55 protein-coding genes (1 of these 55 running past the window's edge) are annotated in these 55233 nt (G+C 69.3%); 29 read left to right on the forward strand and 26 right to left on the reverse strand.

Going from position 1 to position 55233, the window contains the following annotated elements; all coding sequences use genetic code 11:
• The 3 genes from ACIBQX_RS40800 to ACIBQX_RS40810 form a co-directional block, all read left to right on the forward strand.
• Window positions 1-603, forward strand: the 3' portion of a protein-coding gene (locus tag ACIBQX_RS40800; RefSeq protein ID WP_397014305.1) for an FAD binding domain-containing protein. Its footprint begins 378 nt before the window's first position; the window shows 603 of its 981 coding nt (coding positions 379-981); its start codon lies off the left edge, out of view; its stop codon occupies window positions 601-603.
• Window positions 600-2786 carry a xanthine dehydrogenase family protein molybdopterin-binding subunit gene (locus ACIBQX_RS40805; protein ID WP_397014307.1) on the forward strand — a complete coding sequence of 729 codons (2187 nt, stop codon included), beginning with the start codon at window positions 600-602 and terminating at the stop codon, window positions 2784-2786. Before ACIBQX_RS40800 ends, ACIBQX_RS40805 begins: the two co-directional genes overlap by 4 nt.
• Window positions 2787-2887: 101 nt before the next feature.
• Window positions 2888-3721 (forward strand): acyl-CoA dehydrogenase family protein, encoded by an 834-nt coding sequence (locus ACIBQX_RS40810; RefSeq protein WP_397014309.1) that lies wholly within the window; start codon window positions 2888-2890, stop codon window positions 3719-3721.
• Here ACIBQX_RS40810 and ACIBQX_RS40815 read toward each other — a convergent pair.
• Entirely contained in the window at window positions 3715-4134 is a 420-nt protein-coding gene (locus tag ACIBQX_RS40815; protein ID WP_397014311.1) for a hypothetical protein, read from the reverse strand. The two genes, ACIBQX_RS40810 and ACIBQX_RS40815, sit on opposite strands and share 7 nt — an antisense overlap.
• A 385-nt stretch (window positions 4135-4519) precedes the next feature.
• Between ACIBQX_RS40815 and ACIBQX_RS40820 the strand changes: the two genes are divergently transcribed.
• The 3 genes from ACIBQX_RS40820 (at window position 4520) to ACIBQX_RS40830 (ending at window position 6160) form a co-directional block, all read left to right on the forward strand.
• On the forward strand, window positions 4520-4720 hold the full coding sequence (locus ACIBQX_RS40820; protein ID WP_397014313.1) for a hypothetical protein: 201 nt from the start codon (window positions 4520-4522) through the stop codon (window positions 4718-4720).
• 50 nt (window positions 4721-4770) lie between these two features.
• A complete protein-coding gene (locus ACIBQX_RS40825; protein WP_397014315.1) occupies window positions 4771-5154 on the forward strand; it encodes a hypothetical protein in 384 nt (127 codons plus the stop codon).
• 82 nt (window positions 5155-5236) lie between these two features.
• Window positions 5237-6160: a DUF5677 domain-containing protein gene (locus ACIBQX_RS40830; RefSeq protein WP_397014317.1), complete on the forward strand. Its 924-nt coding sequence runs from the start codon at window positions 5237-5239 to the stop codon at window positions 6158-6160.
• Here the strand turns inward: ACIBQX_RS40830 and purU are convergent.
• The 4 genes from purU to ACIBQX_RS40850 all read right to left on the reverse strand — a co-directional run bounded on the left by purU (window position 6129) and on the right by ACIBQX_RS40850 (window position 9317).
• Window positions 6129-7013, reverse strand: a complete 885-nt coding sequence (gene purU / locus ACIBQX_RS40835) for a formyltetrahydrofolate deformylase (RefSeq protein WP_397014319.1) — start codon at window positions 7011-7013, stop codon at window positions 6129-6131. The genes ACIBQX_RS40830 and purU overlap by 32 nt on opposite strands.
• Window positions 7010-7933, reverse strand: coding sequence for a bifunctional 5,10-methylenetetrahydrofolate dehydrogenase/5,10-methenyltetrahydrofolate cyclohydrolase (locus ACIBQX_RS40840; protein ID WP_397014321.1), 924 nt, complete (start codon window positions 7931-7933; stop codon window positions 7010-7012). The genes purU and ACIBQX_RS40840 overlap by 4 nt, the downstream gene beginning before the upstream one ends.
• Window positions 7930-8805, reverse strand: a complete 876-nt coding sequence (locus tag ACIBQX_RS40845; protein ID WP_397014323.1) for a methylenetetrahydrofolate reductase — start codon at window positions 8803-8805, stop codon at window positions 7930-7932. The genes ACIBQX_RS40840 and ACIBQX_RS40845 overlap by 4 nt, the downstream gene beginning before the upstream one ends.
• A gap of 236 nt (window positions 8806-9041) precedes the next feature.
• Window positions 9042-9317 carry a muconolactone Delta-isomerase gene (locus ACIBQX_RS40850; protein WP_397014325.1) on the reverse strand — a complete coding sequence of 92 codons (276 nt, stop codon included), beginning with the start codon at window positions 9315-9317 and terminating at the stop codon, window positions 9042-9044.
• Window positions 9318-9527: 210 nt separating this feature from the next.
• Here ACIBQX_RS40850 and ACIBQX_RS40855 point away from each other — a divergent pair, with 210 nt between their 5' ends.
• The 8 genes from ACIBQX_RS40855 (at window position 9528) to ACIBQX_RS40890 (ending at window position 16809) form a co-directional block, all read left to right on the forward strand.
• The gene (locus tag ACIBQX_RS40855; RefSeq protein ID WP_397014327.1) at window positions 9528-11078 is read left to right on the forward strand and encodes an ATP-binding protein; all 1551 of its coding nucleotides are present in this window, start codon (window positions 9528-9530) and stop codon (window positions 11076-11078) included.
• On the forward strand, window positions 11075-11737 hold the full coding sequence (locus ACIBQX_RS40860; RefSeq protein WP_397014329.1) for a response regulator: 663 nt from the start codon (window positions 11075-11077) through the stop codon (window positions 11735-11737). The genes ACIBQX_RS40855 and ACIBQX_RS40860 overlap by 4 nt, the downstream gene beginning before the upstream one ends.
• Before the next feature lie 132 nt (window positions 11738-11869).
• Window positions 11870-12586 carry a PIG-L deacetylase family protein gene (locus ACIBQX_RS40865; protein WP_397014331.1) on the forward strand — a complete coding sequence of 239 codons (717 nt, stop codon included), beginning with the start codon at window positions 11870-11872 and terminating at the stop codon, window positions 12584-12586.
• Window positions 12583-13308, forward strand: coding sequence for a 4-carboxy-4-hydroxy-2-oxoadipate aldolase/oxaloacetate decarboxylase (locus tag ACIBQX_RS40870; RefSeq protein WP_397014333.1), 726 nt, complete (start codon window positions 12583-12585; stop codon window positions 13306-13308). The genes ACIBQX_RS40865 and ACIBQX_RS40870 overlap by 4 nt, the downstream gene beginning before the upstream one ends.
• 158 nt (window positions 13309-13466) lie before the next feature.
• Window positions 13467-14855: a syringate O-demethylase gene (gene desA, locus ACIBQX_RS40875; protein ID WP_397014335.1), complete on the forward strand. Its 1389-nt coding sequence runs from the start codon at window positions 13467-13469 to the stop codon at window positions 14853-14855.
• A gap of 59 nt (window positions 14856-14914) precedes the next feature.
• Window positions 14915-15259 carry a hypothetical protein gene (locus ACIBQX_RS40880; protein WP_397014337.1) on the forward strand — a complete coding sequence of 115 codons (345 nt, stop codon included), beginning with the start codon at window positions 14915-14917 and terminating at the stop codon, window positions 15257-15259.
• 3 nt (window positions 15260-15262) lie between these two features.
• Entirely contained in the window at window positions 15263-16105 is an 843-nt protein-coding gene (locus ACIBQX_RS40885) for a class III extradiol dioxygenase family protein (protein ID WP_397014339.1), read from the forward strand.
• The gene (locus tag ACIBQX_RS40890; protein WP_397014341.1) at window positions 16102-16809 is read left to right on the forward strand and encodes an alpha/beta fold hydrolase; all 708 of its coding nucleotides are present in this window, start codon (window positions 16102-16104) and stop codon (window positions 16807-16809) included. Before ACIBQX_RS40885 ends, ACIBQX_RS40890 begins: the two co-directional genes overlap by 4 nt.
• 176 nt (window positions 16810-16985) lie before the next feature.
• Here ACIBQX_RS40890 and trxA read toward each other — a convergent pair whose 3' ends face one another.
• From trxA to ACIBQX_RS40920, 6 genes are all read right to left on the reverse strand, one after another.
• Window positions 16986-17309, reverse strand: coding sequence for a thioredoxin (gene trxA, locus ACIBQX_RS40895; RefSeq protein WP_397014344.1), 324 nt, complete (start codon window positions 17307-17309; stop codon window positions 16986-16988).
• A 26-nt stretch (window positions 17310-17335) separates the two neighbouring features.
• Window positions 17336-18268, reverse strand: a complete 933-nt coding sequence (gene trxB / locus ACIBQX_RS40900) for a thioredoxin-disulfide reductase (RefSeq protein WP_397014346.1) — start codon at window positions 18266-18268, stop codon at window positions 17336-17338.
• 23 nt (window positions 18269-18291) lie between these two features.
• Window positions 18292-19089: an ABC transporter permease gene (locus ACIBQX_RS40905; RefSeq protein WP_397014348.1), complete on the reverse strand. Its 798-nt coding sequence runs from the start codon at window positions 19087-19089 to the stop codon at window positions 18292-18294.
• A 6-nt stretch (window positions 19090-19095) separates the two neighbouring features.
• Entirely contained in the window at window positions 19096-19947 is an 852-nt protein-coding gene (locus ACIBQX_RS40910; protein WP_397014350.1) for an ABC transporter ATP-binding protein, read from the reverse strand.
• A 57-nt stretch (window positions 19948-20004) separates the two neighbouring features.
• Window positions 20005-21084: an ABC transporter substrate-binding protein gene (locus ACIBQX_RS40915; protein WP_397014352.1), complete on the reverse strand. Its 1080-nt coding sequence runs from the start codon at window positions 21082-21084 to the stop codon at window positions 20005-20007.
• An 80-nt stretch (window positions 21085-21164) separates the two neighbouring features.
• Window positions 21165-21950 carry an IclR family transcriptional regulator gene (locus ACIBQX_RS40920; RefSeq protein ID WP_397014354.1) on the reverse strand — a complete coding sequence of 262 codons (786 nt, stop codon included), beginning with the start codon at window positions 21948-21950 and terminating at the stop codon, window positions 21165-21167.
• A 302-nt stretch (window positions 21951-22252) separates the two neighbouring features.
• Here ACIBQX_RS40920 and ACIBQX_RS40925 point away from each other — a divergent pair, with 302 nt between their 5' ends.
• Genes ACIBQX_RS40925 through ACIBQX_RS40945 form a run of 5 tightly spaced genes read left to right on the forward strand, consistent with a single transcriptional unit; the run spans window position 22253 to window position 27226 of the window.
• Window positions 22253-22792, forward strand: coding sequence for a UGSC family (seleno)protein (locus ACIBQX_RS40925; RefSeq protein ID WP_397014356.1), 540 nt, complete (start codon window positions 22253-22255; stop codon window positions 22790-22792).
• A gap of 9 nt (window positions 22793-22801) precedes the next feature.
• Window positions 22802-23914 carry a hypothetical protein gene (locus ACIBQX_RS40930; protein ID WP_397014358.1) on the forward strand — a complete coding sequence of 371 codons (1113 nt, stop codon included), beginning with the start codon at window positions 22802-22804 and terminating at the stop codon, window positions 23912-23914.
• Window positions 23907-24146, forward strand: a complete 240-nt coding sequence (locus ACIBQX_RS40935; protein WP_397014360.1) for a hypothetical protein — start codon at window positions 23907-23909, stop codon at window positions 24144-24146. The genes ACIBQX_RS40930 and ACIBQX_RS40935 overlap by 8 nt, the downstream gene beginning before the upstream one ends.
• Before the next feature lie 12 nt (window positions 24147-24158).
• A complete protein-coding gene (locus tag ACIBQX_RS40940) occupies window positions 24159-25526 on the forward strand; it encodes an FAD-dependent oxidoreductase (RefSeq protein WP_397014362.1) in 1368 nt (455 codons plus the stop codon).
• A gap of 8 nt (window positions 25527-25534) precedes the next feature.
• A complete protein-coding gene (locus ACIBQX_RS40945; RefSeq protein ID WP_397014364.1) occupies window positions 25535-27226 on the forward strand; it encodes a dihydroxy-acid dehydratase in 1692 nt (563 codons plus the stop codon).
• Between the two features lie 7 nt (window positions 27227-27233).
• On the opposite strand, the gene ACIBQX_RS40950 is transcribed toward ACIBQX_RS40945, so the two are convergent.
• The 4 genes from ACIBQX_RS40950 to ACIBQX_RS40965 form a co-directional block, all read right to left on the reverse strand.
• Window positions 27234-28322, reverse strand: a complete 1089-nt coding sequence (locus ACIBQX_RS40950) for a Gfo/Idh/MocA family protein (RefSeq protein WP_397014366.1) — start codon at window positions 28320-28322, stop codon at window positions 27234-27236.
• Window positions 28307-29014, reverse strand: a complete 708-nt coding sequence (locus tag ACIBQX_RS40955; protein WP_397014368.1) for a ThuA domain-containing protein — start codon at window positions 29012-29014, stop codon at window positions 28307-28309. Before ACIBQX_RS40955 ends, ACIBQX_RS40950 begins: the two co-directional genes overlap by 16 nt.
• 72 nt (window positions 29015-29086) lie before the next feature.
• Complete coding sequence (locus ACIBQX_RS40960) at window positions 29087-30229, reverse strand: serine hydrolase domain-containing protein (RefSeq protein WP_397014370.1); 1143 nt, start codon at window positions 30227-30229, stop codon at window positions 29087-29089.
• A 121-nt stretch (window positions 30230-30350) separates the two neighbouring features.
• Window positions 30351-30869: a phospholipase gene (locus ACIBQX_RS40965; RefSeq protein ID WP_397014372.1), complete on the reverse strand. Its 519-nt coding sequence runs from the start codon at window positions 30867-30869 to the stop codon at window positions 30351-30353.
• A 476-nt stretch (window positions 30870-31345) separates the two neighbouring features.
• On the opposite strand from ACIBQX_RS40965, the gene ACIBQX_RS40970 reads away from it, so the two are divergent.
• Both ACIBQX_RS40970 and ACIBQX_RS40975 read left to right on the forward strand, forming a co-directional pair.
• Window positions 31346-31552 (forward strand): cold-shock protein, encoded by a 207-nt coding sequence (locus ACIBQX_RS40970; protein ID WP_055509312.1) that lies wholly within the window; start codon window positions 31346-31348, stop codon window positions 31550-31552.
• A 131-nt stretch (window positions 31553-31683) separates the two neighbouring features.
• Window positions 31684-33588, forward strand: a complete 1905-nt coding sequence (locus tag ACIBQX_RS40975; protein ID WP_397014374.1) for a hypothetical protein — start codon at window positions 31684-31686, stop codon at window positions 33586-33588.
• Here ACIBQX_RS40975 and ACIBQX_RS40980 read toward each other — a convergent pair.
• Window positions 33566-33772: a hypothetical protein gene (locus tag ACIBQX_RS40980; protein WP_397014376.1), complete on the reverse strand. Its 207-nt coding sequence runs from the start codon at window positions 33770-33772 to the stop codon at window positions 33566-33568. The genes ACIBQX_RS40975 and ACIBQX_RS40980 overlap by 23 nt on opposite strands.
• Before the next feature lie 24 nt (window positions 33773-33796).
• Between ACIBQX_RS40980 and ACIBQX_RS40985 the strand changes: the two genes are divergently transcribed.
• Complete coding sequence (locus tag ACIBQX_RS40985; RefSeq protein WP_397014378.1) at window positions 33797-34975, forward strand: extracellular solute-binding protein; 1179 nt, start codon at window positions 33797-33799, stop codon at window positions 34973-34975.
• A 62-nt stretch (window positions 34976-35037) separates the two neighbouring features.
• Window positions 35038-36042 (forward strand): nucleoside hydrolase, encoded by a 1005-nt coding sequence (locus tag ACIBQX_RS40990; RefSeq protein WP_397014380.1) that lies wholly within the window; start codon window positions 35038-35040, stop codon window positions 36040-36042.
• Window position 36043: 1 nt separating this feature from the next.
• On the opposite strand, the gene ACIBQX_RS40995 is transcribed toward ACIBQX_RS40990, so the two are convergent.
• Window positions 36044-37198 (reverse strand): DUF418 domain-containing protein, encoded by a 1155-nt coding sequence (locus tag ACIBQX_RS40995; protein ID WP_397014382.1) that lies wholly within the window; start codon window positions 37196-37198, stop codon window positions 36044-36046.
• A gap of 233 nt (window positions 37199-37431) precedes the next feature.
• On the opposite strand from ACIBQX_RS40995, the gene ACIBQX_RS41000 reads away from it, so the two are divergent.
• Window positions 37432-37809, forward strand: a complete 378-nt coding sequence (locus tag ACIBQX_RS41000; protein WP_397014384.1) for a hypothetical protein — start codon at window positions 37432-37434, stop codon at window positions 37807-37809.
• Between the two features lie 34 nt (window positions 37810-37843).
• Window positions 37844-39013 carry a serine hydrolase domain-containing protein gene (locus tag ACIBQX_RS41005; RefSeq protein WP_397014386.1) on the forward strand — a complete coding sequence of 390 codons (1170 nt, stop codon included), beginning with the start codon at window positions 37844-37846 and terminating at the stop codon, window positions 39011-39013.
• Here ACIBQX_RS41005 and ACIBQX_RS41010 read toward each other — a convergent pair.
• Complete coding sequence (locus tag ACIBQX_RS41010; RefSeq protein ID WP_397014388.1) at window positions 38997-39983, reverse strand: serine hydrolase domain-containing protein; 987 nt, start codon at window positions 39981-39983, stop codon at window positions 38997-38999. The genes ACIBQX_RS41005 and ACIBQX_RS41010 overlap by 17 nt on opposite strands.
• Before the next feature lie 191 nt (window positions 39984-40174).
• Here ACIBQX_RS41010 and nhaA point away from each other — a divergent pair, with 191 nt between their 5' ends.
• Complete coding sequence (gene nhaA / locus ACIBQX_RS41015; protein ID WP_397014390.1) at window positions 40175-41485, forward strand: Na+/H+ antiporter NhaA; 1311 nt, start codon at window positions 40175-40177, stop codon at window positions 41483-41485.
• A gap of 37 nt (window positions 41486-41522) precedes the next feature.
• Entirely contained in the window at window positions 41523-42377 is an 855-nt protein-coding gene (locus tag ACIBQX_RS41020; protein ID WP_397014393.1) for an alpha/beta fold hydrolase, read from the forward strand.
• A 60-nt stretch (window positions 42378-42437) separates the two neighbouring features.
• Here ACIBQX_RS41020 and ACIBQX_RS41025 read toward each other — a convergent pair whose 3' ends face one another.
• The 3 genes from ACIBQX_RS41025 to ACIBQX_RS41035 all read right to left on the reverse strand — a co-directional run bounded on the left by ACIBQX_RS41025 (window position 42438) and on the right by ACIBQX_RS41035 (window position 47805).
• Complete coding sequence (locus ACIBQX_RS41025; RefSeq protein ID WP_397014395.1) at window positions 42438-44006, reverse strand: DUF5722 domain-containing protein; 1569 nt, start codon at window positions 44004-44006, stop codon at window positions 42438-42440.
• 68 nt (window positions 44007-44074) lie between these two features.
• A complete protein-coding gene (locus ACIBQX_RS41030) occupies window positions 44075-46810 on the reverse strand; it encodes a hypothetical protein (RefSeq protein ID WP_397014397.1) in 2736 nt (911 codons plus the stop codon).
• 470 nt (window positions 46811-47280) lie between these two features.
• Window positions 47281-47805, reverse strand: coding sequence for a hypothetical protein (locus tag ACIBQX_RS41035; protein WP_397014399.1), 525 nt, complete (start codon window positions 47803-47805; stop codon window positions 47281-47283).
• A 275-nt stretch (window positions 47806-48080) separates the two neighbouring features.
• Between ACIBQX_RS41035 and ACIBQX_RS41040 the strand changes: the two genes are divergently transcribed.
• A complete protein-coding gene (locus ACIBQX_RS41040; RefSeq protein WP_397014401.1) occupies window positions 48081-49655 on the forward strand; it encodes an FAD-dependent monooxygenase in 1575 nt (524 codons plus the stop codon).
• Here the strand turns inward: ACIBQX_RS41040 and ACIBQX_RS41045 are convergent.
• The 3 genes from ACIBQX_RS41045 to ACIBQX_RS41055 all read right to left on the reverse strand — a co-directional run bounded on the left by ACIBQX_RS41045 (window position 49636) and on the right by ACIBQX_RS41055 (window position 53072).
• On the reverse strand, window positions 49636-51138 hold the full coding sequence (locus ACIBQX_RS41045; RefSeq protein ID WP_397014403.1) for a nitrilase-related carbon-nitrogen hydrolase: 1503 nt from the start codon (window positions 51136-51138) through the stop codon (window positions 49636-49638). The genes ACIBQX_RS41040 and ACIBQX_RS41045 overlap by 20 nt on opposite strands.
• Window positions 51139-51262: 124 nt before the next feature.
• Window positions 51263-51922 (reverse strand): response regulator, encoded by a 660-nt coding sequence (locus ACIBQX_RS41050; RefSeq protein WP_397014405.1) that lies wholly within the window; start codon window positions 51920-51922, stop codon window positions 51263-51265.
• 10 nt (window positions 51923-51932) lie between these two features.
• Window positions 51933-53072 (reverse strand): sensor histidine kinase, encoded by a 1140-nt coding sequence (locus tag ACIBQX_RS41055; protein WP_397014407.1) that lies wholly within the window; start codon window positions 53070-53072, stop codon window positions 51933-51935.
• Window positions 53073-53184: 112 nt separating this feature from the next.
• Between ACIBQX_RS41055 and lgt the strand changes: the two genes are divergently transcribed.
• Window positions 53185-54003: a prolipoprotein diacylglyceryl transferase gene (lgt, locus tag ACIBQX_RS41060; protein WP_397014409.1), complete on the forward strand. Its 819-nt coding sequence runs from the start codon at window positions 53185-53187 to the stop codon at window positions 54001-54003.
• A gap of 84 nt (window positions 54004-54087) precedes the next feature.
• Here lgt and ACIBQX_RS41065 read toward each other — a convergent pair whose 3' ends face one another.
• Complete coding sequence (locus tag ACIBQX_RS41065; protein ID WP_397014411.1) at window positions 54088-54567, reverse strand: hypothetical protein; 480 nt, start codon at window positions 54565-54567, stop codon at window positions 54088-54090.
• Between the two features lie 176 nt (window positions 54568-54743).
• Window positions 54744-55010 (reverse strand): hypothetical protein, encoded by a 267-nt coding sequence (locus tag ACIBQX_RS41070; RefSeq protein ID WP_397014413.1) that lies wholly within the window; start codon window positions 55008-55010, stop codon window positions 54744-54746.
• Window positions 55011-55233: the final 223 nt, after the last annotated feature.

A 55233-nucleotide genomic window follows, 5' to 3' on the forward strand; every position in this document is an offset into this window, starting at 1 on the left:
TGCAACAAGCGCGAGCCCGGCAGTGGCTGCCCGGCCCTGGCAGGCCAGAACCGCTGGCACGCCATCGTCGGCGGCAGCGCCCAGTGCATCGCCGTGCACCCCTCCGACCTGGCCGTCGCCCTGACCGCCCTGGACGCCACCGTGCGCACGCTCAGCGCCGAAGGCCCGCGCGACATCCCCATGGCCGAGTTCTACCTGTCCCCGGGAGACACCCCCCATCTGGAGACCGCGCTGCGCCAGGGCGAGCTGATCACGGGCATCGACGTACCCGTCACCGACCTGGCCGCCGGCTCGCGTTACCTCAAGGTGCGCGACCGGGCCACGTTCGAGTTCGCCGTCGTCTCCGTCGCCGCCCTGATCCGGCTGCGCGGCGACGAGGTCCGCGAGGCCCGCCTGGCCTTCGGCGGCATCGCCCCTCGCCCCTGGCGCTCGGCCGAGGCCGAGCAGGCGCTGGTCGGCCGCCCGCTGAACGCCGCCACGATCAAGGCCGTCGGCGAGGCCCTGGTCGTCGACGCCCAGCCGCGCGAGCACAACGCCTTCAAGGTCCCCCTGGTTCAGCGGGCCCTGTCCGACATTCTTGACCAGTTCAGGAGGAACCGATGATCGGCCGACCGGTCAGCCGCGTGGACGGCGCCGCCAAGGTCACCGGCGAGGCTCGATACGCCGCCGACGCCGAGGTGCGCGGGGTGACCCACGCGGTTCTGGTCGTGAGCGCTGTCGCGCGGGGCCGGATCACCGCCATCGACACCGCCAGAGCGACCGCCGCGCCAGGGGTGCTGGGCGTCTTCACCCACCAGAACCTGGACCGCCTCGCCCTCCCCAGCCCGGCCGTCGCGTTCCTGAAGCGGTTCCTGCCCGTACAGGACGACCAGATCCGGCACGCGGGCCAGCCCGTCGCGATCGTCGTGGCGGAGACCCTGGAGCAGGCCCAGCAGGCGTCCGGCCTGGTCGGCGTCACCTACCAGGATGAGCCGCCCCGGGTGGTGCTCGCCGAGAACATGGGCGAGGCGTACGTGCCGCCGGACACCAACGACGGCCACAACGACTATGTACGCGGTGACGTCGCCGCCGGTCTGGCCGCCGCGCACACCGTGACCGAGGCCACGTACACGACTCCGATGCAGCACCACAACGCCCTCGAACCGTCCGTCACGGTCGCGGCCTGGGACGGCGACCGGCTGACCGTGCACGAGTCCACACAGAGCATCTCCAACACCCAGAAAGCGCTCATGCAGGCTTTCGACCTCCCCGACACGAACGTACGCGTCCTCTCGCCGTACCTCGGCGGCGGTTTTGGGGCGAAAGGCCCGGTATGGCCGCACACCGTGCTCACGGCGGCGGTCGCGCGCCAGGTCGGGCGGCCGGTCAAGCTGGTGCTGACGCGGGCGCACGCGTACACCTCCAATGGGCACCGCGCCGAGACGCATCAGGTGCTCCGCGTGGGCGCCGCCCGCGACGGGCGGCTCACCGCGATCCAGCACACGGTCACACAGCAGGTGTCGCGCACCGAGGACGCGCTGCTCAACAGCTCGGAGCCGACCCGGATCCTGTACGCCTGCCCGAACGTGCGCTCAACCCAGCAGGCCGTACGGCTCGACCTGCCGATGGGCAGCTTCGCCCGGTCGCCGGAGACCGCGACCAGCCACGCCCTGGAGTCGACGCTGGACGAGCTGAGCTACGCGCTCGACCTGGATCCGATCGAGCTCAGGGTGCGCAACTGGTCGGCGATCAACCAGGACAGCAAGGTCGCCCACGGCAGCAACCACCTGCGCGAATGCTACGAGCGGGGCGCGGAGCGCTTCGGCTGGTCGCGGCGTGACCCCCGGCCGGGTTCCATGCGCGACCGCGACGGGCTGATCGGCTGGGGCATGGCCACCGCCGCGCACACCGCCGGCGGCCGGCCGGGCTCGTCGGCCACCGTGACGATCGGCGTCAACGGCACCGCGCAGATCCGGTCGGGCACGCAGGAGCTCGGGACCGGCACGTACACGGTGATGCGCCAGCTCGGCGCCGAGGTGCTCGGCATGCGGCTGCGCGAGGTCCGCTTCGACCTGGGCGACTCGGCCTACCCGGCGGCGTTCGCGTCGGCGGCGTCGGCGACCGTGCCGAGCGTCGGCGGCGGGGTCGTCCGGGCCGCGACCGCCGCCCGCGCCCAGGTGATCGCGCTCGCGGTGGCCGATCCGGACAGTCCGCTGCACGGTGTCGCTCCCGATCAGGTCGGTGTCGGCGACGGGTACCTGTTCCTCACCGAGCGGCCGTCGCGCCGGGTCAGTTACCGGCAGGTGATGCGCCGCCACGGCAGGCCGATCGAGGTGACCAGCGAGGCGGTCTTCGCGCCGCTGGGGTACTCGGTCGGCGCGACCTTCGTCGAGGTGCACGTGGACCCCGCACTGGGGCGGGTCCGGGTACGCCGCATCGTGGGGGTGTTCGACTGCGGCCGGGTTCTCAACCATCGCACCACCCGCAGCCAGGCGATCGGCGGCGCCATCTGGGCGATCGGGATCACGCTCAGCGAGCACACCCTGGTCGACCCGAACCTGGGGCGCATCGTCACCCCGAACCTGTCCGGCTACCTCGTCCCGGTCAACGCCGACGTGCCGGACATCGACGTCAGCTTCATCGACAAGCCCGACCCGTCCAGTCCGGCGCTCGGCGCGCGGGGCTTCGGTGAGACGCCCGCGACCGGGGTGACCGCGGCCATCGGCAACGCGGTGTACCACGCGATCGGCCACCGCATCCGGGACCTGCCGATCACTCAGGACAAAATCATCGCCGCGCTGTCCTGACCACCTCTGGACAACATGCTGTAGATCTGACAGAAGGGGCACGCGCACCGAAGATCACGGACAGGAGCAACCCCCGATTACGGATCTTCGCCGGCCCGCGCATGCCGCTCTTCGCGGGCCAGGGCACCCAGCCGGGCACCGCCGTCCGCGAGGCCGGCGGCTTCCGCCTCAGCGGCCAGTGGAGCTTCGCGTCCGGCATGCCGCTCGCGGGCTACGTGCACAGCCTGGCCGCCGTGGAGGGCACCGACGAGCTCCGGATCTGCATCACCCCGATCGACGACGTCAAGATGCTCGGCAACTGGGACGTCCTGGGCCTGCGCGCGACCGGCAGCATCGACTACGCCATCGACGGCGCGTTCGTCCCCGAGTCGCAGACCCACCTGTTCGCGTGCGACGAGCCGCTGCGCGGCGGCGCGATCTACCGGCTCGGCCTGCTCGACCAGGCGCTGATCTGCCACTCCGCGTGGGCGCTCGGCGTCGGCCGCCGGCTCCTGGACGAGCTCGCCGGCTACGCCCAGACCAAGGCCGGGCGGCCCGGCCAGATCGCCGGCAGCGCCGCCTTTCACACCGACTTCGCTCGCGCCGAGGCCCAGCTCCGCGCCGCCAGGGCGCTGGTACGGGAGACGTGGGACGACGTGGAGGCCACCCTGGACGCGGGCGGCCGGCTGAACGTACGGCAGGAGACGATGGTGCGGCTGGCGCTCAACCACGCCACGTCGACGGCCGTCGAGGTGGCCAGGTTCGCGCACACGGCGGGCGGCACCTCGGCGGTGCGCGACGGGCTGATCCAGCGGCTCTTCCGGGACGTCCACACCGGCTCCGCGCACATCACCTCCGGGCCGCAGGCGCTGCAGGAGTGCGGCCGTGAGCTGGCGGGTCTGGCTCCCGGCCAGGCCTGGGCCGTCTTCACCCTGGAGGACCCGGTCCGTCAGTAGATGCGGTACTTCTTGCCGCAGTTGTCGAACTTGCCGGCCCAGCAGGTGTAGGTGTAGACCTTGCCGATCCCGTGACCGCTCCAGGAGCCGACCTTCTTGCCGTCCCAGGCGTGGTTGAACTTGTGCCAGGAGCCGTTCTTGTAGACCTCGAACCACACCCAGCCCTTCTTGCCACCGAACTTGTCCACCCCGTACCACTTCGTGAACACCTTGCCGTGGCTCCCCCACGTCTTGCCGAAGGTGTACGCCTTATGGTCGCCGGAGAAGAACTTCCCCCACTTGACGACGGTGGCGGTGCTTGCGGTGCTTGCGGTCGTGCTGGCCTGCGTGGCCGCCTGAGCGGCGGGAGCGACGGCGAGACCGGTGACGGCCATCGAACCGGCCAGAGCGGCGATCGCGAGGGTCTTACGCATTTCGGGTTCCTCCCCCAGTTGGTGCTTTCCGACAGCACGAACGTTACGGAGAACCCCAGCGATCAACTGTGGAGGAATCCACACACAGCATGTGATCGGCGCCACAGCGGCGCGATACCCTCTGGCGTGCCCGAAAACGCCACCCGTGGAGAGCTTCGCCCGGACGGTCGCGTCGAGTCCCGAATCGACCGACCACCCCGACCAGTGGGTGGGCCTCCACCCACTGACCTCGATCAGCCGGACAGCGGACGGGGCGCACTTCCTGGTGTGGCACCGGCTTCCTGAACCAGTACGGCTTCGGCTGGAGCCCGAAGGCCCCACCGGCTCAGGAAAGCCACACGGACTACACGCACATCGAAGGCCCTTGGTACATCTGGGAGATGCAATGGTGAGGGTGCCCGGAGAGCCCGGCGTGTGGGTCTTCGTGGCCGCCGCCCAGATGGGTTTCGTCTTCTTCCTGCCGGGCGGCATCGTCTGGCCCGTGGTGCCCATCCTCTCCCTGCTGGCCATGATCGCCGCCGTCATCAGGGCCTACCAGGACGCGGAGCAACTCCACATCACGGACGAACTCCAGCCGCCTACGTAGACCATGACTCTCAGTACCCTCGCGGAATACCTTCGACGTACGCTGTACGTATGACAACGGGACAGACGCGGGATGATGTGGCGCAGCCCGATCCGGTGGCCGGTGGGCTGCTGCGCCGGATCTGCTGGGGAGTCTTCGCCCTGTTCTTGGCCGCGTTCGCGGTTTTCGAGAGCGCCAAGTACGGCCTGCCGACCACGGCCGCCGCGCTGGCGTTCTTCGCGCTGCCCGACTTGGCGCGACTCGCCGGGGTTCGTCCGCCCGGAGTGCCCTATCAAGCCGTACACCGGGTGTGGATTCCGCTCGCGATACTGGTCGGCTACAGCTTCGGGCCGATCATCTGGCCGCCGCTGTTCACCGCTGGTCTCGGTTGGCTCACCCGCATCGCCGTTGAGCGGACCTTCGGACGCGGGCTTCAGGTCGGCAAAAGCTCCTGAGGGTCCTGGACCCAGCCCCTGTGCCCTCCCTGCCCACCGAAGGGCACTTGAAGTCCCGAGCATCTGACGCAAGTCTGAGAGCATGGCTGCCGATGACGTCTCATCCCGAAAAGGAATTCCTGTTCGGAATTCGCCAGAGCCGGCCCCGCCTTCCGAACTGATCTCCATGGCTTCCTACTTGAGCGAGGCCGTCTCCAGAGTCGCGCGTGCTCGTGATCGTGTTGTGCTCAAGAACTCCTCTGCCTGGGAAGCACCGCGCGAGGCATGGGCGCTGAGTAATCTCATGGTGAAGAACGTCCGGGCAGTGCTCTTGATGGCTCGTCATGATGAAGCACTTGTGACCGCAGCGTGGACGAGTGCCCGAGCAGCATTTGAACAGGCGATCCGCATCATATGGCTGCTCTACCCCGGCGACCGTTTCGAAAGCGAATGCCGATGGCTGGCCCTGCTACGGGAGACGGAGCAGTATCACCATAAGGTCGAGGCGGAGTGCAGGGAGACGGACCCGGACAAGGCGGAGCTGCACCGAGCGCGAGAAAATTCCATAAAGGAATTCCGGACCAGTGTCACCGCCCGGCTCCCAGTGGGTTACACCGTGCCGCCCAAGACCCCGTCGATCTCCGCCATGATGCATGAGACCAACTCGGAAAAGATGTATCAGTTTTATCGTGAGGGATCTCAGTATGTGCACGGGACCTGGCACGGGACCAGCGCGCACCGGAAGGATCTCGGCTCCATGGCCAGCTGGGGGGATTTCACGTCGAGCGTCGACTGGATCCTTCCCTTCCGCCTCTGCTGGCTTTCGCTCAAGGAGTCGATGCGGTTCGTCTTCGACCGGCACGGGGAGGACCTCGACGAGGATCCGCGCTGGTCGGCCTTCTTCCAGGAAGTCGACCAGCGTTTTCAAGACTTCGCGCTCGCCCTCGTCGAACGCACTTCCTCTGCGGAAGCCGCGGCGTCCCCGAACGGGGAGGTCAGTGCAGGACGACGGTCTTGTGGCCGTTGAGGGCGACGCGGTTCTCGGTGTGCCAGCGGACCGCGCGGGCCAGGGCCCGGCATTCCGTCTCACGGCCGCGGGCGACGAACTCGTCCGCGCTCATCGCGTGGTCCACCCGCATGATCTGCTGTTCGATGATCGGCCCCTCGTCCAGGTCGGCCGTGACGTAGTGGGCCGTGGCTCCGACGACCTTGACGCCTCGGTCGTAGGCCTGCTGGTACGGGCGGGCGCCCTTGAAGCTGGGCAGCATCGAGTGGTGGATGTTGATCGCGCGGCCCTCCAGTTGCTTGCACAGGTCGTGGGAGAGGATCTGCATGTAGCGCGCGAGGACGACGAGGTCGACCTTCTCGGTCTCCACGATCTCCATGAGGCGGGCCTCGGCCTCGGGCTTGGTGTCGGGGGTGACCGGGATGTGGGTGAAGGGCACGCTGTAGTTGTCGGCCAGCATGGCAAGGTCGGGGTGGTTGGAGACGACGCCCGCGATGTCGATGTTCAGCTCGCCGACGGAGTTGCGGTAGAGCAGGTCGTTGAGGCAGTGGCCGAACCTGCTCACCATGATCAGGACGCGCTGGCGGGCGGCGGCGTCGCCGAGGCGCCACGTCATCCCGAAGCGGGACGCCACCTCCGCGAAGTCGCGTCGCAGGTCCGGCACCGACAGGGCCTCGCCTTCGGCGTGGCTGAACTGGACGCGCATGAAGAAGGTGCGGCTGTCCGGGTCGTCGAACTGCTGGCTCTGCACGATGGTGCACTGCCGCTCGACGAGGAAGCCGGCGACCGCGTACACGATGCCGGGGGTGTCGGGGCAGGACAGCATGAGGACGTACTGCCCGGTGGAGCGGGCTGCTTCGGCGGTGGCGGTCATGAGGGCTCCTGGCTGCTGAGGAGGCGGGCGCTGTTCAGCCGGGCGGCGGCCACGGTGTTGCGCAGCAGCCACACGTCGGTGACGGGGCCGACTCCGCCGGGGACGGGAGTGATGGCGCGGACGCGGGGGGCGACGGTGTCGTGGTCGACGTCGCCGACCATGTGGGTGACGCCGTCGGGGCCGGTCCGCGGGTTGATGCCGACGTCGATGACGACGGCGTGGTCGTTCACGTGCTCCGCCCGGATCAGGCCGGGCCGGCCCGCGGCGACGATGAGGACGTCGGCCCGGCGGGTGTGGCGGCCGAGGGTGCCGGTGCGGCTGGCCCATTCGTCGATCGACTCGACGGCGGCCTGCCGGTCGTAGCCGAGGGAGACGGCGGGTTTGCCCACGTTGTTGGAGCGGCCGACGACGACGATGAGCGAGCGGTGGTAGAAGTCCGCCCGGTCCTCGCCGACGGAGTCGAGCCAGGTGTCCAGCAGGTGATAGGCCGAGGCCGCCGTCGAGGGGACGTAACGGGGGACGCCGAGGGCGAGGAGGCCGGCGTTCTGCGGGTGGACGGCCTCGATGTCCTTGGCGGGGTGGATGGACTGGAAGGTGGCGGCCTCGCTGAGGTGCGGCGGCAGCGGGCGGAGGATGAGGATGCCGGACACGCCGGGGGCGGCGTTCAGCTCGGCGATGGTCTCGTCGAGCTCGGCCTGGGAGGCGGTGACGGGCAGCTTGCGGGGGACGTACGGCACGTCGAGGTCGGCGGCAAGCCGGCGCAGGCGGCGCTCATACGCGAGTGAGCCGTAGGTGCCGCCCACCATGACGGTCGCGAGACCGATGGGCAGGCGTTCCTCCCTCAGCTGCTCGATCTCGGCCGCCACGCTCGCTTTGAGGGCGCGTGCGCAGGCTCGTCCGTCGATGACCTGGGCACTCATGAGCCGACCCGGGCCAGCAGCTTGCGCCGCCATGCTTCGGTCTTCTCCAGCTCGTTGAAGGTGAACAGGTGGAATCCGGCGAGGTTCGTCTCCGCCTCGGAGACGCGCGGGGCGAGGCGCTCGAACAGCTTGTTGGGGCTGTATCCGCCGGGCAGGAAGAAGCGCCACAGCATGTTCTGCTGCTTCTTGAGGAAGCGGGCGGACTGACCGAGGCCCAGGCCTGCGGAGATACGGATGAGCTTCTGCCGGCTGACGGCACCGGGGATGCCGGCGTAGATCGGCAGGTCGACGCCGCGCCGCTTGAGCTTGCGCGCCCAGGTGGTCGTCGTGTCGGCGTCGAAGCAGAGCTGGGTGACGATGTGGGTGGCGTACGTCGACTTGAGGTCGATGGCGCGGTCGATCAGCTCGTCGCTTATGGTGCCGTGACCTTCGGGGTAGCCGCCGATGCCGATCCGGGTGAAGTGGTGCCCGTTCGCGTCGAGCTTCTCCAGCAGCGAGTAGGCGTCGTGGAAGTCGCCGGCGGGTGTGGGGGCGTCGCCGGCGATCACGAAGACGCCGTCGATGCCGGCCTCGCGCAGCTGGGCGACGATGTCGACCAGGTGCCGCTCGTCCCTGACCAGGCGGGCGGCGAGGTGCGGGGCCACCGTGTATCCGTGACCGGCCAGCTTCTGGGCCAGGTCGAGGGTGGGGCCCAGGCCCTTGGCCTCGGTGGTGGTGACCGTCATCGAGATGCCGGTCGGCACGTGTTCGAGGACCTTGTCCTCAGTGCTCCTGAACGGCAGGATCTCGTAGCTGATCGCGTTCAGCGCCTGCGTGAGTGCTTGGCGGCGGGTGGGCGCCGGTCCGGTCCCGCCGGTACGCAGGCTGGTCATCGGAGACTGTCTGGGGGCACTGGGGGCATGGTGAAAGAGACCTTTCATCGAGCAGGCGGACGCCGGGGACGCAGGCCGCGGGGGATGCCGAACATCGGGCTCCACCACCGACAGTAGGCATGGGCCTGGTCAGAGAAACGACGCGGATGACGGCTCTTACGCCTGCGCCCGTCCTAGCCTGAATGCGACAAGTGACGTAGAACGGGTGCCCCGGACTGACCTCGGGATGGAAGGTGTCAGGCTTCTTGCGGGTGGGTGGCGAGCGGCTCGACGGTCACGTCCATCCACGGGAACTGCGGCAGGGACGCCAGCGCGTCATGCAGGGCGGTGGCGTCAGGGGCTTCCCAGAGGCCGATGACCGCACGCCGTCCCGGCACCCGCCAGAGCCTCTTCAGGACGCCGTCCTTACGCAGCTCCATGGCACGGGCGCGCTCGGCGTCCTTGAGCCGCTTGCGCTCGGCGTCGTCCATGCTGTCGGGAAGCTGGGTCTCGAAACGAACCAGGAACTCCATCGCTGCCTCTCAGTGTGCCGTTGTCAACGTACCAGTGAGCGACGCTAGAGCTCTCGTCGTACGACGTCATCGGACGCCGGGCCACGCCGCTGTGTGCCTCGCGGAGCCGGCGTCTACGTCAAATGGTGTACGTGCTGGTCGAAGTGGTGCTGTTGCCGGAGAACGGGGGCATCATGGGGGTTAGTGACTTGACGTGCGAGGAGGACGTCCATGATGTTCGACCCGCGCACCCTGCTCGAACAGACGCCGGACGGTCTCGCGGTGATCGATCCGGAAGGGCGCTTCGTGCAGGCCAATCCGGCGGCGATCACGCTGTGCGGGCTGGACCCGGCGGGTGTCGCCGGGGCGGCGTCCCCGTTCCCGCCGGCTCAGGCGGGTGACGCGGAGGCGGAGGCCGTCACCGTGTGGGAGCCGGAGTCGGGGCCGCGGCGGGAGTTCGCGTTCCGGGTCAGCCGGCTCGCCGGTCGTGCCGAGCGCATCGTGGCGTTCAGGGACGTCACCGAGAGCCGGCGGCACCAGCGCAGGCTGGCCGCCATCGCCAGTGCGGCGAGCCGGGTGGCCGCCAAGCGGTCGTTGCGCAGCACGCTGGACGCGCTGGCGAAGGAGGTGCTGGAGGCCGACGCGATGGCTAGCGTGCAGATCCTGACGGTCAACTCCACCAGTGAGCGGTTCCGGGTCATGGGCACCGCGGGCTTCGGCCAGGCGGAGAACTTCTTCGACCTTCTCCTGGAGTGTCTCGAATCCGGGGCCGAACTGCGGATGATCGACGCGTTCACCACGCGTAAGCCGGTCGTGGTGCCGCACCGCTACGACGCGATCATGACGGACCCGGCGTGGGGTCCGCTGCAGGAGTACATGCGCTATCCGGAGTGGGACTGGTTCGCGAGCGTGCCGCTGATGGTGCGCGGCGAGCCCGTCGGCATCCTGAACGCCTACTTCGCCCCGGGCCAGGAGATCACCAAGACCGCCCTGGACTTCCTGCTGGCGATCGCGGAGCAGGCGTCGCAGGCGGTGGACTACGCGGCCCTGCTGGAGCGGGAGCGGGAGGTCGCGCGCCGGGAGGAGCGCCAGCGGCTGGCGCGTGACCTGCACGACTCCGTGGTGCAGAACGTCTTCTCGATGGGCATGCAGGTGGAGTCGCTCAACATGCTGTCCGGGCGCGACACGGTCGTGGACTCGGCGTACGTGATGCGCGTGGCGCGGGAGCTGGGCCACATCTCCAAGGCGGTGCTGACCGACCTGCGGGCCATGGTGACCGACCTGCACCCCACCGCCCATGCCGATCAGGGCCTGTCGGAGTCGCTCCTGGCCCTGGCCGAGTCGACGATGAGCCGTACCGGCTTCGACGTGCGGGTCTCGATCAGCGACCCGCACGACGAGCTCGATGACCTGGAGCCGGAGCTCCAAGAGGACGCCTACCGCGTGATCGCGGAGGCGTTGCACAACAGCGTCAAGCATTCGCACGGCTCTACGGTCACCATCGACCTCAGCCTGACCAGGCGCGGGACGCAGCGGTGGCTGACGGGCGAGGTCACCGACGACGGGCGTGGCCTGCTGGCACAGAATGCGGACGTTCCCGCAGAGGAGGGTGGTTTCGGTATGACAGCGATGAAGGAGCGTGCCAACCGATGGGCGGGCACTCTGACGACCCGGTCCAGTTCCGGCAAGGGGACGACCGTGTGTCTCGTGCTCCCGTTGCCGCCCTCGCTGCCGACGGGACTCCACGGCGGCCCCCGTACGACCGTTTGGAAGCAGAAGTGAGCGACACCATCGGCGTCCTGGTGGTGGACGACCACGCGGTGGTCCGGCGTGGCGTCGTCGCCTATCTTGAGGCGCTGGACAACGTCGAGGTGGTCGGCGAGGCGGGCAACGGGCGTGAGGCGCTCGACTGCCTGGAGTCGCTGAAGGTCCGGCGGCAGCCGTTGCCGCGGGTGGCCCTGATGGACCTGATGATGCCGAAGATGGACGGGGTGGAGGCCACGGCGGAGATCGCCAAGCGGTTCCCGACCGTCCGCGTGGTCATCCTGACCAGCTTCGGCGAGGTCGAGCGCATTCATGCCGCCCTGGAGCACGGCGCGGCCGGCTACCTGCTGAAGGACGCCGGGCCGTCGGACGTGGCCGCCGCGATCTACGCCGCCGCCAACGACGACGTGTTTTTGGACGCGGCCGTGGCGCGGCGACTGGTGCAGAAGATGCGCGCGCCGCAGCGCGGTGTCGCCGGGCTGACCAGCCGGGAGCGGGACGTGCTCGTGCTGATCGCGGAGGGCCGCTCCAACCGGGAGATCGCCGCGAAACTGGTGATCAGCGAGCGTACGGCGCGCACGCACGTGAGCAACCTGCTGGGCAAGCTCGGGCTGCGCTCGCGCACCCAGGCGGTCCTCGCCGCGATGCGCGAGGGGCTGGTCGACCCGCCGTCCTGACGCCTACGTCACTTGTCGTACGTCAGCGCGGTCAATTGCGCGATCCATCGTGGGCACCTCATCTGTAGCGTTCGAAGGACCAGGTGGCACGGTCGATCGAAAGCGGGTAGCAGCGGTATGACGGGATCTCGGGTGGCTCGCTCGATTGTGGCGATCACAGCCCATTCGGGGGACTTCGTGTGGCGGGCGGGCGGCGCGCTGGCTCTGGCTGCCTCGCGAGGCGACTCCGTACGGGTGATCTGTCTCAGCTTCGGTGAGCGGGGCGAGGCGCAGGGCCTGTGGAAGAAGCCCGGCATGGACATGGAGACGGTGAAGCGGGTCCGCCGCGAGGAGGCCGAGGCGGCCGCCGAAGCGCTCGGGGTCCAGGTCGACTTCTACGATCTGGGCGACTACCCGCTGGTCGTGACCGACGAGGCCCGTGACCGGATCGTCTCGACGCTGCGCGAGCTCCAGCCCGACACGCTGCTGACCCACGTCGCGAACGACCCCTACAACCGCGACCACAACATCGCCCACGAGACCTCGCTGGCCACCCGCATGGTGGCGCAGGCCATGGGCCACGACCGCACCACCGAGCCGATCGGGGCGGCGCAGGTGCAGATGTTCGAGCCGCACCAGCCTGAGGTGTGCGGATTCGTACCGAACATGCTGCTGGACATCACGCCGGTCTTCGATCGCAAGCGCAAGGCGATGGAGGTGATGTCCGCCCAGCATCACCTGATCGAGTACTACACCGAGCTCGGGAGACGGCGCGGCGTCCAGGCCCGTCGTAATGGAGCGCCCGGCGACGTCGTGCACGCCGAGGCTTACCAGCGGGTGTTCCCCGTGGTGGGAGATGAGCTGGTATGAGCGGTTTCTCTGACGGGCACGTCATCGTACGGACCCGAGTGCGCCCGGACGCCGCGGCCGTGAAGGTGTTCGCCGAGGCCGGGGTGGCCACCACCCACGAGGCCATGGGCCGCCGCGGCCTGGTCGACCCCGTGCTGCGCCCGATCTACTCCGGCGCGCGCATCGCCGGTCGCGCGGTCACCGTGCTGAGTCACCCCGGCGACAACCTGATGATCCACGCGGCGATCGAGCAGTGCGGCGAGGGCGACGTCCTGGCGGTGGCCACCACCTCGCTGTCGCACGACGGGATGTTCGGCGACCTGTTCGCCACCGCGCTGAAGGCCCGCGGCGTCGCCGGCCTGATCATCGACGCGGGCGTGCGCGACGTCGCCGACCTGACCGAGATGGGCTTCCCGGTGTGGTCAAGGGCCATCAGCTCGCAGGGCACGGTGAAGGCGAGCCCCGGCTCCGTCAACGTGCCCGTCGTCCTGGGCGGCGCGCTCATCGCCCCCGGTGACGTCATCGTGGCCGACGACGACGGAGTTCTCGTCGTGGCCCGCCAGGACGCGACCGCGGTGGCGGGCAAGGCCACCGAACGCATGGCCAACGAGGCCGACAAGCGCGAGCAGTTCCGCAACGGGGTCCTGGGCCTGGACCTGTACGGCCTGCGCGCCACCCTGGACCGGCTCGGCGTCCGCTACGTCGACGCCCCGGACGAATCAGACGAATCAGACCAGCGATGACGGCCGCGGGCCTACGTCACTTGTCCTAGACGACGTAGGTCCGCCATCCCCGCAGGAGCCGTCAATTGCATATGTCGCCGCCCGATCCCTCCTCCGTAACATCCAGGTCAGGCCTCGAAACATGCGCATAGCGAACCCCCAAGAATAAGGAACCCCCTATGAGCCTCCAAGATATTCTCAACGGCGCGAACACCAATCTCGCGGCTCATTTCCGCAATCTTCCCGTCGGACCGAATGCCTATCCTGGGGTCCCGCCGGAGTACACCAACTGGCGCGACGAGCAGCAGGCCTGGCAGAACACCTGCGTGCTCTTCAACCAGTCGTACCACATGGTCGAACTGCTGGTCGAAGGCCCCGACGCGCTGAAACTGCTGTCCTACCTGGGCGTCAACAGCTTCGCGAAGTTCCCCGTCGACACCGCCAAGCAGTTCGTGCCCGTCACCCCCGAGGGCTACGTCATCGGCGACGTCATCCTCTTCCACCTGGCGGAGAACAGCTTCAACCTGGTCGGCCGCATTCCGGCGATCAACTGGGTGCGTTTCCACGCCGAGACCGGCGGCTACGACGTCGAGACGACGCTCGACGAGCGTTCGGCGGCCCGCCCGGACCCGTTCAACCGCAGGAACTACCGCTACCAGATCCAGGGGCCGAACGCCTCCAAGGTGATCGAGAAGGTGACGGGCGCGTCGGCGCCCGAGCTGAAGTTCTTCCACATGACGACCATGCAGATCGCGGGCAAGACCGTCCGCGCGCTGCGCCACGGCATGGCGGGCCAGCCCGGCTACGAGCTGTTCGGCCCGTGGGCCGAGGGCGAGGCCGTGCACGAGGCGCTGGTCAAGGCCGGCGAGGAGTTCGGCATGCGGCTGGTCGGCGGCCGGGCCTACTCCTCCAACACCCTGGAGTCCGGCTGGATCCCCTCGCCGCTCCCGGCGATCTACACGGGCGAGTCGCTCAAGGCCTACCGCCAGTGGCTGCCGTCCGACAGCTACGAGGCCGCCGCCTCCATCGGCGGCAGCTTCGTCTCGGACGACATCGAGGACTACTACCTGACGCCGTGGGACCTCGGCTACGGCAACTTCGTCAAGTTCGACCACGAGTTCATCGGCCGTGAGGCGCTGGAGGCCAAGGCCGACGGCCCGCACCGCAAGAAGGTCACGCTGGCCCTGGACAACGCCGACTTCCTCAAGGTCATCGAGTCGCAGCTGGAGCGCGGGGCGAACGCCAAGTGGGTCGAGTACCCGTCCGCGGTCTACTCGATGCACCCGTACGACCTGGTGAAGGCGCACGGCGAGCCCGCCGGCATCTCCACCTGGATCGGCTACAGCTCCAACGAGCGCAAGATGCTGACCCTGGCCATGCTCGACGTCGAGCACGCCGAGCCGGGCGCCCAGGTGTCCCTCGTGTGGGGCGAGCCCGACGGCGGCACCGGCAAGCTCACCGTCGAGCCGCACACCCAGGTGGAGATCAGCGCCACCGTCAGCCCGGTCCCCTACACCGAGGTCGCCCGCAAGATCTACGCGGACGGCGGCTGGCGCGCGACCGCCTGATTGACCAACGGTGCGTCGGCTGCGAAGTTCGAAGCACTGCGAAGACGAGGGAGACGCCCATGAGCGAGCCAGATCGCATACCCGACACCCCCATCCTCGACCGGCAGCGCCAGCTTCGCGGCTACCGCATGAACAAGATGGCCATGGGGTTGGGCGACCCGGTCAACCGGGAGGCGTTCAAGGCCGACGAGCCCGCCTACCTGGACCGTTTCGGGCTGAGCGACGAAGAGAAGACCGCCGTGCTGACCAGGAACTGGAAGGAGATGATCCGCCTCGGCGGGAACCTCTTCTTCATCCTGAAGATCACCGCGGTGGACCCGGTTCGCATCACCGAGATCGGTGCCCACCAGGTGGACATGGACCACGAGTCGTTCCTGCGGGACAGGCTCGGGAAGAAGGTGTAGGAGATGGCAAGACTTGTGGGGGGAATGGGAACCTCACACGTTCCCTCGATCGGGGTGGCGCTCGACAAGGGCCTGCGCGACACGCCTGAGTGGAAGCCGTTCTTCGACGGCTACGTGCCCGCCCAGGAATGGGTTCGGGAGCAGAAGCCCGACGTCGCGGTGGTGGTCTTCAACGACCACTACAACGCCATGTTCCTCGACCGGGTCCCCACCTTCGGGGTCGGCTGCGCCGACGAGTACCAGATCGTCGACGAGGGCTGGGGCCCGCGGGCCATCCCCTCGTTCGCAGGCCACAGCGAGTTCTCCTGGCATCTGGTCGACACCCTGGTCGAGAACCACTTCGACCCGGAGATCATTCAGGAGATCAAGGTCGACCACGGCCTGCAGGTGCCCCTGGAGCTCTTCTGGGGCAAGCCGGAGGAGGCGTGGCCGGTGAAGGTCGTGCCGATCTTCGTCAACGTGCTCCAGTACCCTATCCCGCTGCCCGCCCGCCTCTACGATCTGGGCAAGCAGCTGGGCCGGGCGATCGAGAACTACGACAGCGACGAGAAGTTCGTGGTGCTCGGCACCGGCGGCCTGTCGCACCAGCTGCAGGGCGCCCGCGCCGGGTTCGTGAACCCGCCGGCCGACCGGCAGTTCCTCATCGACATCGCGGAGAACCCCGACAAGCTCGCCGGCTGGAGCCGGCAGCAGTACGTCGACACCTTCGGCGGTGAGGGCGCCGAGCTCATCATGTGGCTCGTCATGCGGGGGGCGCTCAACCCCGACGTGGTGGCCAAGTTCTCGCACTACTTCGTGCCCGCCTCGATGACCGGGGCCGGGATGATCGTTCTCGAGAACGCATGAGTACGTTCGTCCTGCTCCACGGGGCCTGGCACGGCGGCTGGGCGTGGCAGCGGGTGACCCCGCTGCTGCGCGCGGCCGGCCACCAGGTGCACGCCCCGACGCTGACCGGTGTGAGCGACCGCGCTCACCTGCTGAACCCGCAGGTCGGGCTCGGCACGCACATTCAGGACGTCGTCTCCCTCATCGAGGCGTACGACGCCCGCGACGTGGTGCTCGTCGGGCACAGCTACGCCGGGCAGGTCGTGACCGGCGTCGCGGACCGCATCGGCGAGCGCCTGGCCAAGCGGATCCACCTGGACGCCTTCGTCGGCGACGACGGGGAGGCGGCGATCGACCTGCTGCCCGCCACGATCGCCGGCCACTACCGGGAGTCGGTGGCGGGGCCCGGGTTCGGCTGGCTCATCCCGGTGCGCAAGCTGAGCGTCCTCGGGGTCACCGAGCAGGCCGACCTCGACTGGCTCACCCCCAGGCTCACCCCGCACCCGTGGCTCACCTACACCGAGCCGCTGCGGCTGACGGGCAAGGGCGAGCAGGTGCCGGCGGCGTTCATCGAGTGCGTCGACTGGATGCGGGTGTTCACCCCGCACGCCGAGCGGGCCGCCGCGCGCGGCTGGCCGGTGCACGAGATCGCCACCGGCCACGAGGCCATGGTGACCGCGCCCGAGGAGCTCGCGGCGCTGCTGCAGCGGGTCGCCGCGGAGTAACGACACGAGAGAGAAGGCCCTGGCCGCCGATTCGGCGGCCAGGGCCTTTTCACGTTCCCGTACGGCTTCACGTCCCGTACGGCTTCACGTACCCGTACGGCTTCACATTCCCGCACGGCTTCACATTCCCGCACGGCGAAGCCCCCGCGTTGGATGCGCGGGGGCTTGGGCGGGCGTCAGATGATGCCGTCGAGCTCGCGCAGCAGCACGGCCTTGGGCTTGGCGCCGGTGATCTTCTTGACGACCTCGCCGCCCCGGAAGACGTTCATCGTCGGCATCTGGAGGATGCCGTAGTCCCGGGCGGTCACGGGGTTCTCGTCGACGTTCAGCTTGACGATGGTGAGCTTGTCCGCGTTCTCCGCGGCGATCTCCTCCAGGACGGGCCCGAGCTGACGGCACGGACCACACCACTCGGCCCAGAAGTCGACCAGCACGGGCTTGTCGCTGTTGAGGACGTCGGCCTCGAAGCTCCCATCGGTCACGATCTTGACGGCGCCCACGGTTGTCTCCCTCTTGATCGATGCGGTCACGCGTGGTGGTGGGACAGCCAGCGCTCGGCGTCGAGCGAGGCGGCGCACCCGGTGCCGGCTGCGGTGATCGCCTGACGGTAGGTGTGGTCGACGACGTCGCCCGCCGCGAACACCCCATCGACGCTGGTCCGCGTCGTCGGCGCGTCCACCTGCACGTAACCCTCGTCGTCCAGGGCCACCTGTCCCTTGACCAGCTCGGTGCGCGGGTCGTGGCCGATGGCGACGAACAGGCCGGTGACCGCGAGCTCGCTCTCCTCGCCGGTCTTCAGGTTGCGGAGCCGGACGCCCGTCACCCTGTCGTCGCCGAGGACGTCGGCGACCTCGCTGTCCCAGACGAAGCGGATCTTCTCGTTGGCCAGCGCCCGGTCCTGCATGATCTTGCTGGCGCGGAGGGTGTCCCTGCGGTGCACGACGGTGACGGTCCGGGCGAAGCGGGTGAGGAAGGTGGCCTCCTCCATCGCCGTGTCGCCGCCGCCCACGACCACGATGTCCTGGTCGCGGAAGAAGAAGCCGTCACAGGTGGCGCACCAGGAGACGCCCCGCCCGGACAGGCGCTTCTCGTTCTCCAGGCCGAGCTCGCGGTAGCCGGAGCCGTTGGCCAGGATGACCGCGTGCGCGTAGTAGGTGTCGGTGTACGTCTTGACGACCTTGGGGGTGGCCGCCAGGTCGACCTCGATGACGTCGTCGGCCACCAGCTCCGCGCCGAACCGCTCGGCCTGCTTGCGGAAGTTGCCCATGAGGTCGGGCCCCATGATGCCGTCCGGGAAGCCGGGGAAGTTCTCCACGTCGGTGGTGTTCATCAGGGCGCCACCGGCGGTGACCGAGCCCTCGAACACGAGCGGCTTGAGCTCCGCTCGGGCCGAGTAGACGGCCGCGGTGTAGCCGGCCGGGCCCGACCCAATGATGATCAGATTACGGGTGTCGCTCAACGAACTCGCCTTCTCAGGAACCGTTAGCCGTTAACGTCGTGCTGACCGTATACGGACTCGTGCCAGGGGATCACGAACCGCTTGAGGCTGTTGACCGCGAAGTACAGCACCAGGCCGAGGACCGAGAGCAGCATGATCGTGGCGAACAGGGCGGGCGCGTCGAGCTCGTTGAGCGTACGCACGACCAGATAGCCGAGGCCCTCGTTGCCGCCGAGGTACTCGCCGACGATCGCGCCGATGATGGCCAGCACGATGCCGACCTCCATGCCCGCGAAGACGTACGGCATGGTGCTCTTCAGCTCCAGGTGGTTGAACGTCTGCCATCTGGTCGCGTTGAGGCTGCGCATGACCTCGCGCTGCCCCTTGTCCACCGAGCGGACGCCGAGCTGCACGTTCAGCATGATCGGGAAGAAGGCCAGCATCGCGGACATGATCACCTTGCTGGTCATGCCGAAGCCGAACCAGATCACGAACAACGGGATCAGAGCCACCTTGGGCACGACCTGGGAGGCGACGATGAGCGGGCGGAGGCTGAGCTCGATCCACGCCACCTTGCCGAGCACCACGCCGACCGTCACCCCGGTCACCAGGGCGATCAGGAACCCGCCGACGGTCTCAGCGGCGGTGACCCCCGCGTGCTCCCACGTCTCCGGATCGACCACCACCTCCGTCAGGCTCTCCAGCACGGCCATCGGAGGCGGCAGCACCAGGGGGGAGACCTCGAAGGCGCGGACGAACACCTCCCACAGGATGAAGAACACCAGCAGGATGATCGGTGTGCTCACCCATGGCAGCAGCTTGCGGACTCGATCGTTGTTCATCGCCGCTCAGCCCTTCTCGTCTTCGTCGAGCGCGTGGCGCAGGTCCCGTTCCATCGCGCCGAACGCCGCTTCCGTCTGCACGTCGATGGAGCGCGGGCGTTGGAACTCGACGGTCTTCACCTGGCGGATGCGGCCGGGCCGCGGCGTCAGATGGACGACGCGGTCGCCGAGGAAGACCGCTTCGGTGATGTCGTGGGTGATGAAGACCACGGTGGCCTTGGTGGCGAGGGAGATGCGCTGCAGTTCGAGGTTCATGCGTTCGCGGGTGAGCGCGTCCAGGGCGCCGAACGGCTCGTCCATCAGCAGCAGCTTGGGATGAGTGCTCAGCGCTCTGGCGATCGCGACCCGCTGGCGCATGCCGCCGGACAGCTCACGCGGGTAGGAGCTCTCGAACCCGCCGAGGCCGACCAGCTCGGCGAGTTCGCCGGCGCGGGCCAGTCGCGCGGCCTTGGCGTCACCGCGCAGCCGCAGCGGCAGCGCGATGTTCTCCGCGACGGAGTACCACGGGAACAGGTTCGCTTCCTGGAACACCACGCCGAGCTGGGACACGACGGAGGTGTCCACCTTGGTGCCGTCCCACAGCGACCTGCCCTCGATGAGGATCTGGCCGGCCGATGGGCTGAGCAGCCCCGCGAGCATCCTCAGCAGCGTGGTCTTCCCGCAACCCGATCGCCCGATGACCGAGACGAACTCGCCGTCACTGATGGTCAGGTCGATGCCGGACAGCGCCTGCGTGTGCGCGCGCTTGGTCCGGAACTCCTTGCCGATCCCGATCAGCTCAAGTTTGGTCGGCCCGGGCGACGCGGCCTGCCGAGCTCCCGCGGTCTGATCAACCGTCCTGGCGCTGTCCGCTGCCATCCCGGCTCCTCCCGTCCATCTCGTTCATAGATCCGTCCTGTCAATCCCTGTTGGCCCTTAGGTCTTGGGCAGCAAGCTGTTGTCGTACCAAGAGGCAGGGGTGCCGCCGGCCTTGACCATCCCGGCGTCCACGAGCTCCTTGTAGCCGGCGGTCCACGCCTCCTCGTCGGAGGTCAGCAGAGGCCCGCTCATGTCTCCGCCCATCCAGCCGTTGCGCAGCATGGTCAGGCTCGCCCTGGCGATCTTGTCGTCGTCGAGCGTGGCGAAGGAGTACTTCTCCCGCAGGATCGGGATCGCCTTGTCGAAGTTCGTGTCCGCGACCAGCGCCGCCAGCGAGTCGTTCACTCCCGCGAGGAATTTGCGGAGGTCCTCCGCGTCCTTGACCAGGGCGTCCTTCGTGGTCACGTAGACCTGCGCGTCGGCCTTGGCGTACTTGGCGGGGTCGAACACACCCACGTCGGGGTCCTGGCCCACCAGGATGTTGGCGACGTCGACGGTCGTCACGTAGCCGACGATCCGGCCCTGCTTGACCAGGCTGAACGTGCCCGGAGTGAGCCCCACGACCTGGCGCTTGCACTGCTTGGGGTCGAGCCCGCCGGCGGCCATCACGAGGGAGACGACCTTGTCGCTGTTGCCGCCCTCGGAGGGCACGCCCATCGTCTGGCCGACGAGGTCCTCCGGCTTCTCCACCGGATGCCTCTCCTTGCTGTAGACGAAGCGCACGGCGGAGGTGCGGAAGCAGGTGCCGATGTTGATCAGCGGCTGGTTGGAGTCGGTGATGGCCGACATGACCTCCATCTGACCCAGGCGGGTGACCGGCGCGACGCCTGACAGGAGGGTCTGCATCGCCTGCGACGTGCCCTTCGTCGGCTGCAGGGTGACGTCGAGCCCGTGCTTGGCGAAGAAACCACCGGCCACCGCGTACAGCTCGATCGCCATCGACAGGGTCTCCAGCGGGATGCCACTGAGGAAGGTGAACGGCTTGAGGCCGCCCTCCGCTTCGGCGCCTGTGGGCTCGTCCGAGCCGCACGCGGCCAGCAGACCCGACCCCGCCGCCGCCATCCCCACGGTCAGGGCGGAGCGCTTGAGGAAGGACCTGCGGCTGAGCGAGAGCGAAGGGTGGGGAGTGTTGGGCACGATCGTTCTCCTAGGTGTGTTCAGGTCGGCTCACAGCCCCAGCCGACCGACTTGAGACTTGCGCCACATTGGCGTAATGACTACCCGCCTTTCCGCATATCGGAAGGCAGGGCGTAACCTGTTCGTCTCTGCGGAGCACCCAATGCGCGTGAAATGCCCCGGGCCGTGCCCTGGAGGTGCGCGAGTCGCGGTCCGTACGATTCGGTGTTCGGCAGAATGACGGAGAGCGCCGCCACGACCGTACCGGCCGGGCCGTGAATCGGAGCGGCGACCGAGATGTACTCCTGGCGAACCGGAGTGGTCGCGTAACCCAGGCGGCGGATGTCGGCGAGTTTCTGCCGCACCTCACGCTCGGTGACCGGCGGGGCCCAGTCCGGCACCGTCAGCGGCCCGGTCAGCACCTCGTTCTGGAGCTCCAGCGGCGCGTGCGCGAGCAGGATGAGCCCGATCGCGGTGACGTGGAGCTCGTACCGCACGCCCGGCCGGGTCCGGTCGGTGGCCGTCTCCGGGCTCAGGAAGCGCTCGACGAACACCACCTGGTCCTTCTCCCGGATCGCCAGGTGCACCCCGCGGTGGGTGGTCTCGAACAGGTCCTGCATGAACGGCAGGGCCACCCGCTGCAGGCCCACCGACCTGGGCGTGACCGACGCCACCTCCCACAGCCGCAGCCCGACCCGGTAGACGCCGACGCCGTCGCGCTCCAGCGCGCCCCAGTCGTGCAGCTCGCCCACGATCCGGTGGGCCGTGGTGAGCGGCACGCCGGAGCGGCGGCTGATGTCGGAGAGACTCAGACCGCTCGGCGCGTCCTTGATGGTCTCCAGGATCCGCAACGCTCGATGGAGAACGGATCGCCGCTCGTTCGTCATCTCCATCGCTCCTTCCACCACCGTTTCCCTGCGTACGATTCGGGCAGGTAGCGGCATATCTCAGGCTATCTGCCGATGTGGCGCAGAACACGCCGGCAGACCCTTGATCGCCCATCATCCCGGGCTGCCGGACGCCGGCCAACCGCCTTGCCGCCTCGCAAGATTGTGCGGATCCAGCCTTCCGTTATACGGAAATGCAGGTAGTCATCACCCGGCCGGTGGAGCGAACTTGTCAACATCGGGCGCGTGCGACACAGCACTACGGTGCGCCCTCAACCTCACGAGCTGGAGGCGTTGGGGACATGGCAGGACGAGAAAAGCTACTCGATCCCACAGGCTTTGACGAGAGGGCGACGGACAGCACCCTCGCACCACGGCCGACCAGCCTGCGCGGGCTGAGGATCGGCATGCTGGACAACACCAAGCCGAACGCCGTGCTGCTGCTGCAGGAGATCGCGGGCGAGCTTCAGCGTCGTTACGGCGCCGGCGAGTCCATCCTGTACACCAAGGACTACTTCGGCACGCCGGCCAAGGACGACCTGCTCAAGCAGATCGTCGAGGAATGCGACGTAGTGATCACGGCCGTCGGCGACTGTGGCTCGTGCAGCGCGGCCACCGTCGCGGACGGAATCCTGCTGGAGCGGCTGGGCATGCCCACCGTGAGCATCGTCTCGGACTCCTTCCTGGTGTCCGGCGCCGCCATGGCCAAGGTCCAGGGCTTCCCCGGGTTCGACTTCCTCGCCGCGCAGCACCCCGTGGCGAGTCTCGACGAGGAAGAGATCCGCGGCCGCATGCAGGCCTTGATGCCCGAGGTGCTGCGCGTCCTCGGCGTGGAATCCTGAAAGGTAGAGATGAGCACACTGATCGAGGCTCCGCTGGCCGACGCCGCGGAGATCCGCTCGACCCTCGAGTACTACAACAGCCGCCAGTGGACCGACGGCCTGCCGGTGGTGCCGGTCACCGAGTCCTACCTGGCCGAGTTCCTGTCCCAGGTCAACCGTGATCCGGACGAAGTCCTGTTCACCATGCCGCACCTGAACCGGAGCCTCACCATCCGGCTCGCGGCCATCAACGCGGCCATGGCCGGCTGCCTGCCGGAGTACTTCCCCGTCGTGCTGGCCGCCTGGGAGGCGACCGCCGCGGAGCCGTACCCGAAGCGGGGCATCTGGCAGAGCACCACGGGCACCGCGCCGCTGCTGATCGTGAACGGTCCCGTCCGTGAGCGGCTCGGCTTCAACAGCAAGGGCAACGTGTTCGGCTCCGGCTTCCGGGCCAACGCGACCCTCGGCCGCGCCATCCGGCTGGCCTCCATCAACGTCTTCGGCCTGCACCCGCACCACCTGGACCAGGCCACCCAGGCCACGCTGGGCAAGTACTCCGCCTGCATCGCGGAGAACGAGGAGGAGAGCCCCTGGGAGCCGCTGCACGTCGAGCACGGCTTCGACCCGGCCGCCAGCACGGTGACCGCGATGGTCTTCCGGTCCAACATGCACATCGAGGCCCGGCACACCGGCAAGCCCGAGCAGCTCGGCCTGGACCTGGCGAACTCCATCCGCCGCACCGGCGCCCTGCTGCACGAGACCAGCAGCGCGCTCGTGGTCCTCGGCCCCGAGCACGCGCAGCTGTTCGGCCGGGCCGGCTGGAGCAAGGACGACGTGCGGCAGTTCATCTTCGACAACGCGGTGAACTCCCGGGAGGACCTGGTCGCGGTCGGCAAGGACGCACTCTCCCAGCACACCCGCTGGCGGCTGCCGTCCGGCCACCCGGACGCCATCCCCGACGAGGCCAGCGCCACCGACACCCCGGACAGGGTGCCCGCGCTGAAGGTGCCCTCCTCGGTCGTGGTGATGGTCGCCGGCGCCAACAACGCCGGTGTCTCCGCCGTCATCGAGACGTTCGGCCGTCGCGGGGACACCCCCTCGACCGTTCAGGTGCCGGACGTTAGGGATCAGGAAGATGTCTAGCCCGGTGCTGGACAGCGCGCTGGAGAAGTTCCGCGAGCTGATGGCCACCGACGGGTACGAGCTGACCTACTCCGTGGCGGGCGAGAACCGCGTGGTGGTGGAGATCGTGGCCGGCGCCGACGCGTGCGCCGACTGCCTGGTGCCGCTGCCGATCATGGAATCGATCATGTCCGACGCGCTCGAGCCGACACCGTACCGGCTCGACCATGTCGTGATGCCGGCAGAGCACTAAAGGAGCAAGCCCGTGGACCAACCGATGACGATCACCGAGCCGAGCCACCGAACGCCCGTGTACGGCGAGTTCGACGTGGTGGTCGTGGGCGGCGGGCCCGCGGGGATCATGGCTGCGGCCGCCGCGGCCCGCACCGGCCGCTCGGTGATCCTGCTGGAACGGTACGGCTTTCTCGGCGGCGCGGGCACCGCGGGTGGCCTGAGCACGTTCTGCGGGCTGCACGCGAAGGTGTACGGCGAGCATCGGCGGGTCATCCGCGGCCTCGCCGACGAGCTCCTGGACCGGCTGGAGAAGCTGGACGGGCTGTCCAAGCCGCACCTGACCATCAACGACGGCATCCAGGCCCAGGCGTTCGACATCTCCAGCTACAAGATCGCCGCGGATGAGCTGGTGGGCGGCTCGGGGGCTCGCCTGCTCTTCCACGCGCTCGCGGTCGGCGTGGTGATGTCCGACGAGGACACCATCGAGGCGGTGCTGATCGAGTCCAAGTCCGGCCGCGCGGCGGTGCGCGGCCGGATCTTCATCGACGCCTCCGGCGACGGCGACGTGTCGGCGTGGGCCGGCGTGCCGTTCGAGAAGTCGCCGGCCGACAACGGGCTGCTGTACCCGTCGCTGATGTTCCGGATCAACGGCGTGGACGCCGCAGCAGCCGGGGACAAGCCGTGGCGCACGGTCGAGCGGCTGATGGACGCCGCCGAGCGGGCCGGGACGCACACGTTCCCGCGCAAGAAGCCGATCGTCCGGCCGCAGCGCAACCCGCTGGAGTGGCGCGCCAACCTCACCCAGCTCAGCAACCCGGACGGCAGCGCCGTCGACGGCACCGACGTGGACGAGCTCACCCACGGCGAGCTGCAGGGCCGGCAGCAGGTGCTGGACGCGTTCACCTTCATCCGCGACAACACCCCGGGATTCGGCGACTCCTACATTGTCGACCTGGCGCCGCAGATCGGCATCAGGGAGACCCGGCGCGTCATCGGCCGCTACCGGCTGACCGAGGACGACGTGCTCGACTGCGCCGACTTCCCGGACACCATCGGCGTGAACGGCTGGCCGGTGGAGGCGCACGTCGCGGGCACGGTGGACTTCCGTTTCCAGCGCGGGGAGAACCCGCGCGGCTTCAACCAGCTCCCGTTCCGGATGATCGTCCCTGAGCGGGTCGCCAACCTGTACGTGGCCGGTCGGTGCGCGTCGCTGACCCATGACGCCGCCTCCGCGGCCCGGGTGACCGGCCCGTGCTTCGTCATGGGACAGGCGGCGGGCACGGCGGCCGACCTGGCGCTCGACGCCGGTGTCGCCTGCGGCGACATCGACGTGGCGGCGCTGCAGCTCAAGCTCGAGAAGGCCGGGGTCTACCTCGGCCGGGAAGAAGTCGCCCAGTGAGTCAGCCCGTGAGCCAGCCCGTGAATCTGCCCGTGAATCTGCGCAGCAACTTCGAGCCGGGGACCACCAGGTGGGCCATGCGCCGCGCCCAGTGGACGGCGCTCGGGCTGACCCCCGAGGACATGGAGAAGCCGAAGATCGCGATCGTGAACAGCTCGTCCGACCTGGCGAGCTGTTTCAGCCATCTGGACGACATCGTCGGCCCGCTGAAGAAGGCGATCCGCGAGGCCGGCGGCATCGGGTTCGAGGTGCGCACGGCCGCGCCCAGCGACGCCATCACCAGCGCCGGCGCGGCCGGGCAGTACATCCTGCCCAGCCGGGACCTGATCGTGGGCGACATCGAGGTGGCGGCGGAGGGCGCGCTCCTGGACGGCATGGTCTGCCTGGCGTCCTGCGACAAGACCACACCCGCGCACCTGATGGCGGCCGGCCGGCTGAACATCCCGACGATCGTGGTCGCCTGCGGCTACCAGCCGTCCGGCGTCTTCCGCGGCGAGCACGTCGACTTCGAGGACGTCTTCCTCTACGCCGGCCATGTCGCCTCGGGCCGGATGACCGTCAGCGACCTGGCCGAGATGAGCAGCTGCGCGATCACCGGCCCCGGCGTCTGCGCGGGCATGGGCACGGCCAACTCCATGCACATCGCCACCGAGGCGCTCGGCATGGCCCTGCCCGGCAGCACCCCGGTGCTGGCCAACGGCCCCAGGATGTGGCAGACCGTGGCCGCGGCCGGACAGCGCATCGTCGAGCTGATCAACGAGGACATCCGGCCGCGCGACATCCTGCTGCCCGGGGCCTTCCGCAACGCGGTCACCGCGATGCTGGCGATCAGCGGCTCGGTCAACACGCTGAAGCACCTCCAGGCCGTGGCCGTGGAGGCCGGCACCGACGTGGACGTCTACGCCCTGTTCGAGGAGCTCGCGCCGAAGGTGCCGCTGCTCACCGCGGTGAAGCCGAACGGCGAGCGGCGCATCGACGAGTTCGAGGCGGCCGGCGGCACGCTCGGCCTGCTGCGCGAGCTCGGACCGATGCTGGACCTCGACCAGCCCACGGTGGCCGGCCCCACCCTCGGCGAAGCGCTCGCGGGCGTCGACCGGGTGGACTCCGACGTGATCAGCCCGCTGGACCGGCCGCTGGCCCGGCACCCGGGCATCGTCATCGTCCGGGGGACGCTGGCGCCCGACGGCGGCGTCGTCAAGCGCACGGTCTCCGACGACGGCGTGCACCGCTTCACCGGTCCCGCCAAGGTCTACCGCTCCCGTGAGGAGGGGATCGCCGGCATCCGCGCCGGCGAGGTGCGTCCCGGCCAGGTTCTCGTGCTGACCGGACTGGGCCTGCGTGGCTCGCCGGGCATGGGCCTGACCTCGGCGTTCATCTTCGCCCTGGACGGCGCGGGCCTGGGCGACCAGGTGGCCGTGGTCACCGACGGGCAGATGTCCGGGCTGGTCAACAAGGGCCTGGTGGTGGCCGAGGTGAGCCCGGAGGGCGCTGTCGGCGGCCCGCTCGGGCTGGTCAGGGACGGCGACGTGATCAGCGTCGACGTGGACACCCGCACGATCGACCTGGAGGTGCCGGAGGCCGAGCTGGCCGAGCGGCGCGCGGCCTTTCCCGCGCTCGCCGCCCCGGCCGGCTGCAGCTGGCTCTCGGTCTACGCCCGCACGGTGAGCCCACTCGCCCAGGGCGCGACCCTGGGCAAGTGAGTCTCCCCTACGCCTCTTCGCTCGGCCGCAGGTAGACCGGCGGGGGGCGTTCGCAGGTGCTCGTGACGTTCACGGCGACGCCGGTGTGCGCCGAGGACAGCAACGCCTCCATGACGTCGAGCACGTGGAAGGCCAGCGCTCCCCCGGCGCGGGGTTCCTGACCCGCCGGGGTCGAGGCGAAGTCGGCCAGCCCGACCCCGCGCGCCGCCTCGGCGTAACCCGCCGAGGCGGGGAGGTCCCGCCAGCCGTCCGGCCCCGACACCAGGACGGAGCCGTCGAAATGGTTGGGGTCGGGCACGACGAGTGAGCCCTTCTCCCCGTGCACCTCGATGTTGGACGCCCTGGTCGCCGTCCCGTCGAAGCTCATCACCAGGGTGGACAGCGCCCCCGAGGCGTGCACGAGCACTCCGGTGACGTGGGTGTCGACCGTGACCTGGATCTCCTCGCCCTGGCGCGGGCCGGAGCCGATCGTGCGCTTGGACCGGGTGCGGCTGGCCGCGCCGATGACCGACGCCACCGGGCCGAGCAGCGTCACCAGGCTGGTGACGTAGTAAGGGCCCATGTCCAGGAGCGGGCCGCCGCCCGGCACGTAGTAGAAGTCGGGGTTCGGGTGCCAGCGTTCGTGGCCGGGCGTGATCATCGTCGCGGTGGCGGCGATCGGTGCGCCGATCAGGCCGTCGTCGATCGCCTTGCGCGCGGTCTGCGTACCGGTGCCCAGGACCGTGTCCGGGGCGCACCCCACCCGCACCCGGGCGGCGTCGGCGGCGCGCAGGATGCGCTCGGCGTCCTCCGCGGTCGCGGCCAGGGGCTTCTCGCAGTAGACGTCCTTGCCCGCCGCGATGGCCTGGAGCGCGATCTCGGCGTGCGCGGCGGGGATGGTGAGGTTGAGCACGACGTCGACGCGCGGGTCCGCGAGCAGCTCCGCCACGGACAGGACGTCGACCCCCGGGTAGGGGAGCACGGCCTCGCGCGCCCGCTCGGGGTCCAGGTCCGCCACGGCCACCAGCCGCAGCCCCGGCAGCCGGTCGATGGTGGGGAAGTACTGGGCCGAGATGGCCCCGCACCCGACGACGCCGACGTTCACCGGCTGGCCCACGACATGCCCCTCTCGATGATGGTGCGCACGTTGTCGTCCTGCAGGACGTCGAGGCTGTGGCCCGGGGTCGCGACGAAGATCCTGCCGCTCCCCCACTGCCGGGTCCAGACGGCCGGCGAGGTGACCTCCCGGTGCCAGGGGTCCCAGGGGCGGATCTTCTGGGTCGTGGTGGCCAGCACGTCGATGTAGTCGTCCGTCAGCACCCAGTACTGCTCGGTGACGAGGTCGAAGTCGGCGATGCCCTTGGTGATCGGGTGATCGGCCGCCTCGGGCAGCATGGTGACGGTGTACGGCACGAAGTTGTGCTCCTGCGTGCCCATGCCCTCCAGCGTCGGGTCCTTGCCCGGATGGCAGGCGAACTGCCCGCCGATCAGGTGCAGATAGTCGGAGGAGTTGCGGAAGGAGTCGGCGATGCCCCCGTGCCAGCCCGCCATTCCGGTGCCGGCGCGAATCGCCGCCTCCAGGCCCTTGAGCTCCTCCGCCTGGATCGTGCCCATCGTGTAGCACTGCACGATGAGATCGACCCCGGCCATGAACTCCGCGTCCGCGTACGGGGCGGGAGATTCTGACCGGACGACCTCGAACCCGTTCTTCTCCAGGTAGGGGATGAAAAGCTCGGTGGCGGCGACCGGGACGTGTCCGTCCCACCCGCCCCGCACCACGAGAGCTTTCCGGCCGTGTTCGTCTGTCATGCGTTCGCCCATCGTTCAGCTGGATAACGACTCAAATCGTCGCATCTCATACCAAACCACGTAAGGGGCGTATCAGGACTTGGCGCAGAGGGCGGTGTCGAGGGCCTTCTCGACGTTGGCGCGGGCCGGCAGCGTGGTGGGCAGGTGGGTGACGGCGATGGCGGCGGCGCGGCCGTCGTCCGTGGCGGCGTTGGTGGTGTAGTAGCCGGGGATGGCGCCGCCGTGCCCCCAGGCGGTGCCGCCGCAGGTCAGCTTGACGCCGCTGAGGCCGAGCCCGTACTCCCCGCCGGGGCCGAGCTCCGGCACCTTGACCGTGGTGCGCATCTGCTTGAGCTGCTTGGGCTTGAGCAGCTTGCCGTCGAGGAGGGCGGTGAAGAAGCGGTTGAGGTCGCTGGGGGTGGAGATCATCTGGCCGGCGGTCCAGGCCTGGGACGGCTCGAACACGGTGACGTCGGTCATCGACTTCTTCGGGTCGTCCCGGTGGTAGCCCTTGGCGTGCGGGATGCGCACCCGCTCGTCGCCCACGTTCGGGAAGTAGGTCTCCTCCAGGCCGATCCGCTTGATCGTCCGCTCGGTGATCTCCTCGATCGCCGGGCGCTTGGTGACCCTCTCGATGATCAGGCCGGCGACGAGATAGTTGGTGTTGGTGTACATCCACTTTTCGCCGGGCTTGAACTGCGCCTTCTTCTTCAGCGCCATGTCCAGCAGGTCACGGGGCTGGAAGTAGGCGTGCTGGTAGGGCAGGGCGCCCTTGGCCAGGAAGTCGGTGTACTCCGGCAGGCCGCTGGTGTGCTGCAGCACCTGCCGCACGGTGATGCGCCGCCCGTCGACGCCCTTGCCGCGCAGCAGACCGGGCAGATAGGCCTCGACCGGGCCGTCGAGCTTGACCTTGCCCTCGCCGACCAGCTGCAGCAGGGTCACGGCGGTGAAGGTCTTGGTGTTGCTGCCGATGCGCACGTACCCGTCGGCCGGCACGGCGGTCCTGGCCTCCAGGTCGGCCACCCCGGCGACGTAGTCACTCGTGCGCCCGTCACTGCCCTGCACGGCGGCGAGGGCCGCGGGGAACCCGTCCTTGCTCACCAGGTCGTCCAGGGCCCCCTGGACGGACGGCGTGGGAGCCGCGTCGGCCAGGACGGCGGTCGCGGCCGGGCCTGCCAGAACCGCGAGTGCGAGCACGGAGGCGCCGGTCAACCTCCGGGAGCGTGAATTCGTCATGGTGCAAAGCTAGGGCCGGGAGCCGGGCCGCTTCGATCCCGCAGACGGGAGTCCCATGGTGGTGCCTGCTGTACCAAGCAGACCTCCGGACGCGCCCGCCCGGAGGTCTTCCAGGAAGAGGTCACGCGGCGGCGAGCTCGGCGTCGCGCTGGACCTGCTCGATCTGCTGGTCACTGACCCGGAGGTCACCGAACTGCCGGACGGCCTGATAGTAGGTCCAGGCCAGGCCGTCACAGGTCGACTTGCGGATTCCGGAGTATCCGGCGCACACCTGCCGCATGTCGAAGTAGAAAGCGTCGTCGACGCGGCCCTTGTTCTGCGGGAACTGACTTACGGCCTTGTAATTGCGGTAACCGAAGTCGTGTCGCCGGCACGACATCCGGAAATCCAAACCGAGCGGCTGGTCGGGGCTGCTGGAGCACAGGTCCGTGGACCAGTCGAAGGTGTAGTCCGCCCACGACGCCTGCTGTTCCCAGGCCGACCGCCAGGAGGCGGCGCTGGGTGCCGTGGGCTGGGAGAATCCGGAGAGCGCGGCGAGCTTCTGCTCCAGCGTCACCGCGTGGGCCGGGGCCGCCGACGCGATGACGGTGACGAGGGAGAGGCCGGCCGTAGCCAGCGTGGCGCGGAATCGTCCGTTCATGGGAGACCTGCTTCTCGTAGGCCGGGGGGAACCCAAGTTTCCCTTGATCCCTCCCGATGAAGAAGCGATATGCCGAACGGGGCGGAAGCAGATCTCGATCAATTTCTTCTCGTCGGTTGGCCAACGACCGCCCTTTACATCGAGCCTCCTTTCTGTCAGCGAGCGTCGTCAGACGGCCCCAGGCCGGCGGGCAGGGGACCGGCCCCCGGCCGGTCCGGAGCGGGGGCGGGCGCCACCTCGGCGCCGCCGGGCGCCCTCCGCAGGAGGGCCGTACCGCGCCCATTTGCGCTCTTCGGGAAGCACGTGGTACGTTGAACGAGTTGCAGTTGTGGTACCCATAAGGACTTGTGCGCACCTGACAGAACGCTTCAGGTGCGTTTTCTGTTTGCCGGTCATCTCCGGATGGGCTTATCCCAGCGACATGGGGGTTCGTGAAGTGCGGATCCCGTCTCTGCACCTATCAAAAGGAGATCGATATGGCAACCGGAACCGTGAAGTGGTTCAACTCTGAAAAGGGCTTCGGCTTCATCGCGCAGGACGGCGGCGGCGCCGACGTCTTCGCCCACTACTCCAACATCGTTTCCAACGGTGGCTACCGTGAGCTGACCGAGGGCCAGAAGGTCGCCTTCGACGTCGTCCAGGGCCAGAAGGGCCCGCAGGCGGAGAACATCGTTCCCGCCTAGTCACGGCACACGCTCCACAGCAGGGCCCGCACCTCTTCGGTGCGGGCCCTGCCTGCGTTCGGCAGCACAGAAGGGCGCTTTCAGCCCCGCTTCAGGAGGAAGCTGACTAAGCTCTAAGTGATCCAGATCACATGGAGGCAGCCCTTCAGATGCCCGACGCCCCCCAGCACGAGACGCCCCCTCCCGCGCCCGCGCAGCCGAGGTTCGGCACCACGAAGGCCGCGCTGATCGGTGCCGTGGCCAGCGCCGTCGTGACCGGGATCCTCGCGCCCTGGTTCGATCTGTTCAACCGGCTGCCCCTGCCTCTCAGGCTCTGGCCCCCGCTGGCCGTCGCGGTGCTCGTCGCGGGCCTGCTGCACATCCCGGCGTTGGGCCGCTTCGTCGTCGCACACGCGCAGGCGATCCGGCTCGGCCTGTGGGCGCTGGCCGGAATGGCGCTGGTCGGCCTGCTGTCGGTGGTCGTCCAGGGGATCACGGCGGGCAGCCCCTGCCCGGTGCCGACCGAGTTGCGGCTGGTCACCGCACCGGAGAACGTCGTCCAGCTCAGGGAACGGTCCAGGCAGTACAGCGGGGAGCAGCAGCGGGACGGCTGCCCGTTGCTCCGGATGACCGTGGCCGCCGTGCCGCCGCCCGTCCACCTGCTGAACGCCTTCAACAGCGACTGGGAGATGGAAGACCGTACCGGCCGGCCGTACGCCCGGCTGCACGATCTGCAGCCCGACGCCTGGGTCGCCACGTCGGCCGCCCAGCCGGACGACCTCAGAGGGCGCGTGTCCGCGCAGCTGGGCGCGAACCTCCCGGTCGGCGAGGACCAGCTGGTGCTGGCCATGACCGAGGGCCGGAAGGCGGAGCTGGACAGGATCATGAACGATCCGGACGACTACTCCTTCGAGAAGGTGTGGACGACACTCACCACGGAGATGGGGATGAAGATCGCGCGCCCGTACCCCGAGACGTCCGTGGCGGCGCTGATCGCGACCCACGACCTGTTCGAGGGGCGTGGGCTGGCCGTGTCGGAGTACGAACAGGCCCCGACGAAGTACCAGCGGGCCGAGCAGGACCTCGTCACCCACGGCCTCGGGGCGGACACGGTCAACTCGCTGCTGTGCGCGTTCGACCGCCTAGCCGACGAGCCCGCGCGTCAGTCGGGCACCACGGCGGGACGGCCCAGCGGTCCCGGCATCGTCATGCTCGTGCCCGGCCACAGCGTGCGCGACTTCAACGACGATCGCGTCGAGGGCTGCCCGGACACCGGCCAGAGCCATGAGCTCGTCGGCGTGGGTCACCACGAGCTCAGCAGGCTCGACTACCAGTACGTCCCGGTGACCTGGGCAGGTCAGCGCTCGGCGGAGAAGGAAGCGCTGGTCGAGAAGTTCGGCCAGTGGCTGAAGAGCAAGCCCTTGTTCCACCACGAGTCCATCCCCGGCAAGGGCAGGGCCACCGCGCACAGCCTCACGACACTGAGCCAACTGCTGCTGGACAAGATCCGCACACCGGTCGACCTGCGGCTGATGCTCGACGTCTCGGGCTCGGCGGCCCGCCCGGTCCGCGTCCAGGCCGCTGAGGCGCTGCGCGGCCAGGGCAGGATGCTCGGGCCGCGTGACGACGTCCGGGTGTTCGGCCTGGGCAGCAGGACCGAGCACGGCCGGGCGGAGGTGATCGACATCGCCTCCGGACGCGCCCCCAGGCTCGGCGCGGTGGCCACGGAGATCGAGAATGCCGAGTTCGACAGGTGGGACGCGCCGGTCTCCGCCGGGGTCAGGGAACTCGGCGACGGCGACGGATCGGCGCCCGTGGTGTTGCTCACCGACGGCCGCCTGTTCGACAACGAGGGCGGCGCCGGTGCCGCCGAGTCGATCGGCGAGGCGCTGGCGGAGGCATCCGCCGTCTCGGGCCTGTACGTGATCGTCTTCGGCCCCAACGACTGCGCCGTGTCCAAGCTTCGAGGCACGTCGAAGCCGTACGTGTGCGTGACGGCGAGCAGCACGCGCGAACCGATCGCCGACGCCCTCCTCACGGTGCGGAGGTGGCGATGAAGGCCCGGCCCGTGTGGGCGCTCCTGGGCGGCGCGGCGGTGATGTCGGTGATCCTGCTGGGCACGGTCCGCCTCCCGAGCCCCGCGCCCCTGCCCACCCCGGCGATCACCCTGGTCGACCCGGTCGTCGTGCCCACGACGCACACGGAGCACTGCGGCGGCAGCAACGAGCTCGTCGTGGCCACGGCGACGACATCAGCACCGGCAGCATGCGGCGTGAGGTGTTCGACCGCTGGAACAGCGGGGACCGGCCGGAGAAGTACCCTCGGGTCAAGCTGCTGGAGCTCTCCGACAGCACCGACCTGCGGCGGGCCCAGATGGCGGCGGTGGCGCAGGTGGGCAGCTGCGAGTACGACGTGCTCGTGCTCGACGTGGCGTGGGTGGCCGAGTTCGCCCGGCACGGCTACATCGAGCCGATCGAGCTCGACGATCCCGGCCGGTTCCTGACCGGCCCGCTGAAGGCGGCGCAGATCGACGGGGACCAGTACGGCGTGCCGTTCGCCGCCGACGCGCTGCTGGAGTTCCGCCGCCTCGACCAGACCGACGGCGGCTACCTCCTGCAGCTGAACGACAAGGAGATCAGCACGATCAACTTCCTGGAGATGATCGAGTTCGGCGGCGGAAAGGCGCTCGACGGCGCCGACCGGACCGACGTGGTCCTCGGCGACGACGAGGACGCCACCTGGAAGGCACTGACGACGCCCGAGATCGTGCCCTTCGCCGGGGACGCGAGAGACGGCGTGCCCGTCCTGCCCGCATCACTCCAGCTGGACGAGGACGCGAGCACCACCGCCTTCGAGGACGGCGAGATCGGCGACCGGCCGGTGTCCTACATGCGCAACTGGCCGATCGCCTTCCACCGGCTGGCCGCCGAGCCGCTGATGCGCCGCGACGACAAGCACCTGCTGTTCGAGGTAGCCGCGCCGAACCGGCCGGGCGGCGTCCTCGGCGGCTCGGTGCTGGCGATCTCCCAGCACATCCAGCCGAAGCACCGGAAACCGGCCAAGGAGCTGATCGAGCGGCTCACCAGCGAGCCGGTGCAGACCCGGCTGTTCGCCTGCGGCGGCTACGGTCCGGTCCTGACCAAGGTGTACGACGACTACCAGGCCGGCCACGGGGCCACCTGCCCGGACGAGGGCGGCTCCGAGACCACTCCCGTGAGCGAGGACGAGCTGGCCACATTGGCCGCCGAGCTCAGAAAGTCGATCGACCTGGCCCGCCCGAGACCCAAGTCGCCCTACTACGCGCAGTTCAGCGAGGCCTTTCGCACGTGCGCACGCGGCGCCTGGGAGACGAGGGTGGCGCGGGCCACGTTCTTCTCCACCGCCCCCGGCCTCCTGGAGGCCGCCCTGAACGGCAGAGTCCCCGCCGACAGTCCCCCGTGTTGACCGGGCTCAGGAGCCCGAGTTCAACTGGTCTCGGACTGTCGTCTCGCAGCCGGGGGAATCCCATGCGGAGAATCCTGCTCGCCCTCGTCCTGGCCCTGGCACCGTGGGCGGCGCTGCCCGCCGCGGCCCAGGCCCGTCCACCAGCGGTCATCTTCGACACCGACATGGACTTCGACGACGCCGCCACGCTGGCGTACCTGTCGCAGGAGCACAAGGCCGGGCGCATCGACTTACGGGCCATCACGGTGACCAACAGCGGCGCGGGCCTGCCGGGCAGGGCGATCCGGCATGCCCGGTGCCTGTCCGAGCGGCTCGGGCTGCGGAAGGTGCTGATCGCCGACGCGACGAGTGACGCGCCCAACACCTTTCCCGCCGAGCTGAGGCAGCTCTTCGACCGGGTGCTCACCGCGGCGACCCCCGGCTGCCCGGGCGACGAGACGCCGTCGAAGCTGCCCGCCCCCGACCTGATCAGGAAGCTGCTGCGGGCCAGGCCGGCCACGCAGATCATCGCCACCGGCCCGCTCAGCAACGTGGCCGCCGCGCTGCCGTACTCCGCCTCCCGGCTGACCTCGATGGGCGGCGCGGTGAAGGTCGGCGGGAACCTGTGCTGCGGCACCCCGCCGGAGTTCGACGGCACGCAGGAGTTCAACTACTGGCTCCACCCGGCCGCGGCGCGGGCCGCGCTCACCCGCAGCGGCGGAAGCGTGCGCATGGTGTCGCTGGACGCCGCCAACGAGGTGCTCATCACCGACGCGTTCATCGACCGGCTGCGCGCCGACCAGAGCACGCCGGCCGCCGCCACCGTGCTGGAGATCGTCTCGCATCCTGAGGTGCGGCCGCTGATCGCCGACGACCTGCTGTACTGGTGGGATCCGCTGGCCGCGATGAGCGCCGTCCATCCGGGACACGTCGAGTTCACCGCCGGACGCCTCGATGTGGTGCTGGAGGGGCCCTCGGCCGGGCGCACGATCCTGTCGCCCTCCGGGCGCCTGCTCTCGTACGGCACGGCGGCCGGCACCGAGGCGTTCGAGCAGCGCTTCCTCGACACGCTGAACGGCCGGGGCTGAGTCATCGGCGGCGGTAGGCGAGACGGCGCAGCAGGATCTCCGCCGGGCCCCGGTGTCCGGCCCGCCGCATCAGGTCGGCGATCACCAGCGACAGCAGCCACGTCGCCACGGCCACCCCGGTGGCGCCCGCGATCCCGAGGTCGTCCTGCAGCCCCAGCCCGAACGGGTAGAAGACCGCGACGAACACGATCGACTGGAAGAGGTACAGGCTCATCGACCGCTGGCCAAGCGCCTCGACGGCGACGGTCAGGCGGTTGCGCCGCCGCTCGGCCACGATGGCGATCAGGGCCATGCCGGTGGCCATGCCGATGCCGCCGAGGTATCCCGTGATCGGCTGCGCAAGCGAGGCGGCCAGCAGGGCGGCCCCGTCCGGCTTCCACGCCCCGGTCAGGACGAGCCCGAGGGGGGCGGAGCCGGCCAGCGAGACGACCGTGGTGCTCACCGTGATGCGGACCAGGAGCGTCCGGTGCCGCGTGGGCTCGTCCAGCATCCGCCGCCGCGCCGCCCACATCCCGAGGAGCACCCCGGGCACGACCATGGTCACACCCACGATGAGGCCGGGCGGCCAGGCCTGCACCCGCTCCATGGCCATCTGCACCAGGTCGGTGGTCCCCGCGAGCGAGATCATGTCGTACACGGACTGGCCCTGCGACAGCGGGTACCACGTGACTAACCCGATCAGCACCGTCGAGGGCACCATGGTCAGCCCCGCGGTCCACAGCAGTGCCGAGTCCCGGAACCGCAGCATGCCGACGAGCAGGACGGCGCTGAGTCCGTACACGGCGAGAATGTCGATGGGGACCAGCAGCGCCACGTGCGCGAACCCGAAGGCCATCAGCCACCAGCCCCGGCGGCGCAGCAGCTTGCGGACGGTGGGCCAGTCGCCGCCGCGCGCCGTCTGCCGGTCCAGCAGTTGCACCAGCGCGTAGCCGAACAGGAAGGCGAACATCGGCCGCGCGTGGTTGTTGACGAAGAGCGATTGGAAGAAGATCGCGATGTCATTGGCCAGGGCGTTGCCCTGGCCGGCGGCGACGACGAAGAGCGGTGCGTGCGCGAACGCGATGGCCAGCAGCATGCCGCCCCGGGCCAGGTCCGGGGCGAGCGCCCGCGCGGCGGTGTCGAGCGGGCCCGGTGGTGCTTGTGTCGACGTTGTCATGTCATGTCCCTCGTTCGAAGACCCTGGATCTCCGACGCTACGGACGGGAGCGCGGGCCCGGAATGCGGATAGATGCCCGCGGGGGTGGACCTAGGCACAGGGCCCAGGTAGAACTTCGTCTTCGATGTTGACGATGTTCCGCTCCTACATTAACGTCGTCCATGACAGAGACGATGTTCAGGCGTGGTATCTATGGCAGTCCAGAGGAGGCCGGACAGACAAGGTGGTGCGCCATGACCGAGCACTACCTCGGCGTGATCGGCATCGCCGAGGCGCTGGGCGTGACCCGGCACGCGGTGCACAAATGGCGTTCCCGCCATCCTGGCGATTCGCGTCACCCGTTCCCCGAGCCGGACGTCGAGATCGACGGAGCTCCCGGCTGGCGGGCCGACCGGGTCGAGGAGATCGTGCGGTGGCGTGACGGGCTGCCGGGCCGGGGCGCGGGCGGCGGCCGTCCGACGGCCGCGCGCCAGGACTACCTCAAACGAGCGGCGATGCTCGGCCTGGACCGGGACGAGGCGATGCGCGTGCTCGCCACGTTCACCGAGGAGTTCCCCGAGATGACCGAGCCGGAGCTCTGCGCCTGGCTCATCGACAAGTGGCGCCCGTAACACACCCCCTCAACGGCACGGAAGGCGATGACGCATGCCCGAAATCGGCGGGACCACCGCACCGGGATTCGACGGAGTACGCGAGGCGTTCGCGGCCAATCTGGCCGGCGGCCAGGAAGTGGGCGCGGCGGTCGCCGTTTACCTGCACGGCCGCAAGGTCGTGGACCTGTGGGGCGGAATCGCCGATCCACAGACCGGCCGCCCCTGGGAGCGCGACACCCTGCAGGTCGTGTACTCCACGACCAAGGGCGTCGTCGCCGCCTGCGCCCATCTGCTGGCCCAGCGCGGCGAACTCGACCTCGACGCCCCCGTCGCGACGTACTGGCCGGAGTTCGGGGCGAACGGCAAGGAGCGCGTCCCGGTCCGCTGGCTCCTCACCCACCAGGCCGGCCTGCCCGCGATCGACCACCCGATCACCCCGGCGGAGGCCATCGCCTGGGAGCCGATGGTGACCGCGCTCGCCGCCCAGCGCCCGGCCTGGGAGCCGGGCACCGAGCACGGCTACCACGGGCTGACCTACGGCTGGCTGGTCGGCGAGGTCGTCCGCCGGGTGACCGGCCGCAGCATCGGCGCCTTCCTCGCGGCGGAGATCGCCGCGCCGCTGGGCCTGGACCTGTGGATCGGACTGCCGAAGTCCGAGCATCACCGGGTCAGCCGGATCATCGCCGCCGTGCCCGACTTCGACGCCTTGTCCCGGATCGACCTGGCGGCCCTCCCCGAGCCCATGCGCGAGGTGATGGCGGCCTACGCCGACCCGACGTCGCTGACCGTACGCTCGATGAGCGTCGTGTCACCCCCGCTGGACCACAACGACCCGGACGAGCAGGCCGCCGAGATGCCGTCGACCAACGGCATCTGCACCGCCCGCGCGCTGGCCCGCTTCTACGCCGCGCTCATCGGCGAGGTCGACGGGCACCGGATCCTCACCCCCGCCACCCTGGCGGCGGCGACCGCGGAACAGGTCAGCGGCCTCGATCGCATCCTGCGCATCCCTGTACGGATCGGCGCCGGGTTCGGCCTGCCGACGCCCGATGCGTTCTGGTACAGCCCGACCGCCTTCGGGTTCCCCGGCATGGGCGGATCGCTGGGCTTCGCCGACCCGGCCACCGGGCTCGCGTTCGGCTACGTCATGAACCACGTACAGGAAGGCGTGCCGGACCTGAGAGCGGCCGGTCTCCTGGCGGCGGTCAGAAGCGCGTGCTGAAGAGCCGGGCGAAGGTCTCCTGGAAGTCGTTCCAGTCGCCGTTCAGGTTGCTCACCAGCAGGCGGGTGCCCTCGCGGTCGCCCATCGCGTACGACATCGAGCCCTGGATGTAGCCGCCGCCTCCCCAGAGCGTGGCTCCGCCGGGGAGCCGCTGGGAGTAGACGCCGAGGCCGTACCGGGTGTCCGGCACCCAGCCGGAGCCGTCCGTCGAGACGGTGGTGAACAGCTCCTCCTGCTGGGCGGGCGGGAGGAGGCTGCCGCGCAGCAGGGCGCTGAGGAAGCGGTGCAGGTCGGAGGTCGTCGAGACCATGCCCCCGGCGGCTCCGGCCCAGCTCAGGTCCGCGTCGGTCACGTCGTGGATCTCGGTCGGGCGGCCGGTCTCGTCGTGCTTGGAGTAGTGCCGCGCGTGCGGGCCGCGGAACGTCTGGTCTCCGGTCGGCAGGTACGTCTCCGTCAGGCCCAGCGGGCGGGCGACGTGGCGGTCGATCTCGCCGGCGAGGGTGGAGCCTGTCGCCTGTTCGACGATCATTCCGGAGAGATCGTAGTTGACTTTCGAGTAGATGAAGCGTTTCCCGGGGTCTTCCGGGCGCGGGGTCTCCTGGCCGGGGATGGCGTCGGGGAGTCCGCTGGTGTGGTTGAGCAGCTGCCTGACGGTGATCGTGGCGCCGTCAGCGCCGAGGTGCTCCTCCACGACGCCGGGCAGCCACTTGGCCACCGTGTCGTCCATGGTCAGCCGGCCCTCGGCCGCCAGCCGCAGCACCACCGTGCCGACGAACGCCTTGGTGAAGCTGCCGATGCGGAAGTGCTCACCCGGTGAGCGCCGGCGACCGGTCGCCAGGTCGGCCACTCCCGCCGTGCCGAACCAGGGCTCCGCCTGGCCGTCCCTGAGCTCGGCGACGACGCCGGGCCCGCCACCGTCGGCGACGGTCTGGTCGAGGGCGCGCTGGAGCGCGTTGTCTGTCAAGGGCATGCGAGCAACCTTAGTTGACTAATTCGGCGTTAGTCAACATGAGTTGCTTGAGCGCCTCGGCCTGGCCACCCCCTCTTCCGGCGGGCCCCGCTCGACGGGTGCCCGCCGGACGGTGGGTACAGTGAAGGTGGTGTGCCGGGAAGTCTGGTCGGCAACGTCCGACCCGTACCCGAACATCCGGAGCGCCCCTTATGACCAACTCTGCCCCTTCGCGTCAGCCTGCCCTGCTGGGCCGGGGGTCGTGGACCGAGGCCCGCCGCATCACCGCCATCCTGCGCAAGGAGACCGTCGGCGGGGCGTTGCTCCTGATCGGCGCGGTGGCGGCGATGATCTGGGCCAACTCCCCGTGGGCGGACGCCTACGAGTGGCTGCGCGACGTCCACGTCGGCCCCGAGGCGCTGCACCTGAACCTGAGCCTGGCCACCTGGGCCGGTGACGGCCTGCTGGCGATCTTCTTCTTCGTCGCCGGGCTGGAGCTCAAACGCGAGTTCGTCGCCGGTGACCTGCGCGACCTGCGGCGGGCCGCCGTCCCCATCGCGGCCGCGCTCGGCGGGGTGATCGTCCCGGCTGCGCTGTACCTGCTCATCACCCAGAGCGTCGCGGGCGCGGGCAAGGGCTGGGCGATCCCCACCGCCACCGACATCGCCTTCGCCCTGGCCGTGCTCGCGGTCATCGGGCGGTTCCTGCCGACGGCACTGCGCACCTTCCTGCTCACCCTCGCCGTGGTCGACGACCTCATCGCCATCGTCATCATCGCGCTGTTCTACACCGACCACCTGTCACCGGTCCCGCTGCTGGCGGCGCTGGCGCCGTTGGCGCTGTTCGCCGTGCTGGTGCAGCGCCGGGTGCGGTCCTGGTGGCTGCTGCTGCCGCTGGCCGTCGCGGTCTGGGCGCTGGTGCACGCCTCGGGAGTGCACGCGACCGTCGCGGGCGTGCTGCTGGCCTTCGCCGTCCCGGTCGTGCGCAGCGAGAAGGCCGGCGGCCCCGACGCCGGGCCCGGCCTGGCCGAGCACTTCGAGCACCGCTTCCGCCCCCTCTCCGCCGGGGTGGCCGTGCCGGTGTTCGCGTTCCTGTCGGCCGGGGTGGCGCTGGGCGGGCTCGACGGCCTGGCCGGCGCGTTCCGTGACCCGATCGTGGTGGGGGTCGCGGTGGGGCTGGTGGTGGGCAAGCCGCTCGGCATCATGGCCGCGACCTGGCTGACCGCCCGCTTCACCCATGCCGACCTGGACGAGGACCTGACCTGGGTGGACATGCTCGGACTGTCGGTGCTGGCGGGGATCGGGTTCACCGTGTCGCTGCTGATCGGCGAGCTGGCCTTCGGGGTCGGCGCCGACGAGCATGTCAAGGTGGCGGTGCTGGCCGGGTCGGTGGCGGCGGCGCTGCTGGCGGCGGTGATCCTGCGCCTGCGCAACCGGGTCTATCGGCGCATCCACGAGCTGGAGACCGCCGACCACGACCACGACGGCGTGCCGGACGTGTACGAGAGTGACCGGGTCGGCTGACCTTCTTCATGCGGATTCGTGGTGAAAGGCCTTCCTTGTGACCATCTACACGTCTGCCGCCGGTGAGCGGCAGGTCCGCCGCTGGTGCCAGGAGCGGCTGGACGCCTGGTCGGCTCCCCATCAGGTGCACACGCTGGGGACCGGCCTGGGGCCCACGACGGTGGTCATCGCCGGGCGGGGGCCGGGAGTCCTGCTGTTACCGGGCACGAACTTCTGTGCCGCGACGCTGCTGGAGGTGGCTGATGCGCTGCTTCCCTCCCACCAGGTGATCATGGCTGACCTGCCGGGCCAGCCCGGCTTGAGCGCCCCTGCGCGACCCCGGCGAGAACGCCTGACCGCCTACGGGGGCTGGGCCGGGGAGATCGTCGACCAGGTGAGCCCTGGGTCGGTCGTCCTGGTGGGGCACTCGCTGGGCGCGGCCGTGGCACTGGCGGCGCCACCCGGGCCGCGCATCTCGGGGCTGGTGCTGCTCTCCCCTGCCGGGCTGAGCCGGGCGCGGCTGACCCCTGAACTGCTCGGGGCCACCCTGCCCTGGCTGGTGGCGCCCGCCGTCGGGCGCAGTCAGGCCCTGCTGCGATACATGAGCGGTACGGCGCACCGGGCGGCGAACTGGCTGGCCGAGTGGATGACCCTGGTCGCCCGCCACAGCCGCACCAGCCTGGCCCCGCCACCGCTGCCCGCCCCTGTCGTACGCCGCTGGGCCGGCACGCCTGCGGTCGTTGCCACCGGAGCCGAGGACCGGTTCTATCCACCCGGCCGGATCACCGGCGCGGCTCGCGCGCTGCTGGGGTGTGAGGTGGTCACCGCGCCTGGACTGGGGCATTTGGCACCGCACGAGGACCCCGCCCTGCTGCCCGCTCTGCTGGGCCACTTGCCGACCACACCTGGCTGAAGCGCAGGCTCTCCTTGCCGGAGAGCGTCTACGCCGATGCCGCCCGGTTGTGGCCGATCCTCATTGAAGGGCGAATCCCAGACGTCCCTCCGTCCGCTGGCCTTCGCATCCGGGGCTGGCAGAGATGAAGTGGTCGCCGTTGCGTGGAATCTGGCACCGGTAGAGGGCGATGGACCCGGGCACCTGCTCGGTATGGATGTGGCCGACCGGACCGAGCGGGCGCTGGCCCTCGCAGCCGGGCTCGCGGCTGAGCAGATTGTGGCCGCCGACCTGGCATTCGTACAGCGGGACGGTGCCGGTGACCTGGTCACGGTGCAGCCGCCAACTGCCTTCGGCGGTGAAACCGGGTGGCAGGAGGCGAGAGGAGGCCCAGTGACCTCGGGTGGGATGGTTCGCCCGGGTGAGCTTGGTGTACGGCAGGCTTTCGAAACCGCATGAGAGCCGGCGCGGGGTCAGGTCGTTGCGGTTGGCCAGCGCCCAGGTCGCCCAGGCGGGCTTGGCCGTGCCGTCGGGGTTGCGCAGGCCGAGGGCGAGCCCGCCGGCGACCTCGTCGGGGTGATCGCTCATGCGATGGTAGACATAGTTGACGATGCCGGGGGTGGCGAGAACGTTACGGAAGGAGTCGCAGATCGCGGCGGCCTGACGCTGCGGCGAGGACGGGCTCAGGGAGTTGACGCCGCTTTCGGTGAGCTGCACCTGCGACCACGCGGCAGTCTGGCCGGGGAAGGTGGCGCGCAGCCAGCCCACCAGCGTGCCTAGGTTGCCGTAGGTGACATAGGGGTAGTCGTCGGTGGAGAAGGCGTCGCTGCGCAGGTCACGCGCATACGGGTGGAAGGCCACCCGCCACTGTCTGACGCCGGCCCGCTCAGCCAGCCCGCGCAGGACCGTCTGCCCGGCGAGGGTGGCGTCCGCCGCGGCGGGTCGCTCCAGCTCGGGGCCGAACTGGTGGTCCAGCGAGATCAGCGCGTGCGCGTGGGGTTGTGCGGCGACGATTCGGTCGTAGGCGGCGTTGTAGGTCGCCGAGATCTCCGCCAGCCACTGCTCCCTGTCGCATGCGGTGCCCTGGCCGCAGCCGATGTCGAACCAGACGTTGCTGTTGACCTCGTTGCCGATGACGAAGTCGGCCACCCGGCCATGGTCGTGCAACCCGTCGTATCGTTCGGCGAGCATGCCGGCGAAGCGGCCGTAGTCCGCCGCGTCGGCAGGGGTGCAGAAGATCTCGAACCCGGGAGCGGCAGGCGAGCACGCCTTGCCGGCGCGCGCCCAGGCCGGCGTGCCGTACACGATGCCGGTGACGACGAGCCCGCGCTCGCTCCAGTCGCGGATCTCGGCGTCCACGGCAGCCGGCACAGCAAAGCAGCGGCCGTCGTACTCCTGCTCGCTCGCGGCGCAGGGCGCCTGTTTGATCTGCGGTTCCCAGTGGGCCCACACCAGGTTGATCGCCACGCCGCCGGTGTTGTTCCCGGCTATTTCCGCCTTGTCGGGCCAGAAATCGGGCTGGATGGATTTGATCCGGTACGCGTCTCGTACCGGGTACGGGAGCGTGCTGCCGCTCGCCTGCGCGGCGTTGGGCACCAGTGCTGTCAGGAGAAGGGCGCCGATGCACAACCACCATCGATAGGCCCGCATAAGGGTCCTCTCATGAAAAGGGTGGAGATCCGCGTCGCTCGATCGGGCGCGGATCTCCACCGAGATCGTCAGCTCGACGGGATGGCGTCCAGGACGCGGGTGGGGATCACCTGCACGTTGCTGGACTGCTGCGCCGCCGTCCTCCGTCCGCCGTTGATCAGCCAGACCGATGCCGAATCGGGGGATTTGACGTAGGTGCCGTCGGCAATCTGTTCGGTCAGCCCGTCCCAGACGCGGACGGGGATCACCTGCCGCAGCTTGTCCTTGTAACCGGAGGCGATGAGCTCGTCCATCGTGTGGAACTCAACCTTGGCACCACCCACGATGGCGCCCTCCGAAGTCGAACCCGCCTTGACGATCCGCGTCCCATCCCCGATCTGCCTGGCCAACCCATCCCAAACCCGAACCGGGACCACCTGCCGCAGCTTGTCCTTGTAACCGGAGGCGACAAGCTCGTCCATCGTGTGGAACTCAACCTTGGCACCACCCACGATGGCGGCCTCCGAGGTCGAACCCGCCTTGACGATCCGCGTCCCATCCCCGATCTGCCTGGTCAACCCATCCCAGACCCGAACCGGGACCACCTGCCGCAGCTTGTCCTTGTAACCGGAAGCGACGAGCTCATCCATCGTGTGGAACTCAACCTTCGCACCACCCACGATGGCGGCCTCCGAAGTCGAACCCGCCTTGACGACCCGCGTCCCATCCCCGATCTGCTCCGGCAGGGCGTCCCAGACGCGAGGTGGCAGGATGTGCAGTGGTTTGTCGACATAACCGGCGCTTTCGAGCTCCTCCATGGTGCTGAAAGGCACCTTCGCTCCACCGACGACCGCCCCCTGCGCGGTGTTGCCGGCCTTGCCGATACGGGTGCCGTCCCCGATGTCGTTGGGCAGCTCGTTCCAGACGCGAGCGGGCACGACGTACAACGGGTCGTCGCCGTAGCCGGCAGCGTTGAGCTCCTCGATGCTGGCGAAGGGCACCTTCGCCCCGCCGATGATGGCCGCCTGTGCCGCCGAACCAGCGTTCTTGATCCGCGTCCCGTCCGCGATCTTCTCCGGAAGGGCGTCCCAGGTGCGGGAAGGGACGGTCCATACGGGCCGGTCACCGTAGCCGGAGCCGTTGAGCTCCTCGATGCTGGCGAAGGGCATCTTCGCCCCGCCGACGACCACGGCCTGCGAGGTCGAGGCCCCGTTCTTGATCCGGGTGCCGTCCATGATCTGTGTCGGCAAGGCGCTGAAGGCCCGCTCAGGAATGGCTCTGACCTTGGAGGCCCAGTCGGTGCCGAACCCGGCGTCGATGACCTCTTGCGGGCTGCCGAAGTTCACCCTGGCCGTACCCATGATGGCGGCCACTGGGGTGGACCCCACGGACCCCTGGATCAGGGTGCCGTCAGAAGGGACGGTGGGCATGAGGTTGAAGTGTCGGGTCGGGACCGCGCGCACCTTTGAGGCCCAGTCGGTGCCGAACCCGGCGTCGACGAGCTCCTGGGGAGAGGCGTAGTTGATCCGTGCCCCGCCCACGATCGCGGCCACCGGGGTGGAAATGCCGCCACCGGTGCCCTGGATCAGAGTGCCGTCACTCGGGATGAAGCCGATGCGGTTATAGCTGCCGCCGGATATCGCCACGACCCTGGAGGCCCAATCGGCACCTTGGCCGACGTCGATGACTTCCTGGGGGTTGTTGAACGGCACCAGGCTGCCGCCCAGTGTCATGGCCACCGGCAGGTCGGTGGTGCCCTCCTTGGCCTGCACCAAAGTGCCGTCGGCCGGCGCTTGATTCATGTGGTCCCGGGCGTCGATGGACCAGTCGGAGATCTTCACCGGGGTGCCGCAGGACACCGGTGCCGCGCAGGAGTCCTGCCAGATGGGGGCGCCGCCGACGAAGACATAGATCCGGCCGCGCTGGTCGATCGCCGTGGAGGCGTTGCGGGGGATGGCGGGCCCCGCGTTGATCACCGCCTGCGTGGTCGGGCGCGGCGTTGCCGAGCAGATGCCGTCGTTGCACGTGGCCTGCCACACCGGGGCGCCGCCGACCATCTTGTAGATCCGCCCGGTGTCGGTGGTCTGCAGCAGCGTGCCATCGGCCAGGCCGCGCACATCGGTCACCGGCTGCGGGCCAGGCGCGGGACCAGGCGTGCCGCTACCTGGTGGCTGGCTGGTGCCACCGCCACCAGTGGGGAAATTGGCCGCACTGCACTGGGTCTGCGGGCTCCACCAGGCGCAAATGATCGAGCTCGTAGGAATTGTCGCCGACCGAATGCTGACCCAATTCTCTCCGTTGATCGGGTCGAGACACCACCACAGGCCCAGTGACTTGAACCGGTGGACACGCTCGGTGACCTTGTAGGCGACCCGGGTGAACGCCGCATACGGCTGCACATATCCGGTCGTGTGCGGCGCAATTTTCAAAGTTGCCCCGACGGTAGTGGCGGTCTTGGTGGCCACCGTCCTGATCACCCCCGCCGATATGGACGCTCCTACCACCTTCGTGATCTCGAGCGTGCCGCTCACACTCGTCTCCACGGACATCGTGTGCTCCTCGAGCACTGAATAAGTCTGGATCTGCTCCGCCCCCGTCTGGTTGATCCAAGACTGTTGCAACCCCACGGGTTTCACCCCCCTGCCGGACGACAGGACCTGGTAGGTGATGTCATCGGACTGCGGTTCCCCGCACAGGTAAAGGCCTGGCTTCGAGGAGGAGGCAGCGGCGTTCGCCGTCGAACCACCGGCCGCCACCACCGCACCGGCGGTCGACGTCCCCTGAGCAACGAAAGTCATCAACAAAATCGTTATTACGCCGACCATGCAACGTATCCATCGATCCATTTCTATTACCATTCCGGTCGAGGGTATCCGGACATGGACGTCCGGGGCTTTGGCTAGGGTATGACTGACATGGCATACCGCTATTGTGGAACTCACAGCATTCGTCCACCCGTATCAAAATGCGGGTGATAAGAATCGGCCGGCGAAACCGTCGAGCCACACGCTCTTTTCAAAGTTGAACTAGATACGTGCAGCTACAGCATGCCAGGCTGAGCAATCAAAAAAAGCATCACAACAGCCATTCTCCGCAGAATTCCTGCCAAGCCTCCGACCGCCCACCAGTGACAAGGGCGCGAGGCCTTCAATCTCTGGCTTGACCGTGCCGTTCAGCGCATTCCGTGACCGCGCGGCGGCATGCTGACGCGTATGCCGGGTGACGGATGCGGAGGATTCACTGCACTGCGGACGACCTGGCTCGGGCAGCGCGATCTACGAGAGACCAGGCCCCTCTACTCCTTGAGGAAGACCCCGGGCCGTGGGATGCCTTTGACGCGCGCCAGGTCGCGGGCGAGCTGAGAACGACGCAACCCCACCGTACGAAGACGCCGAAGGTCGGCGGCGGTGTCGTGCATGAGCTGGACGTGGAAGTAGTTGACGTGCTCCAGCACCGCGAAGACGGCGAACCCAAGCCCCGGCCACGAGCCGGCCCCCGGATCGGCGAGCGCCGCCGCACCCGTCACCAGCAGTCCGGCGGCGAGCAGGACGGGATTCACCGTGCGTGCCACCGCGAAGGCGGCCAGGCCGCGGGGACGGGGGTGTCGGTTGCGCAACTGGTCCAGTTTGGCCGCCCAGTAGGCCGCGCCCTGGATCAGGATGATCACGAACAGCGCGAAGCCGGTGAGGTTGGCCCCGGTGGCGGGAAATCCGATCGCGCCGAACCAGGCGAACGCCTGCAGGGGGATGTTGGCCACTTCCAGGACGGCCAGCGACCGCAGGCGACGTCGCAGCGCGTCACGGACACCTGGCGGGCTCATACCTTGGGGGTTTCGACTCGCACCCTCGTGAGGCTACTGCGACGTCCGATCGTGCGCGTGACACGCGCTCAGGTCTCGGGCGAACCGGGCGACGAAGGTCGCCCGTCCAGAGCGGACGATGAAGGAAATGGAGCGCCTACTCCTTTCCACTCTCAACGTATAGCGCGGCAGGGGGCTTGCGGCAAGACCCGGGTCGTGCCGCAGAATCGTCGGCCGTGGCCAGAACCTGCGGAAATGGGAGTAGAGATGACCAAGAACCGTCCGGAGAGTGCCCGGTGACGGACGCCGATGTGATCATCGTGGGCGCCGGCCCGACCGGTCTGATGCTGGCGAGCGAACTGCGCCTGGCCGGAGTGCGACCGCTGGTGCTGGAGCGGCAGCCGCAGCTCCGAGAGACCCCGAAGGCCAACGGTCTCGGCGGGCAGATCCTGGAACTACTGCGCTACCGAGGCCTGCTGGACCGGTTCGAAGCAGCCTGCACCGCCCCCAGCCACCCGGCTCCCCGATACCCGTTCGGCGGTGTGCATGTGGACTTCTCGCCCCTGCCGGAGCCCCCACTGCGGGGGCTGACGCTCCCGCAACCGCACCTCGAACGCCTGCTCGACGAGCACGCCCGCGAACTCGGCGCCGACGTACGCCGTGGCCACGAGATGGTCGAGGTCAGCCAGGACGACGCCACGGTGACCGCGGACGTGCGTGGCCCGGACGGGCCGTACCAGCTGACCGCCCGATACCTGGTGGGCTGCGACGGCGGGCGCAGCAAGGTGCGCGACCGGGCCGGCATCCCGTTCCCCGGCACGACGTACCCGGAGGTCAACCGGCTGGGCCAGGTCACCGTGCCCGATTCGGTGACCCGGCTGGACGACGGCGACCTCGACGTCCCCGGCCTGGGCAGAATGCGCGCGGGTGCCTTCACCCGGACGGACCGCGGCGTCTTCGGGCTCGGGTGGCTCACCCCGGAGATCCTGATGGTCTCCACCACCGAAGACGAGTCCGCCGAAGACGAATCCACCGCAGTCGACGATGACGCGCCGATGACCCTGACCGAGCTCCAGGACAGCATCCGCCGCGTGCTCGGTGCTCGTTTCCCCCTGGGAGAACCGCGCCGGCTGTCGCGCTACCAGTTCCAGGCTCGGCAGGCCGAAAAGTACCGTGACGGGCGGATTCTGCTGGCCGGCGACGCGGCTCATCAGTTCCCCTCCACGGGCGTGGGTCTCAACGCCGGCATGCTCGACTCGGTCAACCTCGCCTGGAAGCTGGCCGCCGACATCCACGGCTGGGCACCGGACGGCCTGCTGGACACCTACCACCACGAACGCCACCTCGCCGGCGCCCGCACCATGCTCCACACCCAGGCTCAGGTGGCACTGCGGCGCGGCGACGACCCAGCCGCCGAAGCGCTCAGGGAGGTCTTCCTGGAGCTGTTCGCCGACGAGCAGCCATTGCGCCGCATCGGAGCCCTCATCTCCGGCGCCGACATCCGCTACCCGATGCCCGGCTCCCACCACCACCCGTTGGCCGGCGCCTTCGCCCCGGACCTCACCCTGCACACCGACCAGGGCACGACCAGCGTCGCGGAACTCACGCACACCGCACGGCCCATCCTCCTCGACCTCGCCGACCGCCCCGACCTCCGCGAGATCGCCCAGGGCTGGCGGCATCGCGTCGACGTCCACACCGCCAAAACCGATGATCGACCGGCCGACGCCCTCCTGATCCGCCCGGACGCCCACATCGCCTGGGCCGCGACCCTCGACGAACCCGCCGAGCGCACCCTGCGAGCAGCACTTTCATGCTGGTTCGGCGCGCCCCTGGAAACGACAGGGCACGTCAACGATCGGCCATCCTGATCGGTTCTTGCCGAGTGGGAGCCCGCTGACTCCCCAGGGCTCGTGGAACGGCCGAGCGCCTGCGACCGACGAAGACGAGCGCCACGAGCCCCGCCATGCTCAGCCAGGCGAACGCGTCGCCCACTGTGCCGTAGATCGTGCTCGTGCCCTCGGTCGGCACGTAGGCGACCATCACCTGCTGGTCCGTCGTGAAGTAGTCCGCGGAGGCCAGCACCCTGCCTTGGTGGTCGAAGGCGGCGGACAGGCCGTTGCTGTCCTGCCGGACCAGCCCATAACCGTTCTCCACCGCGCGCATCACGGCCTTCTCCGTGTGCGCGGCGCCGAAGCCGTACCAGTCGTTGGCCGGCACCAGCATCACGTCCACGGCGTCAGGCTGACGTAGGAGGGTGGGGAAGTCGGCGTCGAAGCAGATCACGTTGGCCAGCCGCCCGAACGGCGAGTCCACCGTCGGCACCACCCCGTCACCGGCGGGGAAGGGGTCCATACCGGGCACGGGATGCGCCTTCTGATAGGTCCACACCACTTTGCCCCGCGGATCGACCATGACCGCCTCGTTGCGCATCCACGGCGCCTGCTTCAGGAAGACGACCATCCCCGCCTCGACGTACGCGCCCGTACGGGTGGCCACCTCGCCGATCCGCTCGACGAGCGCCTGCCGGTCCGCCTCCTGCACCGCGGCTCCGGCCTCCGGCCAGACCACCAGCTTCGCGCCCGCCTTCGCCTCACGCTCGGTCACCTCCAGCAGGGAGTCGTTGACCGGCGCGAACGCCCTGCTGACCGTCGCATGATCGCCCTTCCCGAGCTGCTCAGGCGACTGGAACGCGCTCAGCGCCCACGTCGAGGCCTCCGTGACGCTCCTGGCCGGGCTCACCCCGGCCACCCGCACAGTGTTCGCGTCCGGGGGGAACAGCCCCAGCCGCATGCTCCCACCGATCACCACCAACGCCGCGACCACCGCGAACGCCCTCGCCCGGCCGATCCCGTGCTCCCACACGTCGTTGCCGACCGCCGCGAACCACGCGATCAGGAAGCTGATGCCGTAACTGCCCGTCACCGACGCGAGCTGCAGCAGCGGGAGGTTGTCGTGCTGGGTGGCGGCCAGCGAGGTCATGACGTTGCCCACCGGGCTGAACGCGCCCACCAGATACTCCACCGTGACCACGCTCAGCGGGAAGACCAGCGCCGTCTTCGACGGCAACAGCCTGTCGATCAGGTACGGCAGCGCCAACGGAAGGCTCAGCACCAGCACCACCGGCAGCATCGGGCCGAGGACGGGCAGGCCGCTCTCGTAGAGCCAGTACACCGAGCCGGCCATGGTGGCACCTGTCACGCCCACCGTGCCCAGGAGCACACTCGTCGTCCGTGTGAAGCGGAGAAACAGGAGCGGGTACAACCACACCGCCCCGAGCACTTCCCATCGCCCATGCAGACCGGCCAGCGACACCACGGTGCCTAGACCGAGCAGTACCCATGTGTTCTTCATAGGGCGAAGGTAAGAAACCGGGGCTGTCCTGGACGATCACGTGCGCACCCGAGTGGGCGGTAGTGGTTGCCCCACCCGTTGCCCACCCGTTGCCCAACCCTTGGTACTACCCGCCGAGGTTGTCCTACCCGCCGAGGCGGAGGATGCCGCGGGACGCGGCGACCGTCACGGCGGCGGTGCGGTCGTCGACGCCGAGTTTGGCGAAGATGTGCAGAAGGTGGGTCTTGACCGTGGCCTCGCTGATGCACAGGTGAGCGGCGATGGCCTTGTTGCTCATCCCCTGGGCGACCACGCCGAGCACCTCGATCTCCCGCCCGCTGAGGGCGTCGCGCGCGTCGGCACGCGCCCACGACAACACCCGGGTCGCGATCGCCGGCGACAGCGCGCTCTCCCCTCTCGCCGCCGCCCGGATCGCGTCGAACAGCTGCTCCCGGCGGGTGTCCTTGAGCAGGTAGCCGATGGCTCCCGCGTCGATGGCACGCGAGATGTCGCTGTCGGTGTCGTACGTGGTCAGGACGATCACCTTGGCGCCGGGGTCGTGGTCGCGGATCCGGCAGATCGCCGTGGCGCCGTCCATCTCGGGCATCTGCAGGTCCATCAAGGTGACGTCGGGTCGCAGGTCGCGCGCCAGCCGTACCGCGTCCGTGCCGGAGACCGCCTCGCCGACCACCTTGAGATCGTCCTGAGTGCCGAGCATCGCCCGGATGCCGTCGCGGACCACCGGATGATCGTCGGCGATCAGGACCCGGACGCTCATCACCCCCCGCTCAGCGCGCTCGCTCATCGCACCCCACTCATCGCACCCCACTCAGCGCCACCGCCGGGAGGCTGGCCACGACCGTGGTGCCCGCGCCAGGCGCGCTCTCCACGAGCAAGGTGCCGCCGAGCTGCTCCATCCGCTCCCGCATGATCGCCAGGCCGTGGCCGGAGGCGGCCCGCCCGGGTTCGAACCCGTCGCCGTCGTCGTGGACGTCCAGCACGATCAGGTCCTCCATGTACGACAGGGTCAGCGTGACCCGCTCGGCGCGGGCATGGCGGCGTACGTTGGCCACTGCCTCCTGCGCGACACGCAGCAGCTCCGCCTGGACCTGGGCGTCGAGCGGCCGGAGCGTGCCGGTGATCACGGTGTGCGCCTCGATGCCGGTCTCGTCGGACAGCCGGCCGGACGACCGCTGCAGGGCCTTCGGCAGGCCGCACTCGTCGAGTTCGCCGGGGCGCAGCGCCCGCACCACGCGGCGGCTCTCGGCCAGGTTCTCGCGGGCCGCCCGCAGCGCCTGGGTCAGGTGCCTGTCGTCCGGCAGAGTCTCCTGCGCCGCCTCCAGCAGCATCACCACGCTGGCGAACCCCTGGGTGAGACTGTCGTGGATGTCGCGGGCCAGCCGCTGCCGCTCGGCCGCCACGCCCGCCCGCCGTTCGGCCGCCGCCCGCGCCTCCTGCGCGGCCTGCAGCTGATCGATGAGCCGCTTGCGCTCGTCGCTCTGCCGGGCCACCGCGTTGAAGTAGCCGACCGCGGTGGCCGCGCTGATCGCGATCAGCGCGCTGATGGCGATCTCGGTCCAGGTGATCGTCCCGTTCGCGTGGAACCGGTGCCACAGCCAGCCCCCGGCGCACGACACCACCGCGACCAGGCCGACCCGCACGGCGTCCATGCAGTACGGCACCAGCACGCTCAGTCCGACCACCAGGAAGGAGGAGTCGATGGCGAACAGCCCCAGCCAGAGCAGTCCGCCGCCGAGCACGTACGGCAGGGGCACGTCACTCAAGGGCGGCGTACGCAGCACGAACCACACCGCGTACCAGGCGGCCAGCCCGGCCACCAGCACCACCGGGAGAACCCGTCCCGTCTCCATCAGGGCGCCGGCCGAGGTCAGCACCAGCCACGCGGCGAAGAAGGCGTGCTGCCACCGGCGCCGCGACCGCTCCCAGGACTCCACACCGCTGACGATAATCAGCCTTCCGTCGGATCGGCATCAACCAGTCGACTGATCGCATGATCGGTGTTCCGCTCGATGCGGGCGGAGCCGTACCGGAACCAGACTCGACGGCGTGACCGCCATCCCCAGCCCGTCCCAGGCCGTCTGGCACCTCGGCCCGATCCCGATCCGCGCCTACGCCCTGCTGATGGTGCTCGCCGTCCTCGTCGGCGTCTGGGTGACCCGGCGCCGCTGGGTCGCCCGCGGCGGCGAGCCTGGCACCGTGGGCGACATCGCGACCTGGGCCGTGCCGTTCGGCCTGGTCGGCGCCCGGCTCTACCACGTGGCCACCGACTGGCAGCAGTACTTCGGCCCCGGCAGGGAGCCACTGCGCGCCTTCGCGATCTGGGAAGGCGGGATCAGCATCTTCGGCGCGGTCGCGGGCGGCGCGGTGGGCGCGTGGCTGGCCTGCCGCCGGCGGGGCATCGGCCTGCGCGAGTTCGCCGACGCGGTCGCGCCCGGGATCGCGTTCGGGCAGGCGATCGCCCGCTGGGGCAACTGGTTCAACCAGGAGCTGTACGGCAGGCCGACCACCCTGCCCTGGGCGCTGGAGATCGACCCGGCCCACCGGCCGCCCGGCCTGGAGTCGACGGCCACCTACCATCCGACGTTCCTGTACGAGTCGGTGTGGAACCTGGGGGTGGCCGGGTTCGTCCTCTGGGCCGAGAAGCGGTTCCGGCTCGACCGTGGCCGGACGTTCGCCGTATACGCCGCGGCCTATGCCACCGGCCGCGTCTGGATCGAGTGGCTCCGCATCGACCCCGCCCCCTACGTCCTCGGCCTGCGCCTGAACGACTGGACGGCCATGCTCGTCTTCGCGGGCGCGGTCGTCTACCTGATCGCTACCCGGCCCCGGTACACCCCAGCTGCACCCACGGATCCCAGGTCATGACCTGCTCGATCCGTGCGCACGCCGTGTCGGTCACATCCCCCGTGACCCGTCAAGCGTGATGATCGATCATTTGTCAGACGCTCGTCAGCCCTCATCGAGGATGGAGATCTTCACGCGAATGGCACCATCGTTGTCGCCGAGGCAACGGTCGGCGTCGTTGATGCGCAGCTCGAGGAAGCCTTCCTCTTGCGCCCGGAAGACGAGCCCAGTGCCGACCTTGAAGACGTGCCCGTTGACCTTCCCGACCAGCGTGCCGTACGTGCGGCTGTCGAGGATCTTGCAGCCCTGGGCGATGTGGCGGTCGGCGCGCCAGGTGTACCCGCGCGCGGACACGTAGTCGAATTTGCGGTGGTCGACCGTCCAGCTGCCCCCGACCTGCTGCACCCGTACAAGGTCTCCGGGCTCGACGAAGACGCCCGCCCGCTGCCAGCCACTCTCGGAGCTGATCCATTTACGCTTGCCGACCTGCGCATCCGAGGACGCTGAAGCCGGTGCGGACGCGGCGAGAACGCAACTGCCGGCGGCCAGCGTGGTGAGTAGCAGGGTGGCGAGCTTCGATCGCATCGTGGATGCCCTTTCTGGAGGCGTTTCTGTACCTTGCGTACATCTGGGTTTGATACCTCCAGAGAGAGGATGGTTCGCGGCCCGGAGATCTTTTCTGTGACAGCTGGGGCTGGAGCATCCTGGCGGGTGTCGCCATCACCTGGCCCCGGCCCGCCGAATTGGCGGAAACTCCCTGGTCAGGAGTCGGCCAGAACGCCCTCGAGCGGGGCGACATCCCTGAGCGACGGTGGGGCATCGGTCGCCCCCAGCAGCCGCCGCTCGGCCTCCGAAGCCCGGCTCTCCAGCTCGGCCGCCGTCCCGGCCTCGACGTGGAGCTCGTGTACGCCCGGCCTTCGCTTGAGCAGGGCCCAGAAGTGGCCGGTGTGATGGCCGTACCAGACCGTCCAGCTCGGCAGGCGCGTCGCGAGCAGCCGCACCGTCTGACTCTCCACCCCATGGTTCATGTCGGACCCTCCGCTGTTTGCCGGGTGACTGGATCAATCCCGGCTCTGCCCACGGTGCCAGGAGGAAACCGCGACCACGCATGACGTGCACGCACGGGGACGGCTGGGTCGGTCAAGCAGCAACTGCGGGAGTACTGATTCGACCATTCGAGTCATTCGATGCGGAATCATCCGGCAATATGATCAACCGTTGGTCCCCCGGATGGCGGGAGACGGTTGAGAA

It is taken from the genome of Nonomuraea sp. NPDC049714 (genome assembly GCF_044465295.1).
Lineage (GTDB): Bacteria > Actinomycetota > Actinomycetes > Streptosporangiales > Streptosporangiaceae > Nonomuraea.

Excerpts from the sequence above, each read along its gene's own strand:
- ACIBQX_RS40805 (WP_397014307.1), top strand. The coding sequence starts at position 600 with ATGATCGGCCGACCGGTCAGCCGCGTGGACGGCGCCGCCAAGGTCACC.
- ACIBQX_RS40810 (WP_397014309.1), top strand. The coding sequence starts at position 2,888 with ATGCCGCTCTTCGCGGGCCAGGGCACCCAGCCGGGCACCGCCGTCCGC.
- ACIBQX_RS40815 (WP_397014311.1), bottom strand. The coding sequence starts at position 4,134 with ATGCGTAAGACCCTCGCGATCGCCGCTCTGGCCGGTTCGATGGCCGTC.
- ACIBQX_RS40820 (WP_397014313.1), top strand. The coding sequence starts at position 4,520 with ATGGTGAGGGTGCCCGGAGAGCCCGGCGTGTGGGTCTTCGTGGCCGCC.
- ACIBQX_RS40825 (WP_397014315.1), top strand. The coding sequence starts at position 4,771 with ATGACAACGGGACAGACGCGGGATGATGTGGCGCAGCCCGATCCGGTG.
- ACIBQX_RS40830 (WP_397014317.1), top strand. The coding sequence starts at position 5,237 with ATGGCTGCCGATGACGTCTCATCCCGAAAAGGAATTCCTGTTCGGAAT.
- purU (WP_397014319.1), bottom strand. The coding sequence starts at position 7,013 with ATGACCGCCACCGCCGAAGCAGCCCGCTCCACCGGGCAGTACGTCCTC.
- ACIBQX_RS40840 (WP_397014321.1), bottom strand. The coding sequence starts at position 7,933 with ATGAGTGCCCAGGTCATCGACGGACGAGCCTGCGCACGCGCCCTCAAA.
- ACIBQX_RS40845 (WP_397014323.1), bottom strand. The coding sequence starts at position 8,805 with ATGACCAGCCTGCGTACCGGCGGGACCGGACCGGCGCCCACCCGCCGC.
- ACIBQX_RS40850 (WP_397014325.1), bottom strand. The coding sequence starts at position 9,317 with ATGGAGTTCCTGGTTCGTTTCGAGACCCAGCTTCCCGACAGCATGGAC.
- ACIBQX_RS40855 (WP_397014327.1), top strand. The coding sequence starts at position 9,528 with ATGATGTTCGACCCGCGCACCCTGCTCGAACAGACGCCGGACGGTCTC.
- ACIBQX_RS40870 (WP_397014333.1), top strand. The coding sequence starts at position 12,583 with ATGAGCGGTTTCTCTGACGGGCACGTCATCGTACGGACCCGAGTGCGC.
- desA (WP_397014335.1), top strand. The coding sequence starts at position 13,467 with ATGAGCCTCCAAGATATTCTCAACGGCGCGAACACCAATCTCGCGGCT.
- ACIBQX_RS40880 (WP_397014337.1), top strand. The coding sequence starts at position 14,915 with ATGAGCGAGCCAGATCGCATACCCGACACCCCCATCCTCGACCGGCAG.
- ACIBQX_RS40885 (WP_397014339.1), top strand. The coding sequence starts at position 15,263 with ATGGCAAGACTTGTGGGGGGAATGGGAACCTCACACGTTCCCTCGATC.
- ACIBQX_RS40890 (WP_397014341.1), top strand. The coding sequence starts at position 16,102 with ATGAGTACGTTCGTCCTGCTCCACGGGGCCTGGCACGGCGGCTGGGCG.
- ACIBQX_RS40905 (WP_397014348.1), bottom strand. The coding sequence starts at position 19,089 with ATGAACAACGATCGAGTCCGCAAGCTGCTGCCATGGGTGAGCACACCG.
- ACIBQX_RS40910 (WP_397014350.1), bottom strand. The coding sequence starts at position 19,947 with ATGGCAGCGGACAGCGCCAGGACGGTTGATCAGACCGCGGGAGCTCGG.
- ACIBQX_RS40920 (WP_397014354.1), bottom strand. The coding sequence starts at position 21,950 with ATGACGAACGAGCGGCGATCCGTTCTCCATCGAGCGTTGCGGATCCTG.
- ACIBQX_RS40925 (WP_397014356.1), top strand. The coding sequence starts at position 22,253 with ATGGCAGGACGAGAAAAGCTACTCGATCCCACAGGCTTTGACGAGAGG.
- ACIBQX_RS40930 (WP_397014358.1), top strand. The coding sequence starts at position 22,802 with ATGAGCACACTGATCGAGGCTCCGCTGGCCGACGCCGCGGAGATCCGC.
- ACIBQX_RS40935 (WP_397014360.1), top strand. The coding sequence starts at position 23,907 with ATGTCTAGCCCGGTGCTGGACAGCGCGCTGGAGAAGTTCCGCGAGCTG.
- ACIBQX_RS40955 (WP_397014368.1), bottom strand. The coding sequence starts at position 29,014 with ATGACAGACGAACACGGCCGGAAAGCTCTCGTGGTGCGGGGCGGGTGG.
- ACIBQX_RS40960 (WP_397014370.1), bottom strand. The coding sequence starts at position 30,229 with ATGACGAATTCACGCTCCCGGAGGTTGACCGGCGCCTCCGTGCTCGCA.
- ACIBQX_RS40965 (WP_397014372.1), bottom strand. The coding sequence starts at position 30,869 with ATGAACGGACGATTCCGCGCCACGCTGGCTACGGCCGGCCTCTCCCTC.
- ACIBQX_RS40970 (WP_055509312.1), top strand. The coding sequence starts at position 31,346 with ATGGCAACCGGAACCGTGAAGTGGTTCAACTCTGAAAAGGGCTTCGGC.
- ACIBQX_RS40975 (WP_397014374.1), top strand. The coding sequence starts at position 31,684 with ATGGAGGCAGCCCTTCAGATGCCCGACGCCCCCCAGCACGAGACGCCC.
- ACIBQX_RS40985 (WP_397014378.1), top strand. The coding sequence starts at position 33,797 with ATGCGGCGTGAGGTGTTCGACCGCTGGAACAGCGGGGACCGGCCGGAG.
- ACIBQX_RS40990 (WP_397014380.1), top strand. The coding sequence starts at position 35,038 with ATGCGGAGAATCCTGCTCGCCCTCGTCCTGGCCCTGGCACCGTGGGCG.
- ACIBQX_RS40995 (WP_397014382.1), bottom strand. The coding sequence starts at position 37,198 with ATGACAACGTCGACACAAGCACCACCGGGCCCGCTCGACACCGCCGCG.
- ACIBQX_RS41000 (WP_397014384.1), top strand. The coding sequence starts at position 37,432 with ATGACCGAGCACTACCTCGGCGTGATCGGCATCGCCGAGGCGCTGGGC.
- ACIBQX_RS41005 (WP_397014386.1), top strand. The coding sequence starts at position 37,844 with ATGCCCGAAATCGGCGGGACCACCGCACCGGGATTCGACGGAGTACGC.
- ACIBQX_RS41010 (WP_397014388.1), bottom strand. The coding sequence starts at position 39,983 with ATGCCCTTGACAGACAACGCGCTCCAGCGCGCCCTCGACCAGACCGTC.
- nhaA (WP_397014390.1), top strand. The coding sequence starts at position 40,175 with ATGACCAACTCTGCCCCTTCGCGTCAGCCTGCCCTGCTGGGCCGGGGG.
- ACIBQX_RS41025 (WP_397014395.1), bottom strand. The coding sequence starts at position 44,006 with ATGCGGGCCTATCGATGGTGGTTGTGCATCGGCGCCCTTCTCCTGACA.
- ACIBQX_RS41030 (WP_397014397.1), bottom strand. The coding sequence starts at position 46,810 with ATGGTCGGCGTAATAACGATTTTGTTGATGACTTTCGTTGCTCAGGGG.
- ACIBQX_RS41035 (WP_397014399.1), bottom strand. The coding sequence starts at position 47,805 with ATGAGCCCGCCAGGTGTCCGTGACGCGCTGCGACGTCGCCTGCGGTCG.
- ACIBQX_RS41045 (WP_397014403.1), bottom strand. The coding sequence starts at position 51,138 with ATGAAGAACACATGGGTACTGCTCGGTCTAGGCACCGTGGTGTCGCTG.
- ACIBQX_RS41050 (WP_397014405.1), bottom strand. The coding sequence starts at position 51,922 with ATGAGCGAGCGCGCTGAGCGGGGGGTGATGAGCGTCCGGGTCCTGATC.
- ACIBQX_RS41065 (WP_397014411.1), bottom strand. The coding sequence starts at position 54,567 with ATGCGATCGAAGCTCGCCACCCTGCTACTCACCACGCTGGCCGCCGGC.
- ACIBQX_RS41070 (WP_397014413.1), bottom strand. The coding sequence starts at position 55,010 with ATGAACCATGGGGTGGAGAGTCAGACGGTGCGGCTGCTCGCGACGCGC.